The organism is Amycolatopsis sp. MtRt-6, assembly GCF_017308975.1.
Classification (GTDB): domain Bacteria; phylum Actinomycetota; class Actinomycetes; order Mycobacteriales; family Pseudonocardiaceae; genus Amycolatopsis.
Map to the genome: position 1 here is coordinate 1 of NZ_JADWPD010000019.1, position 57,430 is coordinate 57,430.

At 72.6% G+C, this 57,430-nt stretch carries 47 protein-coding genes and 1 pseudogene (1 of these 48 cut by a window edge); 25 read left to right on the forward strand and 23 right to left on the reverse strand.

Annotated features, from left to right (window positions below):
* Window positions 1–181 precede the first annotated feature (181 nt).
* Both I4Q55_RS28515 and I4Q55_RS28520 read right to left on the reverse strand, forming a co-directional pair.
* Window positions 182–1,879: an enoyl-CoA hydratase-related protein gene (locus I4Q55_RS28515; RefSeq protein ID WP_242546933.1), complete on the reverse strand. Its 1,698-nt coding sequence runs from the start codon at window positions 1,877–1,879 to the stop codon at window positions 182–184.
* Window positions 1,880–2,350: 471 nt separating this feature from the next.
* Window positions 2,351–2,842, reverse strand: a complete 492-nt coding sequence (locus I4Q55_RS28520) for a MarR family winged helix-turn-helix transcriptional regulator (RefSeq protein WP_206791901.1) — start codon at window positions 2,840–2,842, stop codon at window positions 2,351–2,353.
* A 140-nt stretch (window positions 2,843–2,982) separates the two neighbouring features.
* Between I4Q55_RS28520 and I4Q55_RS28525 the strand changes: the two genes are divergently transcribed.
* Window positions 2,983–4,287, forward strand: a complete 1,305-nt coding sequence (locus tag I4Q55_RS28525; RefSeq protein WP_206792108.1) for an aminotransferase class V-fold PLP-dependent enzyme — start codon at window positions 2,983–2,985, stop codon at window positions 4,285–4,287.
* A gap of 4 nt (window positions 4,288–4,291) precedes the next feature.
* Here I4Q55_RS28525 and I4Q55_RS28530 read toward each other — a convergent pair whose 3' ends face one another.
* Window positions 4,292–5,248 (reverse strand): helix-turn-helix domain-containing protein, encoded by a 957-nt coding sequence (locus tag I4Q55_RS28530; RefSeq protein WP_206791902.1) that lies wholly within the window; start codon window positions 5,246–5,248, stop codon window positions 4,292–4,294.
* Window positions 5,249–5,383: 135 nt separating this feature from the next.
* Here I4Q55_RS28530 and I4Q55_RS28535 point away from each other — a divergent pair, with 135 nt between their 5' ends.
* Window positions 5,384–8,122, forward strand: coding sequence for a helix-turn-helix transcriptional regulator (locus I4Q55_RS28535; protein WP_206791904.1), 2,739 nt, complete (start codon window positions 5,384–5,386; stop codon window positions 8,120–8,122).
* Window positions 8,123–8,128: 6 nt separating this feature from the next.
* Here I4Q55_RS28535 and I4Q55_RS28540 read toward each other — a convergent pair whose 3' ends face one another.
* From I4Q55_RS28540 to I4Q55_RS28550, 3 genes are all read right to left on the reverse strand, one after another.
* Entirely contained in the window at window positions 8,129–8,947 is an 819-nt protein-coding gene (locus I4Q55_RS28540; RefSeq protein ID WP_206791905.1) for an alpha/beta fold hydrolase, read from the reverse strand.
* Between the two features lie 82 nt (window positions 8,948–9,029).
* Window positions 9,030–9,824, reverse strand: a complete 795-nt coding sequence (locus I4Q55_RS28545) for an alpha/beta hydrolase (protein ID WP_206791906.1) — start codon at window positions 9,822–9,824, stop codon at window positions 9,030–9,032.
* Window positions 9,821–10,654 carry an alpha/beta fold hydrolase gene (locus tag I4Q55_RS28550; RefSeq protein WP_206791907.1) on the reverse strand — a complete coding sequence of 278 codons (834 nt, stop codon included), beginning with the start codon at window positions 10,652–10,654 and terminating at the stop codon, window positions 9,821–9,823. Before I4Q55_RS28550 ends, I4Q55_RS28545 begins: the two co-directional genes overlap by 4 nt.
* Window positions 10,655–11,211: 557 nt before the next feature.
* Between I4Q55_RS28550 and I4Q55_RS28555 the strand changes: the two genes are divergently transcribed.
* The 5 genes from I4Q55_RS28555 to I4Q55_RS28575 are packed head-to-tail and all read left to right on the forward strand — an operon-like array spanning window position 11,212 to window position 17,729.
* Window positions 11,212–11,994, forward strand: coding sequence for a thioesterase II family protein (locus I4Q55_RS28555; RefSeq protein ID WP_206791908.1), 783 nt, complete (start codon window positions 11,212–11,214; stop codon window positions 11,992–11,994).
* Window positions 11,987–13,804, forward strand: coding sequence for an amino acid adenylation domain-containing protein (locus tag I4Q55_RS28560; RefSeq protein ID WP_206791909.1), 1,818 nt, complete (start codon window positions 11,987–11,989; stop codon window positions 13,802–13,804). Before I4Q55_RS28555 ends, I4Q55_RS28560 begins: the two co-directional genes overlap by 8 nt.
* Entirely contained in the window at window positions 13,801–15,183 is a 1,383-nt protein-coding gene (locus I4Q55_RS28565; RefSeq protein WP_206791910.1) for a tryptophan 7-halogenase, read from the forward strand. The genes I4Q55_RS28560 and I4Q55_RS28565 overlap by 4 nt, the downstream gene beginning before the upstream one ends.
* Window positions 15,176–16,330: a cation:proton antiporter gene (locus I4Q55_RS28570; protein WP_206791911.1), complete on the forward strand. Its 1,155-nt coding sequence runs from the start codon at window positions 15,176–15,178 to the stop codon at window positions 16,328–16,330. The genes I4Q55_RS28565 and I4Q55_RS28570 overlap by 8 nt, the downstream gene beginning before the upstream one ends.
* Before the next feature lies 1 nt (window position 16,331).
* Window positions 16,332–17,729, forward strand: a complete 1,398-nt coding sequence (locus tag I4Q55_RS28575) for a tryptophanase (RefSeq protein ID WP_206791914.1) — start codon at window positions 16,332–16,334, stop codon at window positions 17,727–17,729.
* Window positions 17,730–17,743: 14 nt separating this feature from the next.
* Here the strand turns inward: I4Q55_RS28575 and I4Q55_RS28580 are convergent, their stop codons facing one another.
* From I4Q55_RS28580 to I4Q55_RS28600, 5 genes are all read right to left on the reverse strand, one after another.
* Window positions 17,744–19,432: a DUF4157 domain-containing protein gene (locus I4Q55_RS28580; protein ID WP_206791915.1), complete on the reverse strand. Its 1,689-nt coding sequence runs from the start codon at window positions 19,430–19,432 to the stop codon at window positions 17,744–17,746.
* An 80-nt stretch (window positions 19,433–19,512) separates the two neighbouring features.
* Window positions 19,513–20,565 carry a prolipoprotein diacylglyceryl transferase family protein gene (locus tag I4Q55_RS28585; RefSeq protein WP_206791916.1) on the reverse strand — a complete coding sequence of 351 codons (1,053 nt, stop codon included), beginning with the start codon at window positions 20,563–20,565 and terminating at the stop codon, window positions 19,513–19,515.
* A 122-nt stretch (window positions 20,566–20,687) separates the two neighbouring features.
* Window positions 20,688–21,575, reverse strand: coding sequence for a pyridoxal-phosphate dependent enzyme (locus tag I4Q55_RS28590; protein WP_307793326.1), 888 nt, complete (start codon window positions 21,573–21,575; stop codon window positions 20,688–20,690).
* A gap of 104 nt (window positions 21,576–21,679) precedes the next feature.
* Entirely contained in the window at window positions 21,680–22,909 is a 1,230-nt protein-coding gene (locus I4Q55_RS28595; protein ID WP_206791917.1) for an HNH endonuclease signature motif containing protein, read from the reverse strand.
* A 356-nt stretch (window positions 22,910–23,265) separates the two neighbouring features.
* Window positions 23,266–23,508 carry a hypothetical protein gene (locus I4Q55_RS28600; RefSeq protein WP_242546935.1) on the reverse strand — a complete coding sequence of 81 codons (243 nt, stop codon included), beginning with the start codon at window positions 23,506–23,508 and terminating at the stop codon, window positions 23,266–23,268.
* Window positions 23,509–23,687: 179 nt separating this feature from the next.
* On the opposite strand from I4Q55_RS28600, the gene I4Q55_RS50645 reads away from it, so the two are divergent.
* Together I4Q55_RS50645 and I4Q55_RS28610 are read left to right on the forward strand one after the other, a co-directional pair.
* Window positions 23,688–24,536, forward strand: coding sequence for a MerR family transcriptional regulator (locus tag I4Q55_RS50645; RefSeq protein ID WP_307793327.1), 849 nt, complete (start codon window positions 23,688–23,690; stop codon window positions 24,534–24,536).
* Between the two features lie 105 nt (window positions 24,537–24,641).
* Window positions 24,642–25,553: an NADP-dependent oxidoreductase gene (locus tag I4Q55_RS28610; RefSeq protein ID WP_206791918.1), complete on the forward strand. Its 912-nt coding sequence runs from the start codon at window positions 24,642–24,644 to the stop codon at window positions 25,551–25,553.
* Window positions 25,554–25,851: 298 nt separating this feature from the next.
* Here I4Q55_RS28610 and I4Q55_RS28615 read toward each other — a convergent pair whose 3' ends face one another.
* Window positions 25,852–26,721: a universal stress protein gene (locus I4Q55_RS28615; protein WP_307793328.1), complete on the reverse strand. Its 870-nt coding sequence runs from the start codon at window positions 26,719–26,721 to the stop codon at window positions 25,852–25,854.
* 312 nt (window positions 26,722–27,033) lie between these two features.
* Between I4Q55_RS28615 and I4Q55_RS28620 the strand changes: the two genes are divergently transcribed.
* Complete coding sequence (locus I4Q55_RS28620) at window positions 27,034–27,333, forward strand: EthD family reductase (protein WP_206791920.1); 300 nt, start codon at window positions 27,034–27,036, stop codon at window positions 27,331–27,333.
* A 158-nt stretch (window positions 27,334–27,491) separates the two neighbouring features.
* On the opposite strand, the gene I4Q55_RS28625 is transcribed toward I4Q55_RS28620, so the two are convergent.
* Window positions 27,492–28,094: a response regulator transcription factor gene (locus I4Q55_RS28625; RefSeq protein ID WP_206791921.1), complete on the reverse strand. Its 603-nt coding sequence runs from the start codon at window positions 28,092–28,094 to the stop codon at window positions 27,492–27,494.
* Window positions 28,091–29,224 (reverse strand): sensor histidine kinase, encoded by a 1,134-nt coding sequence (locus tag I4Q55_RS28630; protein ID WP_206791922.1) that lies wholly within the window; start codon window positions 29,222–29,224, stop codon window positions 28,091–28,093. The genes I4Q55_RS28625 and I4Q55_RS28630 overlap by 4 nt, the downstream gene beginning before the upstream one ends.
* A 108-nt stretch (window positions 29,225–29,332) precedes the next feature.
* Between I4Q55_RS28630 and I4Q55_RS28635 the strand changes: the two genes are divergently transcribed.
* From I4Q55_RS28635 to I4Q55_RS28660, 7 genes and pseudogenes are all read left to right on the forward strand, one after another.
* Window positions 29,333–30,217: an ABC transporter ATP-binding protein gene (locus I4Q55_RS28635; protein ID WP_206791924.1), complete on the forward strand. Its 885-nt coding sequence runs from the start codon at window positions 29,333–29,335 to the stop codon at window positions 30,215–30,217.
* Between the two features lie 12 nt (window positions 30,218–30,229).
* Window positions 30,230–30,949: an ABC transporter permease gene (locus I4Q55_RS28640; RefSeq protein ID WP_206791926.1), complete on the forward strand. Its 720-nt coding sequence runs from the start codon at window positions 30,230–30,232 to the stop codon at window positions 30,947–30,949.
* Between the two features lie 26 nt (window positions 30,950–30,975).
* Complete coding sequence (locus I4Q55_RS28645) at window positions 30,976–32,451, forward strand: alpha/beta hydrolase (protein ID WP_206791927.1); 1,476 nt, start codon at window positions 30,976–30,978, stop codon at window positions 32,449–32,451.
* Between the two features lie 231 nt (window positions 32,452–32,682).
* A pseudogene (locus I4Q55_RS51000) lies at window positions 32,683–32,973 on the forward strand (thioesterase domain-containing protein); the annotation flags it as partial.
* 16 nt (window positions 32,974–32,989) lie between these two features.
* A complete protein-coding gene (locus I4Q55_RS49420; RefSeq protein WP_242546936.1) occupies window positions 32,990–33,298 on the forward strand; it encodes a hypothetical protein in 309 nt (102 codons plus the stop codon).
* Window positions 33,299–33,416: 118 nt separating this feature from the next.
* Window positions 33,417–34,514: a hypothetical protein gene (locus I4Q55_RS28655; RefSeq protein WP_242546937.1), complete on the forward strand. Its 1,098-nt coding sequence runs from the start codon at window positions 33,417–33,419 to the stop codon at window positions 34,512–34,514.
* Window positions 34,515–34,701: 187 nt separating this feature from the next.
* Window positions 34,702–35,274 carry a hypothetical protein gene (locus I4Q55_RS28660; protein ID WP_206791929.1) on the forward strand — a complete coding sequence of 191 codons (573 nt, stop codon included), beginning with the start codon at window positions 34,702–34,704 and terminating at the stop codon, window positions 35,272–35,274.
* A 53-nt stretch (window positions 35,275–35,327) separates the two neighbouring features.
* On the opposite strand, the gene I4Q55_RS28665 is transcribed toward I4Q55_RS28660, so the two are convergent.
* The 3 genes from I4Q55_RS28665 to I4Q55_RS28675 are packed head-to-tail and all read right to left on the reverse strand — an operon-like array spanning window position 35,328 to window position 37,974.
* A complete protein-coding gene (locus tag I4Q55_RS28665; protein ID WP_206791930.1) occupies window positions 35,328–36,197 on the reverse strand; it encodes an SAM-dependent methyltransferase in 870 nt (289 codons plus the stop codon).
* Between the two features lie 21 nt (window positions 36,198–36,218).
* Complete coding sequence (locus tag I4Q55_RS28670; RefSeq protein WP_206791933.1) at window positions 36,219–37,511, reverse strand: SLC13 family permease; 1,293 nt, start codon at window positions 37,509–37,511, stop codon at window positions 36,219–36,221.
* Window positions 37,512–37,527: 16 nt separating this feature from the next.
* Window positions 37,528–37,974: a CBS domain-containing protein gene (locus I4Q55_RS28675; protein ID WP_206791935.1), complete on the reverse strand. Its 447-nt coding sequence runs from the start codon at window positions 37,972–37,974 to the stop codon at window positions 37,528–37,530.
* Between the two features lie 612 nt (window positions 37,975–38,586).
* Between I4Q55_RS28675 and I4Q55_RS28680 the strand changes: the two genes are divergently transcribed.
* The 4 genes from I4Q55_RS28680 to catC are packed head-to-tail and all read left to right on the forward strand — an operon-like array spanning window position 38,587 to window position 41,732.
* On the forward strand, window positions 38,587–39,492 hold the full coding sequence (locus I4Q55_RS28680) for a LysR substrate-binding domain-containing protein (protein ID WP_206791936.1): 906 nt from the start codon (window positions 38,587–38,589) through the stop codon (window positions 39,490–39,492).
* Window positions 39,492–40,595: a mandelate racemase/muconate lactonizing enzyme family protein gene (locus I4Q55_RS28685; RefSeq protein ID WP_206791937.1), complete on the forward strand. Its 1,104-nt coding sequence runs from the start codon at window positions 39,492–39,494 to the stop codon at window positions 40,593–40,595. The genes I4Q55_RS28680 and I4Q55_RS28685 overlap by 1 nt, the downstream gene beginning before the upstream one ends.
* Window positions 40,596–40,608: 13 nt before the next feature.
* Window positions 40,609–41,451, forward strand: coding sequence for a catechol 1,2-dioxygenase (catA, locus tag I4Q55_RS28690; protein ID WP_206791938.1), 843 nt, complete (start codon window positions 40,609–40,611; stop codon window positions 41,449–41,451).
* Window positions 41,451–41,732 carry a muconolactone Delta-isomerase gene (catC, locus tag I4Q55_RS28695; RefSeq protein ID WP_206791940.1) on the forward strand — a complete coding sequence of 94 codons (282 nt, stop codon included), beginning with the start codon at window positions 41,451–41,453 and terminating at the stop codon, window positions 41,730–41,732. The genes catA and catC overlap by 1 nt, the downstream gene beginning before the upstream one ends.
* A 22-nt stretch (window positions 41,733–41,754) precedes the next feature.
* Here catC and I4Q55_RS28700 read toward each other — a convergent pair whose 3' ends face one another.
* Window positions 41,755–42,228, reverse strand: coding sequence for a DUF6130 family protein (locus I4Q55_RS28700; protein WP_242546938.1), 474 nt, complete (start codon window positions 42,226–42,228; stop codon window positions 41,755–41,757).
* Between the two features lie 182 nt (window positions 42,229–42,410).
* Between I4Q55_RS28700 and I4Q55_RS28705 the strand changes: the two genes are divergently transcribed.
* Window positions 42,411–43,205 (forward strand): phytanoyl-CoA dioxygenase family protein, encoded by a 795-nt coding sequence (locus I4Q55_RS28705; RefSeq protein WP_206791941.1) that lies wholly within the window; start codon window positions 42,411–42,413, stop codon window positions 43,203–43,205.
* Window positions 43,206–43,213: 8 nt separating this feature from the next.
* Here I4Q55_RS28705 and I4Q55_RS50650 read toward each other — a convergent pair whose 3' ends face one another.
* Entirely contained in the window at window positions 43,214–44,434 is a 1,221-nt protein-coding gene (locus I4Q55_RS50650; protein ID WP_206791942.1) for a glycosyltransferase family 4 protein, read from the reverse strand.
* Between the two features lie 20 nt (window positions 44,435–44,454).
* Between I4Q55_RS50650 and I4Q55_RS28715 the strand changes: the two genes are divergently transcribed.
* Together I4Q55_RS28715 and I4Q55_RS28720 are read left to right on the forward strand one after the other, a co-directional pair.
* Complete coding sequence (locus tag I4Q55_RS28715) at window positions 44,455–45,729, forward strand: MFS transporter (protein ID WP_206791943.1); 1,275 nt, start codon at window positions 44,455–44,457, stop codon at window positions 45,727–45,729.
* A gap of 12 nt (window positions 45,730–45,741) precedes the next feature.
* Window positions 45,742–46,611, forward strand: coding sequence for a trans-aconitate 2-methyltransferase (locus I4Q55_RS28720; RefSeq protein ID WP_206791944.1), 870 nt, complete (start codon window positions 45,742–45,744; stop codon window positions 46,609–46,611).
* Here I4Q55_RS28720 and I4Q55_RS28725 read toward each other — a convergent pair.
* Complete coding sequence (locus I4Q55_RS28725) at window positions 46,569–47,321, reverse strand: SDR family oxidoreductase (protein WP_307793329.1); 753 nt, start codon at window positions 47,319–47,321, stop codon at window positions 46,569–46,571. The two genes, I4Q55_RS28720 and I4Q55_RS28725, sit on opposite strands and share 43 nt — an antisense overlap.
* A 641-nt stretch (window positions 47,322–47,962) precedes the next feature.
* On the opposite strand from I4Q55_RS28725, the gene I4Q55_RS28730 reads away from it, so the two are divergent.
* Window positions 47,963–54,319 (forward strand): beta-ketoacyl synthase N-terminal-like domain-containing protein, encoded by a 6,357-nt coding sequence (locus tag I4Q55_RS28730; RefSeq protein ID WP_206791945.1) that lies wholly within the window; start codon window positions 47,963–47,965, stop codon window positions 54,317–54,319.
* A 23-nt stretch (window positions 54,320–54,342) separates the two neighbouring features.
* Here the strand turns inward: I4Q55_RS28730 and I4Q55_RS28735 are convergent, their stop codons facing one another.
* The 3 genes in view from I4Q55_RS28735 to I4Q55_RS28745 are tightly spaced (at most 10 nt apart) and all read right to left on the reverse strand, a layout consistent with a single transcriptional unit that may run on beyond the window.
* Window positions 54,343–55,839, reverse strand: a complete 1,497-nt coding sequence (locus I4Q55_RS28735; RefSeq protein ID WP_206791946.1) for a glycosyltransferase family 39 protein — start codon at window positions 55,837–55,839, stop codon at window positions 54,343–54,345.
* Window positions 55,830–56,573, reverse strand: a complete 744-nt coding sequence (locus I4Q55_RS28740) for an ABC transporter permease (protein WP_206791948.1) — start codon at window positions 56,571–56,573, stop codon at window positions 55,830–55,832. Before I4Q55_RS28740 ends, I4Q55_RS28735 begins: the two co-directional genes overlap by 10 nt.
* A 10-nt stretch (window positions 56,574–56,583) precedes the next feature.
* Window positions 56,584–57,430 carry the 3' portion of an ABC transporter ATP-binding protein gene (locus I4Q55_RS28745; RefSeq protein WP_206791949.1) on the reverse strand. 59 nt of this gene lie beyond the right edge of the window, so only the last 847 of its 906 coding nucleotides appear in the window; its start codon lies off the right edge, out of view; it ends in the stop codon at window positions 56,584–56,586.

Here is a 57,430-nt window from a genome sequence, read left to right on the forward strand (position 1 = left end):
CCCGGGCCCCCCGCCGTGCTGCCGGACCCTAGGGCCAAATGGCACAATGATGTGCCACTTCGGCGTAGGCTCCGCCGCCGAGTCCTCTGGGAAGACAGTCAGCCGAGGCCGGCGTTGTCCCGCGAGCCCGCCGTGACCTGCCGCCTTCGCCGGCCGTGCCCACCGGACCCGCCGGCCGCGGTCAGCCGACGGGTGTCTTCGGGGGCCGGCGGGGGACCGGCAGCCGGGGCGGTTCCGGTGGTGCCGGGTCGGCGGGCCGGCCGGTGAGGAAGGCGCGCCGGGCGTGGGCGAAACCGTGGCGGTCGTCGAAGATGTCGTGGCTCATCTCGGCGAGCTCCCGGATCCGGTAGGTCTCCAGCGGGCGGCGTTGCTCGTCGGCTTCCCGGGTCGCCCGCTTGCGGCTGATCAGGGCCTTCGCGTGGCCGCCGGCGGCGAGTTCGGTGGCGTAGGCCAGTGCGTTCGCGACGAAGGCCGCGCGGTCGCTCGCGGCGAGCCGGTCGATGATCCCGATCCCGGCGGCTTCGGCGGCGGTGATCGGCTCGCAGTCGGTGGTCAGCCGGTGTGCCTGTGCTTCGCCGACCCGGTGCGGCAGCACGTAGGTCCAGTATTCCGAGCCGTAGAGACCCATCTTCCGGTAGTGCGGGTTGAGCAGGACGCCGTCCCGGGCGATCACCTTGTCGGCGCCGAGAGCCAGCATGACCCCGCCCGCGCCGGCGTCGCCGGCGAGCGCGGAGACCACGACCTGGCGGGTGCAGCCGATGATGTCCCGGCAGAGGTCGTCGATCGCGGTGATGTTCCGCCAGGCTTCCGCCGCGGGATCCGGGTGCGCGTCGATGACACCCAGGTGCAGGCCGTTGGAGAACACCTCGCCGCCGGCCAGGACCAGGACGTCGGTGTCCTGCGCCGAGGCGTAGCGCACGGCCGCGCCGAGCCGGCGGCACTGGGCCGTGGACATCGCGCCGTTGTAGCACGCGAAGCGCACCAAGCCGACCCGGCCTGCCCGCCGGTAGCCGATGTCCCGCAGGCCGGGCGGCGCGGCGATCCGCGGCACGGGGGGAACCCGGTCCCCGAGGGCGAGAACGGCGGGGAGCTTGACCGTCGTGCCCGGGGCTTCGGGTGCCAGCCGCCGCGCATGACCGATCCACAGCGCGCCGTCGCCGGTCCGGACCAGCACGGCACTGCGCGAGCGTGCCGCGATGGTGCCGGGCTCGCCGGGCCCGGCGTCCCCGGGATGGGCGTCGAACACGGCGACCGGGACACCGGCCAGCTCGGTGTGCACGCCGGGCCGGCCGTCCGCGGCGCGGACGCGACGCAGGATGTGGCCGGTCGGGTCACCCCAGGAGAAGGCCCGGTCGGCTTGCCGGACCAGGGGCCGGTCCGCGCCCGCCCGGCTGTCCTGCCGCCGGGGCGCGAACCCGGGGTCTCCGGCCTTGGTCACGACTTCGTCGATGAGGCTCAGCGCGGCGTCGGACACCTCGGTGTTGTAGAGCGTGCTCTTGCGCGGCGGGTCGGCCGGCATCCGGAACACCCGGGTGCCCCAGACTGGCCCGCCGTCGAGCTCCCCGGTCGCCTGCAGGGCGGTGACGCCCCAGCGAGGTTCGGCGTCCATGATCGCCCAGTCGAGCGCGGACGGGCCGCGATCCCCTTCCGGACCGGGGTGGATGACGATCGTGCGGTAGCGGCGCCAGACCCCCTCGGGAACGCGCCGGCGCAGGAACGGGCAGATGATCAAGTCGGGATCGCCTGCCGCAACCGCGGCGGCGATGTCCTGCGGATCGCGCACGGTCCGCACCGTGACGTGGTGGCCGCGGCCGCGCAGCTGGAGCCAGGCGCGTTGGCTGAGACCGTTGAACGCGGAGCACAGCAGCAGGATTTTCAACGGGCCTCCGCTCGTTGACGCTTTCGATCCCGGGGCGACCGACCGACGCTACCCGAGGCGGCGGTGAAGTCGACGCGGCCAACGGGGTAACCCCGTTCGGCCAACCGGGGTGTTCGGCTGAAGCGCCGTGCGAAACATTCGTTTACGGCGGTGAAGTGGAGATATTTCTTCTCTCGACACGGTGTGACCGCCGGTCACCTTGCGTTTTGTCGGTCACTTTGAGAAAGCGCTTTCAATGCACGGCGGAGCACCCTGTTCTCCTCCTCGAAAGGCCTTCCGTCGTGAGAAGTCCGGGCGGTCCGGCCGCTGCGCACCGCGGCCTGAGCCGGACTTCGCGCGTGCCACGGAAGCGGCGTGCGCCATCGGGGCCGAGCTGAAGACGGCGGTGCGGCTCTCGACGCGGCGGACGAGGTGCTCGCCGCACTCGGACGGCAGGTCGTCGGCAGGTTCGTACCGCGGAAAGGAGGCAGCTCAAGCGCTTGCCGGACCGGGCGGCCGAGGTTGCGCAAGAAGTGCCGCCCGGCCGGCCCCGTCGCCGGCGAAGCGCCGCTCCAGCCGGGCGAGGGTCTCGTTGCACCGCGCAATCTCGGCCGGGTCGATGTCGTCGAGCAGGCCTGCCAGAAGCTCCGACCAGGCGCCGCGGAGGACTTCGAGGTTGGTCCGGGCCAGCTCGGTGGGGTGCACCGTCACGGTCCGGCCGTGGCCCGAGCGCGTCAGCATGCCCTTGGCTTCGAGGCCGCGGAGGGCCGTGCTGACGTTCGTGCGCTGCAAGCCGGCGCGCTCGGCGATGCGGCTCGGTGCGCACCCCGGGTCCAGGTCCACGATGCGCATGACCTGGCGCTCGGTGGCGGTGAGCGGTACGACGTCCGGCTCGGCCGGGGTGCGCAGGCGGATCAGGCGCGCGACGTTGAGCACGAGGTCGGCCAGGTCGGCGTACGGGTCCGGAGGCTGGGGGAGCGGCACCCCTTTACGCTACCCGATAGTTATGTAAACATAATTATGTGCCGATGAACGAAAACGAGGGTGTCCTGCGTGCGGGGCCGGCCGGTTTCGCGGAGCTCGCGGCGGTGCTCGGCGACGCCGTCCGCGATGTCGGGGCCTGGATGTCCGAGTACGGCGGCTACGACCCGCACCCCGCCCAGGACGTGCCGCTCGAACGGTTCCGGGAGGCGGCCGCGGACCTGCACCGCCGCCTGCGGGACAACTACCCGTTCTTCCACCCCCGGTACGTCGGGCAGATGCTCAAGCCGCCCCACCCGGCGGCCGTCGCCGGCTACCTGAGCGCGATGCTGATCAACCCGAACAACCACGCCCTCGACGGCGGTCCCGCCACCGCGGCCATGGAGAAGGAGGTGGTCGCGGACCTGGCGGCGATGTTCGGCCTGCCCCAGCACCTGGGACACCTGACCAGCAGCGGGACGATCGCGAACCTGGAGGCCCTGTTCGTCGCCCGCCAGACGCACCCGGGCCGGGCGATCGCGCACAGCGCCGACGCCCACTACACCCACGGCCGGATGAGCCACGTGCTCGGGATCGAGGCCGTCCCGGTGGCCGTCACCGCGGCCGGGACCCTCGACCTGGACGCGCTCGAAGACCTGCTCCGCACCGGCCGCGTCGGCACGGTGGTCGCGACCACCGGGACGACGGGCCTCGGTGCCGTCGACCCCGTCGGCGAGATCGTCACCCTCGCCCGCCGGTACGGCGCCCGGGTGCACGTGGACGCGGCCTACGGCGGGTTCTTCCGGCTCATCGCCGACGACACCGCCGACGGCGTGGCCTCGGCGCCGTTCCGCGCCATCGCCGACGCCGATTCGGTGGTCATCGACCCGCACAAGCACGGGCTGCAGCCCTACGGCTGCGGTGCCGTGCTCTTCCGCGACCCGTCGGTCGCCGGCCTCTACCTGCACGACTCGCCGTACACGTACTTCACCTCCGACGAGCTGCACCTCGGGGAAATCTCCCTCGAATGCTCCCGGGCCGGTGCCGCGGCCGCGGCACTGTGGCTGACGTCGCGGGTCCTGCCCCTGACCCCGGACGGGCTCGGCGCGGTGCTCCGGCCCGGGCGCCGCGCCGCGCTCGCCTGGGCAGACCTGATCGCCGGCGGTGCCGAGCTGGCGTTGTTCCAGCGTCCGCAGCTCGACATCGTCAGCTACTTCCCCGCCCGCGACACGCTTTCCGAGATCGACCGCGTCAGCGCCCACGTGCTCGAGGCCGGGATGCGTCGCCCTCCGGAGCAGGCGCTGTTCGTGGCGACGTACACGGTCACCGGCGCCGACCTCGCCCGCCGAGGTCACGCGGTGCGCGAGGACGTCCCCCGGGGCCGGATCCTGCGCAGCGTCCTGATGAAGCCGGAGAGCGAGACGCACATCCCCGGCCTGCACCGCGAAATCGCCCGGTTGAGCAGGTGAGCCGTTATCGCGGCGTTCCGCTGCGCCGCCACTCGCCCGGCGTGATGTCGTACGCCGCGCGGAACCGCCGGGTGAAGTGGGTCGGGTCGCTGAAGCCCCACCGCCGGGCGATCACCGCGATGGTGTGGCCGCGGCTGCTCGGGCGGACGAGGTCCGCGCGGGCGCCCGCCAGCCGTTCGCCGATGATCCACTGTTCGAGGCTGAAGCCCGCCTCCGCGCAGATCTTGTACAGGTAGCGCAGGGAGACGTTGTGCGCGGCCGCGATCGTCGCCGGGCGGAGGGCCGGGTCGGTGAGGTGCCGGCGCACATACGCGCGCACCCGGGTCAGCAGCGTCTGGTGCAGGACCTCGGCGGTGTGCCGGCCGGGGTGCGCGGCCGAGATGAGCAGCGCGCGGGCCAGTTCGACAGTGGCGGTGCCGAGCGCGGCGGCTCCGGCGTCGGCGCTGAGGCGGCCGGCGTCGGCGACCAGGTGGCTGACGTGGTCGGTGAACAGCCGGTTGAGCGGGCTGGCGCGCAGGTTGCCGGTGGCGTCGCGGATGACGTCGACCGGAAGGCCGAGCTGCTCGAACCGGATCTGGACGCAGCCCGCGGCGCCGGTGCCGGACCAGGAGAACTCGTAGGGTGCCGACAGGTCCATCGCCATCAGTTCGCCCGGCTTGACCACCTCCCGCGCGGACAGCTGTTCCCGCCGGCCGTCGGCGAGCAGCTGGACCGACAGGGCGACCACCGGCTCGACGTCCTGCTTGGCCTGCTTGGCCGTGCGGGACAGCCGGATGCCCGAGGCGCGGTTGGTGAAGATGTTGGCGGGGCCGAGTTCCCAGACCCCCATGAGCGCGTGGACGTCGCCCCCGGGGTCTTCGTGGATGACGTAGCAGGGTGCGGACGCCTCCTGCATCGCCGCGTGCACGGCCTCGATCCGGTCGCCGGCCGGGAGTTCCGCGGTGTCGAGGACGAACGGCATGGCGCACCCTCCCAGTGTTAGCGCTCCCATGATGCACGGTGAGCCGAGAGGCGTGCACGCACAGCCGTCCTCCCGGTTGATCCCGCTTCTACCCTTTTGTCCTGTGTTCTTCCACGGAATAACCGGACCGCGGCGGTGACGCTCCACGGCCGCCGAGCCGAACGCGAGCGCCTCGACCGGCTGGTCGCCACGGTGCGTGCCGGGTTGAGCGGCGCGCTGGTCCTGCGCGGCGACGCGGGGATCGGCAAGACCGCCCTGCTCGACGACGCCACCGCGCGGGCCGAGGGCCTGCGGGTCGTCCGGGTGGCCGGGGTGGCGGCGGAGACCGCGTTCCCGTTCGCGGCACTGCACCGGCTGCTGATCCCGCTGTTGAGCGCTCCGCGTGGCCTGCCCGCGGCGCAGGACCGCGCGTTGCGGGTGGCCTGCGGGCAGGCCGAAGGCCCGCCGGCCGACCGGTTCCTGGTGGGGCTGGCGACCCTGACGTTGCTCGCCGAGGTCGCCGCCGGCGCGCCGGTGCTGTGCTGTGTGGACGACGCGCAGTGGCTGGACGAGGAGTCCCTGGGCGTGCTGGCCTTCGTCGGCCGCCGGCTGCACGCCGAGGGGCTCGGGCTGCTGTTCACCACGCGCGACGCCGTCGACGCGCTGGCCGGGCTCGAGGTGCTCGAAGTGACCGGCCTGGCCGAGGCCGACGGGGTGGAGCTGCTGCAGGCGGTGGTGACCCGGCCGGTGGACCGGCGGGTCGCCGCGCGCATCGCGGTGGCGACCGGCGGCAACCCGCTGGCGTTGACCCTGCTGGGGCAGGAGCTGTCGGCCGACCACCTGACCGGGGCGCTGTCCCTGCCGGACCCGCTGCCCCTCGGCAGGCGGCTGGAGGAGACCTACCTGCGCCGGGTGCGTGCGCTGCCGCCGGAGACCCAGACGTGGTTGCTGGTGGCGGCGGCCGAGCCCGGCGGCGACATCGGCTACATCACCGACGCCGCCGCGCAGCTCGGCGTCCGGCTGGACGACATCGGTCCCGCGGAGGCGGCGGGCCTGCTGGTGCTCGGCACCACCGCCGAATTCCGGCACCCGCTGGTGCGCTCCGCGGTCTACGGCGGGGCGACCAGCGCGCAGCGGCAGCGGGCGCACACCGCGCTCGCCGGCGCGACCACCCGGCCGGCCGACGCGGACCGGCGGGCCTGGCACCTGGCCGCCGCCTGCGTCGGACCCGGCGAAACGGTGGCCGTCGAGCTGGAACGGGCGGCCGACCGGGCCGGTGCGCGCGGCGGGTACGCGGCGCGCGCGGCGTTCCTGACCCGGGCCGCCGAGCTGACTCCCGAGGGGCCGGCTCGCGCCGACCGGATGCTCGGGGCCGCCGAAGCCGCGCTCCTGGCCGGGGCGCCGGTGCAGGCGCTGAAGCTGCTCGACGCGGTCGGCGTCGAGCAGGTCGGCGACGTCGGGCGGGGCCGGGCGCTGCTCGTCCGCGCGAGCACGCTGGTGGTGCTCGGCGGCGAGGGAGCGTACGCGGGAGGCTCGGCCCTGTGCCTCGACGCGGCGGCGGCGTTCGGCGAACGGGAGCCCGAACTCGCCCGTGAAGCGCTGGTGGACGCCGTCGAGCACGCCGTGCGCGGCGGGCACCTCATCCAGGACACCACGGTGGCGCGGATCGCCCGTGCCGCCGGCGCACCCGGCGACGCGACCCTACGAGACTTGGTGTTGCGCGCGTTCACCGTGCTGGTCACGGACGGCTGCGCGCCGGCCGTGCCGCACATCCGGCAAGCCACCGACGCGCTGCTGGACCCGGCGACCCCCGCCGAGCACGTGCTGCGCCGGCACCTGGCCGGCACGACGCTCAGCATCCTGCTCTGGGACCCGGAGCGGCACCGGGCGGTGTGGCGGCGAGCCGTCGACGTCGCGCGGCAGAACGGTGCACTGTGGACACTCGTGACCGCGTTGTACTGCTCGGCCACGGTGGAGACCTACCTCGGCGACCTGGCCGCGGCCGAGGACCTGCTGGCGCAGTGCAACCAGGTCCGCGCGGCGATCGGGGCGACGGACGAGCTGTGGTCCATCCACCGCCTGCCGGAACTGCTGGCCTGGCGCACCGACGACGGCGGCCACGACGGCGCCGCCGCCGCGTTGCACGAGTCGCTGGAGGCGGCCGGCCGGCTCGGGGGCGGCTCGGTCCAGTCGCTCGTCCGCATCGGCCTGGTCGTGCTGTACCTCGGGCGGGCCGACTACGCGCGGGCCCGCGCGATCGCCCACGAGGTCGCCGAGACCGATGTGCTGAGCGTGCACTCCCGCATCCTGCCCGACCTCGTCGAAGCCGCCGTCCGCAGCGGTGACCGGGTCCTGGCGGCCGCCGCGCTGGCCAGGCTGACGCCCCGGGCCACGGCCGCCGGCACCGGCTGGGCGGCCGGGGTGCTGGCCCGCTCGCGTGCCCTGCTCGCCCCGGCCGGCACCGCCGAGCCGTACTACCGCGAGGCGGTCACCCTGCTGTCCGCAGCGGGCGCGCGCGCCGACCTCGCGCGCGCCCACCTGCTCTACGGAGAATGGCTGCGCCGGCGGAAACGCCGCCGGGACGCCCGCGACCAGCTCCGGACGGCGCTGGAGATCTTCCAGCGGATGGGGGCACCCGGCTTCGCCACGCGAGCCGCCAAGGAACTGGTCGCCACCGGCGAGAAGGCGCGGCGGCGGTCGCCCGAGACGGCGGGCGACCTGACCGTGCAGGAACTCGCGGTCGCGAAGCTCGCCGCCCGCGGCGCGACCAACGCCGAGATCGCCGAGCAGCTCTTCATCAGCGCTTCCACCGTCGACTACCACCTGCGGAAGGTGTTCCGGAAGCTCGGCGTGACGTCCCGCCGCCGGCTGGCCCACGTGTCCCGGCTGGAGTGAGCCGGCTCAGCGCGCGGCGGCGAGGACGATCGCCGCGGTCTGGGCCGGCCGGGACATCATCGCGACGTGCGAGCTGCGCACCTCGACGACGCGCGAACCCGCTCGCCGCGCCATGTACCGCTGCGCGGCGGCGGGGATGAGCTGGTCGTCGCGGGCGACCAGGAACCACGACGGGATGGTCCGCCACGCCGGCGGCCCGGACAGCTCCTGCAGGGACCGCACGTTCGCCGGGCGCTGGGTGGCCGCCATGACCGCGGTCGTCGCCGGCGGCAGGTCACCGGCGAAGACGTCGCGGAACACGGCTTTCTTGACGTAGCCGTCGTGGCTCGGCGTTCCGTCGGGCAGGGTGATCGGCCGCAGGTCGAGGGCGTCGAGCCCGAGCTTCGTGCCGGGGAACATGTTCTGCAGGCCCCCGACCGTGTCGCCGTCGTCGGGAGCGAACGCCGCGATGTACACCAGCGCCTTGACGCGGGGGTTGCCGGTGGCGGCATTGGTGATGACGACGCCACCGTAGGAGTGGCCGACGAGCACGAGCGGGCCTTCGAGCGCGGCGAGCAGGCTCGCCAGGGAGGCGGAGTCGGCGGCGATGCCGCGCAGCGGGTTCGCCGGCGCGATGACCGGGTAGCCCTCGCACAACAGCCGGTGGACGACGTCGTTCCAGCCGGAGGCGTCGGCGAACGCGCCGTGCACCAGGACGATGGTCGGTTTCGGACCGCCGGGGGAAGCGGCGGCCGCGGCCGGGGCGGCGACCGCGGTCACCACCCCGGCGGCGGCCGCACCGGCCAGGAACGTGCGGCGCCGGAGTCCGGTCGCGTCGTGGCTCATGGGATGTCCTCACTGGTCGGAACGGTTTGCCGGGGAGGGGAACCGTGGTGCGGGTGGATCACGTCGCCGAGCCGGACCCGCGTCACCGGGCGTGCCGGAGCGCCCAGTCGAGCGCGTGGTCGGCGACCTGCTCCCAGCCGGGTTCGGCGCACGTCCAGTGCGAGCGACCGGGGAACTCGACGTACTCGGTGACCGTGCCGGGTGCCTTGTAGTGGCGGGCGTTGGACTTGTTCACCGACGGCGGCATGATGTGGTCCGCCCCGCCGGCGATGAACAGCAGTGGAGCCCGCTGCTCGTTGCGGAAGTTCACCCACGTCTCCTGCTTGCCGGGGGTGAGGTTGGCCAGCAGGCCGTACGCCCACACCCAGCTGCCCGGCGCCGGGATGGCGTACCGGTCGTACGCCGCCCTGGAGTCCTCTTTGGACAGCGTGTTGGTGAAGGCGTAGCGGAACTGCTCCGGGGTGAACCCGGCGGCCTGGTGCCGCTTGGCCGGGTTGTTCAGGATCGGGAACAACGACTTGATCTGCGACGGCGGGTTCACCCGGATGCCTTCGGGCGGCGCCGAGTCGATGACCACCCCGGCCGCCCCGTGCCCCCGGTCGAGCAGCAGCTGGGTCAGCGTCCCGCCGAACGAGTGCCCGATGATGATCGGCTGCTCCGGCAGCGCGGTGATGACCTTCTCCAGGTGGGCCACCGTCTCGGGCACGGTCGCCGTGGCGATCGGCGCCGGATCGGCGCGCAGTGCCTCCACCTCGACCTCGAAGCCCGGGTACGCCGGCGTCAGCACGGTGTGCCCCTTCGCCTCGTAGTACGGCACCCAGTGCTCCCAGCTGCGCGGCGTCATCCACAGCCCGTGGACCAGAACGATGGTGGTCATGCCCCGTACTCCTTCAGGAAAGCGAGCAGGTCGCTGCCGAGCTGCGCCTTGTGGGTGTCGGTGATGCCGTGCGGCGCGCCGGGGTAGACCACCAGCCGCGCGCCCTTGATCAGCTCCGCCGACGCCTTGCCGCCGACCTCGAACGGCACGACCTGGTCGTCGTCGCCGTGCACGACGAGCGTGGGGACGTCGATCGCGGCCAGGTCCGGGCGGAAGTCCGTGGCCGAGAACGCGGCGATGCACTCGTAGGCGCTGCGGTGCCCCGACGCCATGCTCTGCAGCCAGAACGCGTCACGGATGCCCTGCGAGACGTTCGCGCCCGGCCGGTTGTGGCCGAAGAACGGCCCGTCGGCCAGGTCCTGGTACGTCTGGGACCGGTCGGCGAGCGACCCCGCGCGGATCGCGTCGAACACCGCCACCGGCACCCCGCCCGGGTTGTCCTCGGTGCGCAGCATGAACGGCGGCACGGCCGAGACGAGCGCGACCTGCGCGACCCGGCCGGTGCCGTGCCTGCCGACGTACCGGGCGACCTCGCCGCCGCCGGTGGAGAACCCAACCAGGGTGACCTCGGCCAGGTCGAGGAAGTCCAGCAACGCGGCGAGGTCGTCGGCGTAGGTGTCCATCTCGTTGCCGTCCCACGTCTGCGTGGAGCGGCCGTGCCCGCGCCGGTCGTGGGCGATCACCCGGTACCCGTTCCCGGCCAGGAACAGAGCCTGGGCCTCCCAGCTGTCGGAGTTCAGGGGCCAGCCGTGGCTGAGCACGACCGGACGGCCGGCACCCCAGTCCTTGTAGAAGATCCGCGCCCCGTCAGAAGCGGTGACATAACTCAACGTGGTATCCCTCCGAGTCGGGCCGGCCGTGTCCCGGCCACACCGCCGACCCTTCCGCGGCACCACCCGCTTCGAATCCCGCGCTCCGCGTAGTGCGGACCGACCCGGCCCGGCTTCGAGCACGCGCGGGCCACCGCCGGGCACCCTCGCGGTGGGTCGCGGTCCGCACTCGCCGTCCCGCTTCGGTCACCGTCGCGGTTCGCAATTCCGGGCCCGGTCGAAGATGAATATCCTTCGAAGCTACGGGTCTCCCCGGAATATCACCCCGGCGGGGGAGTATTGCCCAGTCCTGGGTGGACTGAGGTTAATTTCCGGCAACGCGACCGAACCGTTATGGACGTTGCTCTGGTCGAGTCGTATCTTTTCGGGGCAGGCGATGATCGACATCGGTTGACGGAGGTAGCTGGACACGGTCCCCCGCGATCGCAGGAAACCGAAGACGTTGGCGGTCGCCGCCTGTGAAATTCCATCGCCATTCCACAATGGCGGCACCAAGGCCGGTTTTCCTTTTTGGAAAATCGGGAAAAACGCCGACGCGGTACACCGAAGGATTTGTCATGCCCGCTGCCATCAGGTCATTGTCCACGGGGGAACGGCTCGGCGACGGCGAGTGCCGATATCTGCTTCTCCCGCCGGCCGGTGGCACTGTCGGCACGCTGCGCCACGTCGCCGCCGCGGCGGGTGGCGCCGAGGTGTGGGCCGCGGAGTACCCGGGCCGGGGCGACCGGCTGGACGTGCCGCCGCCCGCGTCGCTGGAACAGCTGGCCGAGCACCTCACCGGCGAGCTGCTCATCCGGGACCCCGCGTGGGTGCGGCGCACCGTCGTGGCCGGGTTCAGCATGGGGGCGTTCGTCGCGGTGGAGCTGGCCCAGCGGCTGCGCACCCGCTGCGGCCCGCTGCCCGCGGCCGTGGTCGTCGCCGGGGCGCCGGCGCCGCAGCGGCGGGTCCGCGGGCGGTACCGGCAGCTCGGCGAGGACAGCCTGCCCGAGGTGCTGGGCGGCGAAGGGTTCGTTCCCGGCCTGGGCAACCGCGCGTCCTTCGAGGTCTGGGCGTACGCCGTGGACCTCCTGCGGCGCGACGTCGCCCTGACCGCCGCCTACCGGGGTCCGGCCGGGACGCCGGTGCGGTGCCCGCTCGCCGCGCTGTGCGGCGAGGACGACCCCGTCACGACCGAGGACGCGACCGAGGCGTGGCGGGACTGGACGACCGGGGCCTTCCTCGCCGCGACGGTCCCCGGCGGCCACCTGGGGCTGCTCGCCCCGGGCGGCGGCGCCGGGTTCTGGACGTGGATGCGCCGGGTCGAACGGGACGTCGTCGCGGCGGGGGCACGCGATGCCTGATCTGCCGCCGAGCGTGGTCGGGGGTGGGCGGCGCTTCGTGCCGCAGGTGGGGTGGCAGGAACTGTTCGAGCTGCGCGCGCGGGCGTTTCCCGGGCGGACGGCGCTGGTGGCCGACGACGTCGCCTGGAGCTTCGGCGACCTGTGCCGGTGGAGTGCCCGGCTGGCGAACGCGCTGCGCGCGGCCGGGGCGGTGCCCGGCTCGGTGGTCGCGTGCGCGATGACCCGGTCCGTGCTGGCCGTGCTCGCGCCCCTCGCCGTCGCCAAGGCGGGCGCGGTGTACCTGCCCCTGGACCCGGGGCTGCCGCCGGCCCGGCGCGCGCTGATCCTCGCCGAGGCGCGTCCGGCGGTGCTGCTCACCGACGTGGCCGAGCTCGCCGCCGACGCGGACGTGGCGCTGACACCGGAGAACTGGCGCCGCGAACTCGCCGCGCGCCCCGAGCAGGGGGACGCGGTCACCGGCCCCCGCCCGGGAGATCCGGCGTACATCGTCTACACCTCCGGCTCCACCGGACGGCCCAAGGGTGTCGTGGTGGGACACCGGAGCCTGGTCAACCTGTACTGCGAGCTCGCCGCCCGGCTGTTCCCGGCCGGCGGCGAGCGGCAGCGGGTGGCGCACGGCCTGCCGCCGGCGTTCGACGCCGCGTGGGACCCGTTGCTGTGGCTGGTCGGCGGGCACGAGGTGCACCTGGTACCCGAGGACGTCCGCACCGATCCCGAGCGCTACGTCCGGTTCGTCCGCGAGCGGCGGCTCGCCGTGGTGGAAGCCGTCCCGGCGCAGCTGTCCGGGCTCGTCGACGCGGGCCTGCTCGCCGAGGACACCCGCCCGCGGATGCTGCTGATGGGCGGCGAAGCCGTCCCGCAATCGTTGTGGACGCGGCTGCGCGAGACCCCGGACCTGACGGCGGTCAACCTGTACGGCCCGACCGAATGCACGGTGTTCACCACCTGCTGTCGGGTGGCCGACCGGGAAACGCCGTCGATCGGCCGGCCGATCGCCAACACCACCGTCCAGGTCGTGGATCCGCACCACCGGCGGCCGGTGCCGGTCGGGGAAGCCGGTGAGCTGCTGGTCGGCGGGGCGTCGCTCGCGCTGGGCTACTTCGGCGACGCCGCGCTGACGGCCGAACGGTTCGGGTCCCCGCCGCAACGCTGGTACCGCACCGGCGACCGGTGCCGGTGCGAGCCCGACGGCACGCTGCGCTGGCTGGGCCGGTTCGACGACCAGGTCAAGATCCGCGGTCACCGCGTCGAGCCCGCCGAAGCCGAACACGCCCTGCTCGCGCTGCCCGGGGTGCGGCAGGCCCTGGTCCGCGGCGAGAACGGCGCCCTGGTCGCCTACGTCGTCCTCGACGCGGGAACGCCGGAGGACCTGCGCGAGCGGCTTCGCCGCAGGCTGCCCGAATACCTCGTGCCCGTCGTCGTCGAAGCCGACGCCCTGCCGGTCGGGCGCACCGGCAAGATCGACCGCGCCGGCAAGATCGACCGCACTGTGCAGACTGGCCGCACTGTGCAGACTGGCCGCACCGCGAAGACTGGCCGCACCGCCACCCGGATCGCGCGGCGCCCGGCGCCGATGACCCGCGCCGAGGCGGTCGTCGCGGCCGCGTTCCGCAGCCAGCTCGGGGTGACTTCGGTGGCCCCGAGCAGCGATTTCTTCGCCCTCGGCGGGCACAGCCTCTCCGCCGCGGCGCTGGCCGCGCGGCTGCGGGCCCGCGGGGTGCCGTGTTCGCTGCGCGACGTCCTGCGCCGCCGCACCGTCGCCCGGCTCGCCGAACTCGTCCCCGACAGCATGGAAGGCGGTGCGTCATGACCGGTTACGACGTCATCGTCGTCGGCGGCGGGCCCGGTGGGTCGACCGCGGCCGGGCTGGTCGCGGCCGACGGCCACCGCGTCCTGCTGCTGGAGCAGGAACACCTGCCGCGGTACCGGATCGGCGAGTCGCTGCTCCCGGCCACCGTCCACGGCGTCTGCGCGTTGCTCGGCGTGCGGGACGAGATCGAGCGCGCCGGGTTCGTCCGCAAGCGCGGCGGCGCGTTCCGCTGGGGGAGCAGCCCCGAGCCGTGGACGTTCGCTTTCGCCGCCTCGGACCGCATGGCGGGGCCGACCTCCTACGCCTACCAGGTCGAACGCACCCGGTTCGACACGATCCTGCTGCGCGGCGCGCGGCGGCTCGGGGCCGACGTCCGCGAAGGGCACCGGGCCGTCGGCACGGTGCGGGACGGCGGCCGGATCACCGGCGTCCGCTACCTCGACGAGGCCGGCCGCGAACGGATCGCGACGGCCCGCTTCGTCGTCGACGCCTCCGGGCACACCAGCCGGCTGCACCACGACGCCGGCGGCACCCGCGAATACTCCCCGGACTTCCGCAACGTGGCGCTCTTCGGGTACTTCCGCGGCGGCGCCCGGCTGCCGGAGCCGGACGCGGGCAACATCCTCTGCGTCGCCTTCGACGCCGGCTGGTTCTGGTACATCCCGCTGTCGGCCACCCTGACCAGCGTCGGCGCGGTCGTCCGGCAGGAGTGCGCGGCCCGCGTGCAAGGCGACCGGGAGGCGGCGTTCCGCGGCCTGATCGCCGATTGCCCGCTGATCGCCGAGTTCCTCCGGGACGCGCGGCCGGCCACCGAACCGCCGTACGACCGGCTGCGGGTGCGCAAGGACTACTCCTACGACCGGACTTCGCTGTACTGCCCCGGCATGGTGCTGGTGGGCGACGCTGCCTGCTTCATCGACCCGGTCTTCTCCTCAGGGGTCCACCTGGCCACCTACAGCGCGCTGCTGGCCGCCCGGTCGATCAACAGCACCCTGGCCGGGCTGGTGCCCGAAGACCGGTGCTTCGCCGAGTTCGAAGCGCGTTACCGCCGTGAGTTCGGGGTGTTCCGGGACTTCCTGCGCGGCTTCTACCGGCTCGCGTCCGACCAGCGCGCCTACTTCCGGTACGCGCACCACGTTGTTGATGGGCACGTCACCGGTCGCGATGGCGACGGTGGCGACGACCGCGCGGCGTTCGCCGATCTCGTCGGCGGGGTGTCGTCCGGGGATTTCGACGCCTTCGGGGACGTGCTCGCCGAAGGCGCGCACCTGCAGCTGCGCGGCCTGCTCGGGGCCGACGCGGGCGAGGAGCCGCCGATGTTCCCCGGCGGGCTGGTGTCTACTTCGGACGGCCGGCGGTGGCAGGTGCCCGATGCCTGAGCTCGCGATCCTGCTCGCTGCCTTCGCTGTGGTGCTCGGCCTGGCCCGGCTCGCCGGGGCGGCCGCGGTCCGGCTCGGCCAGCCCGCGGTGTTCGGGGAGATCCTGTGCGGGGTGGCCCTCGCGCCCCTCCTGCGCCTGCTGCCGGAGCCGGCCGGCCTCGCGCTCACCGCGCTCGCCCAGCTCGGCCTGGTGCTGTTCCTCTTCGCCGCCGGTGCCCACCTGGCACCGTCGATGACCCGCGTCCGGCTGAAGTCGGCGGTGGTCCCGGCCCTGGGCGCGACCCTGGTCCCGTTCGCGCTGGGGGTGGTGCTGGCGGTGTGGCTCGCCCAGCGGCACGCCCGGGCCGGCTCCGGGGCGTTCGTCATCGTCGTCGCGGCCGCGCTGGCGGTCACGGCGTTGCCCGTGCTGGCCCGGATCCTCGCCGAACGCGGCCTGTCCGACGCGGTCACCGGGCAGCGCGCCCTCAGCGCGGCCGCCGTCTCCGACGTCGCCGCGTGGACGGCGCTCGCCGTCGCCGCCGCGTCCTGGCACGGCTGGTCCGCGACGCCGGCGTGGCCGGTTCTGGTCGCGTTCGTGGCGGTGCCGTGGCTGGCTCGCGACCGGTTCCGCCGCTGGGCCGCCCGGCTGTCCCGGCCGTCGGCGACGGCGGTGCTGGCCGGGCTGGCCTGCGCGGCCGCGGCGGGCACCGAGGCCGCCGGCCTGCACCCGGCGATCGGCGCCTTCTTCGCGGGCATCGTCCTCGGCCACGCCGTCCCGGCACTCGATCCCGCCGCGCTGCTCGCGCCGGCCGGCTCGCTGCTGGTGCCGCTGTACTTCGTGCTCACCGGGCGGGCGGTCGACCTGCGCCTGCTCGACGCGGGGCTGGCCGCGGACATCGCCGCGGTCGTCGGCGTCGCCGTGGCGGGGAAGCTCGGCGGCGCGTACCTGGGCGCGCGCTGTGGCGGGCTGGACCCGCACCCGGCCGGGGTGTTCGCGGTGCTGATGAACACCCGCGGCGTCACCGAGATCGTGTTCGCCGGCATCGGCCTGAACCTGGGCCTCATCGACGGCGCGCTCTACACCGCGCTGGTCGTGATGGCCCTGGTGACCACGGCGATGACCGGCCCGCTGCTCACCCGGCTGTCCCGGCAACGCGAGGGAGTCTGACATGCCCGTCTACCCACCGGAACCGTGGCGCGTCAAGATGGTCGAGCCGCTGCGCGCCACCACCCGTGACGACCGTGAAGCGGCGTTGCGCGCGGCAGGCTGGAACCCGTGCCTGCTGCGCGCGGAGGACGTCTACGTGGACCTGTTCACCGACTCCGGCACGAACGCGATGTCGGACCGGCAGTGGTCGGCGCTGCTGCACGGCGACGAAGCCTACGCCGGGGCCCGCAGCTTCTACGTCTTCGAGGAGGCCGTGCGCGCTTTCTACGGCTACGAGCACGTGATCCCGGTGCACCAGGGCCGCGGCGGCGAGAACATCCTGTCCCGCTGCCTGATCCGGCCCGGCACGCACATTCCCGGCAACATGTACTTCCCCAGCACGCGCGCCCACCAGGAACTGAACGGGGCGGTCTTCCACGACGTCATCGTCGACGAAGCCCACGACCCGGATTCGGCGTACCCGTTCAAGGGCGACGTCGACCTCGGCAAGCTGAAGGCCGTGATCGGCGAGTTCGGGGCGGCGGCGATCCCGTACGTTTCGCTCGCCGCGACGGTCAACATGGCGGGCGGGCAGCCGATCAGCGTCGCGAACCTGACCGAAACGTGCGAACTGGCGCACGCGCACGGGATCCCGGTGTTCCTCGACACCGCCCGCGCGGTGGAGAACGCCTGGTTCGTCAAGCAGCGCGAACCCGGCTGGGCCCGCCGCACGGTGGCGGACATCCTGCGCGCGCTGTGCGCCCCGACCGACGGCGCGGTCATGTCCGCCAAGAAGGACTCGCTCGCCAACATCGGCGGCTGGCTCGCGCTGCGCGATCCCGCGCTGGCCGAGCAGGCCCGCGGACTCGTGGTGCTGTACGAGGGTCTGCACACCTACGGCGGCATGGCCGGCCGTGACATGGAAGCCATCGCGGCGGGCATCGCCGAGTCGGTCGACGAAAACCACATCCGGGCCCGCGTGGCCCAGGTCGAGTACCTCGGCGAACGCCTGGCCGACGCGGGGGTGCCGGTCGTGCGCCCGTTCGGCGGGCACTGCGTCTGCGTCGACGCGGCGGCCGCGCTCCCGCACGTCCCGCGGACGGAGTTCCCCGCCCAGACGCTCGCCTGCGCGACGTACCTGCAGGCCGGGGTCCGCGGCGTCGAGCGCGGCGCCGTGACGGCCGGCCGCGACCCGGTCACCGGCGAGAACCGCTTGCCGCGTCTGGAACTCCTGCGCCTGGCCATCCCGCGCCGCGTGTACACCCGGGCCCACATCGACCTGGTCGCCGACGCCGTCATCGCCGTCCACCGCGACCGCGACCGGATCGCCCGCGGGCTGCGGTTCGAGACCGAACCGCGGCACCTGAGGTTCTTCCAGGCGCGGTTCACCCCGGTGTCCGGGGCGAGCATCTTCAGGTGAGGTCTGCCTCCTGGTCAGCGGGCGGCGGGCAGCGCGGCGGTCAGGTCGTTGGTGAGCGCGCTGGGATAGCGCCGGGCCCAGGTGCGCATGGCTCGCTGTACCGTTTCGGGCTGCGCGGTGAAGTACTGCACGAGCCGCTGGACGGCCGCCTGCCGGTCGGCGGCCTCGGCCCGCTCGTAGTAGCGGGCCAGCGGGCTCCATGTCGGCCGCTGGGGGAGCGGCAGGGCGGCGTACTGGTGGAAGTAGCCGCGGAAGTCCTCGGTCCACTGCCGCAGTTCCTGCACGTCGTCATCCTGCTCCCGGCCCGGTTGGCTCGCCGCGGCCAGGGACAGCTCGTGCTGGGCGTACTGCCGGGTGGTCAGCTGGGTGTCGGGGTCGAGCGAGTTCGGGCCGATGATCGCGTACCGCCGGACGCCGGTCCGCTGGTTGCCGACGACGAAGTTGTAGCCCACGTTGGTGCCGATCGGCCGGCCCCCACCGCTCCGGCCGAAGCGGGTCTTGAGGTTGAGCCGGGGGTCGAAGTTGAGGGCGGGCGTTTCGGCGTAGTCGTCCGGGTGGACCTGGTCCGGGTGGCGCGTGCCGGCCTGGCGCACCGTGATGCCCAGCCCGCCGACGGCCTGCTGGGCGAGGCTGGTCATGGCCGCGCCCTGCCGGCCGGGCGGCAGCTGGGTGGCCGCGGTGACCGCCGCGCGCCACTGGTCCGGGGTGAGCTGGACCGGCGGTTGTGCCCCGGCCGCGCGGGCCTGGCCGCCCCCGCAGCGCTGCAGCCGCAGTCCCGCCCGCAACCGGGGCACCAGCCCGTCACCCAGCCCTTGGGCCGACCCGGACCAGCGCGACACCACGGCCCCGACCGCGGCCCGGTCGGCGTCCTCTTCCAGCCCGTCGACCGCGCTCCCGCCGGCGCCGTCCCGCTGCTGCTGGACGTGGGCCAGCTCGTGCGCGATCAGCGCGTCCCCGCCGAGGGTGCCCGGCTGGTACTCGCCCGGGGCGAACGCGATGTCCTCGCCGACCGTGAACGCCCGCGCGCCGAGCTCTTCGGCCAGCGCGCCGGCCCGGGCGTCGGTGTGCACCCGCGCCCCGCCGAAGTCCCGCCCGTAGGCCGACTCCAGGTCGGCCCGCACCCCGCCGTCGAGGGCCTGCCCGGCGCCGAGCCGGCCGCGCACGACCCGGACGTCACGGTCGCCGGCCACTCCGTCACGGGCCTTGAACAGCGCGCCGGCCAGGTTCCCGACGGCGGACACCAGCCGCCCGACCAGCCCGCCCGGAGCCGGCGCGGCGGAGCCCCCGACCCGGTCCCGCACGGCGGTGGCCGCCGCCGTCACGTAGGACTGGGCGTCGGTGATCGCCACGCCGGGCAGGTTCTCCCGCAGTGAGCGCTCAAGTCCGGGACAGTCCTGGCTTTCGATGCCGCCGAAGACCTCGGCGAAGTGGGCCCGCGCGTCGGCGGCGGTGACCGGGTCGGCCCCGCCCAGCGCCGCCTCGACCGCACCGCGCAGCGCGGCCAGGAAAGGTCCACGCCGCATCTGCCCCGGCTCCAGGCCGGCCGCCGAGTCCGGCACGATCAACCCGCCGTCGGCTCCGCCCGCGTCACCGGCCTCCCGGCTCACGAGCAGCCGCTGGACCCGGGCGTTGCCCGCGGCCTGCTGCAGGTGCGAGATCAGGGCGGCCCGGGAGCCTGAGTCGCCGTGGGTCGGCAGGGCCACGGGCAAGGACCCGCGATGTTCGGGGGTAAGTGCGGTGGCCGGCGTGTCGCCGTCCGGTGCGGGGCGTCGCTCGCGGGCGGTCATCGGTCCACGCCGATCGAGACGTGGTGCACGCCGCTCGGCGAGGTCAGCCGCCGCGGGCGCCCGCTCGGTCCGGTGGCCGCGACGACCCGGCCGAGCGCGGCCAGCCCGGCCCGGCCCAGCGGGGCGCCGGGCCGGGAGAAGGCGTAGTGCCGGTGGGACGCCGACAGGCGGAGGCCGCGGTCCTCGTCGATCAGCACCGGGTCACCCGGGGCCGCGGCGGCCCGCCGGACCAGCCCGGCCAGGCGGCGCAGGTGACCGTCGCGGCACAACCGCGTCGCCTCGGCCCGCCGGGCCGCGACGCCGACCCCGGCCAGCAGCAGCACCACGAGGACGGCGCTCACCGGTGCCGGCGGGCCGGCCGGGGTCGACACCAGCACCCCGGTCCCGGCCAGCGCCGTCCACTGCGCCTCGGTCAGCAGGCCGAACACCGGCCGGTCCTCGTCGCCGCGCAGGAACTCCAGCCAGAACCGGACGACCAGGTGCAGTCCGAGGTACCAGCCGAACCCCGGCCCGCCACCCGCCGTCACCAGGGCCGCGACCGCGGCCGTGCCGGCCAGCGCGACCGCCTCGACCGCGGCCACCGGCACGAGTGGCACACCGGCGTACTCGGCCGGAAGCCCGGCCGCCACGTGCCGTTCGCCGTACCGGACACCCCACCGGGCCGGCCGGCCGTGGCAGCAGCCGGCCGACAGACAGCCGATCCGCCCGGCGGCCAGGAACAGCCCGACGCCCGGAGCGACGACGCCGAGCCCGTCCAGGACCGGCCGGTGCAGCAGGAGGAGCAGCCCGGCGGCGGCCGCGAACGCCGCCGCCTCGCCGTGCAGGCAGACGAGCCGGGGCCGCCCGGTGACGAGCCCGCCCCCGGCCGCGACGGCCAGGAAGGCGAGCAGCATCGCGGCGCCCAGGGCCGGGACCAGCGCGACGGGCATCCCGGTCGCGCGGGCCAGGAGCAGGCTCAGTGTCAGGGCGAGGACCAGTCCGGCGGCACCGGTGGCCGGGAAGCCGCGACGGGCCCAGCGTCCGGGTACGGTCCACGTCGCGTCCGTCACGGCACCTCCCGGGGGCACGGTTCCTCAACCGTCGGCGCAACCCCCGGGGGTGGCCAGGGGCGGGCGCACGGCATCGGGGGCAGAATCCGTTGCCCGTGGGGGCAGGGCGTTTCGCGGGCGGATCAGCTCAGCACCGCGACGACACGGGTGCCTGGCTCGAAGCCGCCGGCTTCGGCGCGTGCGAAGAGCCCGTAGAGCATCTTGGCCTCGTACACCCAGTCAAGGGTGATCCCGTGCCGGTCGCGGAAGGCTTCGATGAAGCTGTCGAGTGCTGGGCGACGCTTCGCGTAGCCGCCGAAGTGGAAGCCGGTGTCGATGTCCCAGTTCGTGGTGACGGTGCCGAACGCCTCGAGCTGGAGGCGGCGAACTTCGTCGTCGAGAAACCGGCCGCCGTTCAGGACGGCGAAGCCGAGCGCGCGTTGCGGGCCCCGCAGGCCGGCCGCGATCCCCGCCAGGGTGCCGCCCGTTCCGGTGGCGCAGCAGAGGACGTCGAAGCCGGTGGTGATCTCGCCGACCAGTTCTGCGGTACCGCGCACGGCAAGGCCGTTGCTGCCTCCCTCCGGCAGCACGTAGCACGGCCCGAACTCGCGGGTCAGCTCGGCGACCACGGCCGGCTCCGTCTTGCGGCGGTACGTCGCACGGTCCAAATAGGTCAGTGCCATCCCGTGCGCGCGGGCGTAGGCAAGGGAATCGTTGAGCGGTCGACGCGCTTCACCGCGGATGACGCCCACGGTCTCGAACCCCAGGTGCCGGCCGGCGGCCGCGGTCGCGCGGATGTGGTTCGAGTATGCGCCACCGAAGGTCAGGAGCCGCGTGAAGCCCTGATGCCGAGCGGCTTCGAGATTGTGGCGGAGCTTCCGCCATTTGTTCCCGGGAACATCGCGGCTGATGAGGTCGTCCCGCTTGAGCTGGAGGTGGACACCACGGCGCTCGAGCCGCTCGTCACGCAGCTCCGCGAGCGGCGACGGCAGGGTGGCCAGGGCGGCCATCCGGTCTCCGACGGTGCTCACCCGAGGCACCTTAGGGCTTGTGCCGAAGTTGTGTCGAGCTGGTGTGGGCTGGTGTGCTCGTGGGTGTGGGCCCGTAGCCGTGTGGCTGCGGGCCTGTCCCGTGGTCAGGCTGTGAATGGGAGTGGTTCGTGGAGGTTGTTGCGCCGGGGTTTGCGGCGTCGGTCGATGAATGTCGGTGGGAGGAATTCGGGGAGGCCGTCGGTGGCGATGCGGGCTTCCCAGCCGGAGCGGTGGAGTAGCCGGTGGTGGTGGGCGCACATCAGGACGAGGTTGGTGAGGTTGGTGGGGCCGCCGTCTGCCCAGTGGCGGATGTGGTGGCCTTGACAGTGCCGGGGTGGCCGATGACAGCCGGGGAACGCGCAGCCGCGGTCGCGGAGGAAGAGGGCGCGGCGGAGTCCGGCGGAGATGAGGCGGCGGAGGCGGCCGAGGTTCAGCGGTTCGCTTTTGTCGCCGAGGACGGCGGGGATGATCATGGCGTCGCAGGCGTGCACCCGGGCTTCGGCGGCGGTCATGGTGCCGGTGTCGCCGAGGGTGGCCTTGCCGAGGCCGGATTTCAGGTCTTCGAACGACACGGCGACCATGACGTGGGCTCGTTCTCCGGCCTGCATCGGCAGGTCTGGGGAATTCAGGGCGAGGTCGATGGCGTCGGAGAAGGCGTCGCCGTAGCGCTGTGGGGTGGTGCGGAAGTCGGGGCCGTCGTCGCCGGTGCGACGCTCGGCCAAAGCATCCAACAATGCGTGGGCGCGGGTGCCGGTTTCGTCGTCGAACCGGCCACTCAGCTCCCAGATGCCGGTTCTTTTGCGGCGGAGGAACAGCTCCCGGGTCGGGGCGGCGGGTTCGGTGTCGTCGGGTGCGGGCCCGTCGGGGACGAGGTGGGCGAGGATGCGGGCACCGAGGGCGGCGACCTGCTTGTGCCCGGCCTCCTCAGCGAAAGCCAGCAGGTTGGTCTCGGCGCTCACGCAGTGCTCGGGCGGGACCTGGGCCAGCACGTTGGTGATCACGTCGATCATCGGGTTGCTCAACCGCCCCGCCCGAGCCGCAACACCAGTGGCGGGAGCCAAGGCAGGAATCGGGGAGCCGTCGAGGTTGCGGCCCGGATTCACCAAGCGGGCGCGTTTGATCAGCCGTTCCGTAGCCGGCTTCGGCATATCGGCGAGGTGCTCCATAAGCCGGGCTGCGGAGCGGTAGCCGAACAGTTCCATCACCCCGCGCTGCTCGATTTCCACCAGCACCGCACCAAGTTCGGCCTCCGCGGACCGCATGCGCGCGACCAGCTCACCGAGGCGGTCGGCGAGAGCCACCGCCTCGGGGGACTGGGTCGCGTCGTTGGTCATGTCTCCAAGCTACCGGCGATCGAACACAGGGTCATCACTCGATACGGTGGGAACAAAAGGTAAAGCCGCTGTCCGCACCCGAGAACACCGGAAACCACGGCAGGGCAACCGAAGCGTGGGGAATCGGCGCTGGCGACCAACAACGCGACCCAACCCCTGGAGCGCCGATTTCCCACGCCGCGGCGAAGCCGTGCTTGAAACCCAGCCACCTCTTCTCACCGCCCACTGATCTTCCGATAGCCGAAGCCGTACCGGATACAAGTCGAGACGTGCGGCCGAGGAGGCGCCGACCCCGGCGGCCGGGGGCGGCTGAGGCAGAAGTGAAAGGAACAGCGCGGGATCTAGCAATCGGCCGGTCAGCCGCGTCGCCGGCGAGCGCGCGAGGCAGCCCAACGGCTCAGACGCTCGACGCTCTCGACCTCGTAGCCGTTCCGGGTGGGCTGGTAGTAGGTCTCGCGGTTCATTTCGCCGGGGAAGCAGTCGGCGCCGGAGAAGCGGGCGTTGAGGACGTGGGCGGCCGGCATGAGTGAGCCGGTGCGCTTGGCGGCGATGGACCTCGGGGCGGTGGCGAGGTAGACGACGTCCTCCAGGTTGTGCACGCGCGCCCCGTGATCGCATCCGGAGCGGGTTTGCCCACGGGCCGGTCCTTTCGTTGGGTGTCTCAGTCGTGGAGCAGCACCACCTGCTTGCCCGGACTCGACGCCGGTGTGGGCCTCGAGCTGCTGCTGGAACACGTCGGCCGGCAGGTCGGTGGCCGCACCCGCGTAGCAGTGCGCCGGTGAAGCGGAAGGTGCACGTCGACGCCCATGGCCCGCAGTTCGTCGGCGCGCTCAGGCCCACCGTGGAGGTGCCGCCGCGGATCAGCAGAGTGTGCCCGGCGGTGAGGCCCAGGCCGGTGGCCGGCGACCCGCGGGCGGTCTGGAACGTCTCCGGCAGGGCACCGGCGACGTCCCACGGCAGGCTGGTCGCGAACGGGATGACCTGCGTCGCCGGGACCGTGACGTACTGCGCGTACGAGCCGTCGAAGAAGCGGCCCATGCCGCCCATCACGGTCGCCACCTGCTGCCCCGGACGCAGCTCACTGTCCGCGGGCGCCTGGTCGACGACCCCCACGCCCTCGCGCACCATCCGGGCCGGGTCACGACGATCGCTCGCATCGCCGCCGGGGCAGGGTGCCGGACGCGTCTGGCGCTGTTCATTCCCGGGGTCCGGCACAGTGCCGCGTAGGCTGTCTGGCATGCGGATCGGCGAGCTGTCCCGGCGTACGGGCGTGAGTTCGCGCTCACTGCGGTACTACGAAGAACAGGGCCTGCTGACCAGTTCCCGCTCCGAGGCCGGGCAGCGGCACTATTCCGACGCCGAGGTCGAGCGGGTGGCACTCATCCGGCAGCTGTTCGACGCGGGCCTGTCGAGCCGGGTGATCGCGGCGGTGCTGCCGTGCGTGGAAATCCCCGGCGACCCCGGGGTTGCCGAGGAGGCGTTCGCGACGATGACCCGCGAGCGCGCCCGGATCGACGCCGAGGTCGCGCGCCTGATCGAGACCCGGAACGCGCTCGACGTGGTGATCGAGGCCAACAGCCGGCACCGGGCGGCGCTGGCCGCGGAGCCGGTGACCCGGTCGGCCTGAAGCTGTGACCCGCGCCTCAGCCGGTTGCCCCTGACACCGGTGTGAGCGGTGAGGATGGCCGCAGCGCCCGGAACCACCGGGCGGTCATCCGGAAGGCGGCGGAAAATGGGGCAGGCGTGGGGTTTCGGCAGGTTCGGCGGGCCCGAGGTGCAGGAGTTGTTCGAGCGTCCGGATCCCGCTCCCGGTCCCGGTGAGGTGCTGATCCGGGTCGACGTCGCCGGCGTCAACCCGCTCGACCACCTCGTGCGCGCCGGTCTGGTCCCCGGGCTGGACGGCGGGCGGCCGTTCCCCCGCGTGCTGGGCATGGAAGCGGCCGGAACCGTGCTCGCGCTGGGGGAGGACGTCGACGGGCTCGAGGCCGGGGACGCGGTCTTCGGCTTCGCGCTGACGGGTGGCGGCACGTACGCCGAGACGACGGTGCTGTCGGCGCCGAACACCGTACTCGTTCCGGAGGGCCTGTCCGCGACCGTGGCGGCGACGCTGCCGGTGGCGGGGACGACCGCGGTGGACGCGCTGGACCAGCTCGGCCTCCCGGCCGGCGCCACGATCCTGGTCAACGGGGTGGGCGGCGGGGTCGGCCTCGCGGTCGCCCGGCTGGCCGCGGCGCGCGGGCTGCGCGTGGTCGGTACCGGCAGTGCCGCCAAGCGCGCGCAGGCCGAAGCGATCGGGGTGCGGTTCGTCGACTACACCGCCGAAGACGTCGGTGAGCTGGTTCCGGGCGGCGTCGATGGGATCGTGGACCTGGTCGGCGGGGCCTCGCTGCGGGCGGTCGCGCCGCTGGCTCGTGAGCCGCGCGACGTCATCGCCGTGGGGGACCAGTCGGTGTCCGAGCTGGGTGGCCGTTTCGTCGAGCGCCGCCTCGGCCGCGCGAACCTGGAGCGCGCCGCCCGGCTGGCGCTCGACGGTGTTCTCGCGCCGGTGATCACCGCGGTCCACCCGCTGCCGGACGCCCCGGCCGCGCTGGCCACCGTCGAGAACGGGCATGCCGCGGGCAAGGTCGTCGTCAAGGTGACCTGAGAAGTTCCGTGCCGAGGCCGGCACGGCCGCCCGGGCAGTGGCCGCGGCGATCCTCGCGGCGGCCACCGGCGGCGGCTTCGCTCCCGGGCCGGGGCCGGTTCCAGCCGCGGGCGTTCGCGGGCGCTGAGCCAGTTCTCGCTCACCACCCCGCCAGGACCTCGACCAGCCCGCCACCCGCAGCGGTTTCGAAGTGCGAGGCTCCGACGACCCCGCCTTCGCCGACCGGCGACGGCGGGCGGTCGCCCAGTGGATGGCGCTCAACCAGCTTTGGGCGATCCGGTGACGGGCTGGGCTCCGCTCAGCTCTTCGTGGGTGGGTGCACGACCGCGACCGGGCAGGGGGCGTGGTAGACCATCGCGTGGCTGACCGAGCCGAGCAGCAGCCTGCCGAGGGTGCCGCGGCCGTGGCTGCCGACGACCAGCAGCGCGGCGCCGTCGGCGGTGTCCAGCAGTGCTCGGGCGGGCCGGTCGATGCTGACGGTCCGGCGGACGACGACTTCGGGATGCCGCTCGGAATGACTCGCCAGGGCATCGGCGAGCACCCGCTGCCCGCGCCGGCTGGTGTCCTGCCAGTCCTCCGCCCAGCCGCTGACGGGTTCCGCGACATGCATCGGCAGATCGGCCCAGGCGTGCACGGCCAGCAGTTCGCGGTGGTGCCGGTCGGCGAAGTCGTAGGCGAAGGCGATGGCCGCGGAGCTGATGTCCGACCCGTCGACGCCGACCACGACCGGCCCGCTCTCGGCGTAGGAGTCGGTGGATCGGACCACGACGACCGGTCGCGCGCAGGAGTGCAGGAGCTCGGCTGCTGTCGAGCCGAGCACGACCCGCGGCAGCGCGCCTTGCCCGGATGCCCCGATCACCAGCAGTTCCGCCTGCTCAGCCGCCCGGGTCAGCGCTTCGCCGGTCCGGCCCGATTCGACGCTGGTTCGCACGGTCAGCTCCGGCCGGGACTTGCCGAGTTCCTCGGCGATGTCGGCGAGGAGGGCTTCGGCGTGCGTGCGGGCGGTCAGTTGCTGTTCCGCCTCCTCCGTGCCGGGAACGAGATGCGGTCCGGGCGGCGGCCAGTGGACGACCTGGACCACGGCCAGCGCGCAGCCGCGGCTGCCGGCCTCCTCTGCCGCCCAGTCCACCGCGGCCCGGGCCTGCTCGGACCCGTCGTGACCGGCCACGACCCAACGCTGTGCTGTGGGCGCTTCGGACATCGCGCAACCTCCAGTCCCGCCGCCTGGTGGACCCCGCGCCCGCCAAGCCCGTGACAACCGGCTACCCGCTGGGCGGTGTGCCAATCGTGGCAGCGGCGTGGCGCGCCGATCCCGCCCACGTCCTCACCGGCGAACCCGAACCCGACCTGCCACGCGGTGTCCGGCCCACGGGGCGCGGCCCGGCCGTCCACGCCGGGTGAGTGATCTTGTGGCTGACATTCCGATCGGGGCGGGCGCGGGTATGACAGGCTGGGAGCCACCATCGCCGAAAGGAACCCGATGCACCGGCTCACCGTGCTCTATCCGCCGCCCGCCGACGAAGCCCACTTCCGTGCCTACTACGTCGGCACCCACCTGCCGCTCGCGGCGAAGCTGCCCGGGCTCGTGCAGTCGCAGTACTCCTTCGACGTGGCCTCGCTCGGCGGGAAGCCCCGGTATTTCGCCGTGTTCCACGCCGACTTCGAGTCGGCCGAAGCCATGGCCGCCGCGCTGGGGTCCGAAGAGGGCAAGGCGGTGGCCGCGGATGTGCCGAACTACGCGACCGGTGGGGTCGAGATGATTCACTACCCGCTCAGCTGAGCTCGGGGGATCGGGAAACCGGACCGGACCGTCCTTTCGCGACGGTTCGACGCGGCCACCGTCGTCGGCGACCTTCGCACCTTCTTCGCGAGCGGCGTCACCCGGCCGGTGGCTTGGCGCCGCGCCCAGCTGACCGACAGCACGGCCGGCCGAGGCGGTCACAGCCAGTCGTGCTCGTGGGCGTAGCGGGCCGCTTCGTGGCGGGTGCGGGTCTGGGTCTTCTGCATCGCGTTGGACAGGTAGTTGCGCACCGTGCCCTCGGCCAGGTGCAGCCGGCCCGCGATCTCGGCCACCGAATACCCCTCGCGCGTCGCGCGCAGGACGTCGAGCTCGCGTTCGGTCAGGGGGCAGTCGTCGACGACGGCGAGGGCCGAGACGTCCGGGTCGATCCAGCGCTTGCCCGCGCGCAGGGTCTGGATCACCGCGGTGATGTGCGCGGGTTCCGCGGCCTTGCTGACGAACCCCTGGACGCCCAGCTTCAGCGCCTGCCGCAGCACGCCGGGGCGGGCGTGCCGGGTCAGCATGAGGATCACCTGCTCCGGCCGTGCCCGCCGGATTTCCGCGACCGCGCCGAGACCGTCCACTGTGGGCATTTCGAGGTCGATGACGAGCACGTCGGGCCGATGCCGCAGGGTGGCCGCCACCGCCTGCTCGCCGTCCTCGGCTTCGGCGAGCACGGTGATCCCGCCCTCCAGCGGCAGCAGCGCCGCCAAGGCCTTGCGCAGCAGGGCTTCGTCGTCGGCGAGCACCACGGTCGTCATCGGACGGCTCCGGCGAGCTCCGGGAACGCCACCGCCGTCAGGAACCGGCCGTCCTCGTGCGACACCTCGAGCTCTCCTCCGTGCTCCGCCAGCCGTTGCCGCAACGCCGAGAGCCCGCCGAGCGGGCCCGGCTCCGCCGCGCCGTCGTTGACGATCGCGATGCCGGTGCGGCCGAGCGTGATCCGCACGTGCCGGGCTTCGGCGTGGCGCAGGATGTTCGTCGTCGTCTCGCGCAGGACCTGGCCGAGCAGCTCGCCGACGCGGGCGTCCGGCTCGGCCTCCCGTTCGAGGCGCACGTGGATGCCCGCGGCCTCGAACAGGTTCTTCGCGTTCTCCAGCTCCGCGGTCAGGTTGAGCCGCCGCTGGGCGTAGGCGAGCTCCCTGGTCTGGACGATCGTGTCACCGACGAGCGTGTGCACCTCCCGCAGCTCCTCCCGCGCGCGGCCGGGGTCGGCGTCCAGGAGCTTCTCCGCGAGCGCCACCTTCAGCTTCACCACGTGCAGCGTGTGCCCCTGGATGTCGTGCAGGTCGCTCGCGAAGCGGACGCGTTCCCGGGCGACGGCCAGTTCCGCCTCTCGCTCGCGCGCCTGCTCGAGTTCCGCGACCAGGTCGAACAACCGCTGGGTGGCGAACATGAACCCGGCCGAGAGCAGCACGGCGATCGCCGGGACGGCGACGTACTGCAGCAGCCGCGGCCCGGTGCGATCGGGGTGCACGAGCACGTTCGGCAGGCCCAGGACCGCGACCAGCGCGGCGAGCCCGAAGAGGGCCGCGAGCCGGTGGCGGCGCAGCGGCGGGATGAGGAACGACCCGACGACGGACACGCCGTAGAACGCGGCGGTGTCGTTCGTCAGCGCGCCGGCCAGCCAGACCACCGCGGTGACGGCCAGGCTCGGCCGCGCGACGCGGAGGTAGTCGCCTGCCGTCCAGCGTTCGGCCGTCGCCAGCGCCGCGACGAGCCCGATGACCTGGATGCCGGCGTGCCACCAGGTCCGGGCGGTGAGTGCCAGCAGCAGCACGCCGACGAACGCCAGCGGCGGCACCGTCGTGATGAGGTTCAGCCGGCGCAGCCGCTCCTGCACCGCCCCGCCGGTCCAGGAGCTCCTGCGCGCGATCTTCGGTACCTCCACGGGCCGAGCGTATCGGCCTGGGCCGGCCGCACCAGTGACACCGCGTCACATCTTGGCATGACGTCGGCACACTGCCGGGCGCGCGCCGATCCCGCTGGAATTCGGGGCATGTCCACGACACCGGTCATCGACGTCGATCGCCTGAACCTCACCTACGGCGGGTTCGCCGCCGTGAAGGACCTCTCGTTCCAGGTGGAACGCGGAGAGCTGTACGCCCTGCTCGGCACCAACGGCGCCGGGAAGACCTCGACCCTGGAAACGGTCGAAGGCCACCGCGCGCCGACCTCGGGCGCCGTGCGGGTGTTCGGGAAGGACCCCCGCGACCGCGCCGCCGTCCGCCCGCGGATGGGGATCATGCTGCAGGAGAGCGGGTTCTCGCCCGACCTGACCGTCGCCGAGACCGTCCGGCTGATCGGGCGGCTCACCGAACGGTCCGACGACGCCGGGCGCGTGCTCGGCGTCGTCGACCTCACCCGCAAGGCCGGGACGAAGGTGGGGCAGCTCTCCGGCGGTGAGAAGCGGCGGCTGGACTTCGCCACGGCCGTCTACGGCACGCCCGAGCTGGTCTTCCTCGACGAACCCACCACCGGCCTGGACATCCAGTCCCGCGACGCGCTGTGGGACGCGGTGGACCGGCTGCGCGAGGACGGCGCGACCGTCGTCCTGACCACCCACTACCTCGAAGAGGCCCAGCAGCGCGCCGACCGCATCGGGCTGATGCACCAGGGCGCCCTCCACCGCGAGGGCACCGTCGCCGAGCTGACGCGAACCCTGCCGTCGACCATCCACTTCGGACTGCCGCCGCGCGCGCCGGCCCCGCCGTTGCTGGCTTCGCGGGACGCGGACGGCACGTTCCTCGTCGAGACCTTCGAGCTGCAGAAGGACCTGCACTCACTGCTCGGCTGGGCCCAGGACCACGCCGTCCGGCTGCAGGACCTGCAGGCCGGACCGACGCGCCTCGACGACGTCTTCCGCGCCATCGAACCCGCCTGAGAAGGGAACTCCATGCTCACGATCGCTCGTGGCGAGCTGATCCAGATCTTCCGCAACCGCCTGGTGCTGGTCACCGCCCTGGTGCTGCCGGCCGCGCTGAGCGCGTTCTTCATCACGAAGCGCGACGCCTTCACCGAAATGGGCAGTCTCGGCTACATCGCCACCCTCGTCCTGTTTTTCGTGGCGAGCATCGGCCTGTACACGACGTCGGTGACCACGCTGGCCGCCCGCCGCCAGAACCTGTTCCTCAAGCGCCTGCGCTCCACCGCGGCGGGGGACGCGGGCATCCTCGCCGGGCTGCTGCTGCCGGTCACCGTGCTGTCGGTGGCGCAGCTCGCCGTCATCCTCGGCGCGCTGGCCGCGGTCGCCGGCACGCCGGCGGATCCGCTGCTGCTGGTCGCGGCGGCGGTGTCCGTGGTGGCCATGATGGCCGCGCTGGGACTGGCCACGGCCGGCCTGACGAACTCGCCCGAGCACGCGCAGGTGACGACGCTGCCGGTCAGCGTCGGCGTGCTCGCCGTGTCGGGCTGGGTCGGGCTCACCGGCACCGGCGACCTGACGCTGCTCAAGCGCCTGCTGCCCGGGGGTTCGGCGACCGAGCTGGTGCTGAACGCCTGGAACGGCGGCGTCCCGCTCGCCGATTCGCTCGTCCTCTTCGGCCCCACCCTGGCCTGGGTCGCCGTCGCCGTCGCGCTCGCCACGCGGCTCTTCCGCTGGGAACCGCGCCGCTGAACCGCGGCCGGACGAAAGGATCAACGATGCTGCGCGAAGCCCTGCTCACCGCCGCGGTCGCCGTGCTCGGCGCGACGGCCGCGCCCCCGGCGGCCGCCACGACCGGCCTCCCCTGGGGACCGTGTCCGGCCGGCGCCTTCCCGGTCCCGGACCTGCAGTGCACGACGATGCGGGTGCCGCTGGACTACCGCGACCCGGGCGGCCGGACGATCGACGTCGCCGTGTCGCGCCTGCCGAGCAAGCACCCGGAGAAGCGGCGAGGCGTGCTGTTCACCAACCCGGGTGGCCCCGGCGGCGTAGGCCTGGACTACCCGCAGTTGCTGAAGTACCTGAAGCTGCCGGAGAGTGTGCTGGACACCTACGACGTGATCGGGTTCGACCCGCGGGGCGTCGGCCGCAGCACGCCGGTGACGTGCGACCTCACCCCGGCGCAGCTGGCGATCGGCAACCTGCCCTACGCCCACGGCCCGGCCGACGTCGTGAAGCAGGCGAAGCTGGCGAAAACCGAGGCACAGCAGTGCCGGGACGCCGCGACGGGGTCGATGCTGCCCTACGTCACCACCGCGAACACCGCGCGGGACATGGACCGCATCCGGGCGGCGCTCGGCGAGTCCACGCTGTCCTACCTCGGTGGTTCCTACGGCACGTACCTGGGCGCGGTGTACACGACGATGTTCCCGGACCGAAGTGACCGCATCGTGCTGGACAGCAACCTCGGCCCGGGCGGCTACGACATCACGGCGATGCGCGCGTTCGCCCGGGGCATGGAAGACCGCTTCCCGGACTTCGCGAAGTTCGCCGCGGCACACCCGGAGTACGGCTTGGGCCGCACGCCGGCCCAGGTGACGGCCAAGTTCCACGAGCTGGCGGCACGCCTCGACCGTGCCCCGGTGGCGGACGTGACGGGCTCGATCTTCCGCGGCCTGACATTCGGTGGCCTGTACGCGACGGACCTGGCACCGCTGGCCTCGGACTGGCAGGCCCTCGACAACGGGCGGCCGCCGCAGCCGGCCACCTTGCCGGGCTCGGTGGAGAACGTGTTCGCGGCCCGGTTCGCGGTCATCTGCGGCGATTCGGCGTGGCCGCGGTCGGTGGGGACGTACCAGGTGAACGTGGCGGTCGACCGCGTCCGCTACCCGCTGCTCGGCGCGGCCGCGGCGAACATCTCGGCGTGCGCCTACTGGGCGCCCCCGAAGGAGCCGCCGGTGCGGATCACCGGCCGCGGCCCGGCGAATGTCCTGCTGGTGCAGAACGAACGCGACCCGGCGACGCCACTGGTGAACGCCCTCGAGCTGCGCTCGGCGTTCGGCGAGCGAGCCAGGATGGTGACCGTCGACCAGGGCGGCCACGGCGTCTACCCGGGGGCCAACCAGTGCGGCAACACGGCGGTGACGAACTTCCTGGTGACCGGGGAGCGGCCCGCGCACGACGCGCGCTGCGCGGCTCAGGCCCCGGCGCCCGGGGAAAACGACGGCGGCAGCCTGCGCTTTTTCCGGAGTTAGGCTGGTTGTCGTCGGGTCCTTGCCGGTGGCCGCTTGAGCTGCGACGTCCGCCTCTTCCCGGCAGAGGAGCTCGGCTGCGTCCACCCGCACCGCGGCCGGCCCGCGGGAGCGCTGCTGGCGGAGCTGTCCGGCGCGGACCTGTCGATCCGGCAACTGTTCGAGGCGCCCACCCCGGCCCGCCTGCCGGCGGTGCTCGACGCCGGCTCTCCCGCGGGGGACCCGTTCGCCGTGGTGCTCCCGCTGCGCGCGCACGGCACCGGGGACCCGCTGTTCTGCCTGCCGCCGCTGACCGGGCTGACCTGGCGGTACGCCGGCCTGCTGCGCACGCTGGGCGGACGGCCGGTGTACGGGCTGCAGTGCCGCGGGCTGCGCGGAGAGGGCGGGCTGGCCGGATCGCTCGACGAGCTGGTGGCCGGTTTCGCCGCCGAGATCCGGCGGCTGCGCCTGCACGGGCCGTACCACCTGTCCGGCTGCGCGTTCGGCGCGCCGAACGCGCACGCCGTGGCGACGGCGCTGCAGACGCGGGGAGGAGGTGCCCTTGCTGGTGGTGGACCCGCCGGCGAGGCTGCCCCACGCGATCGCGCTCGACGAAATGCGCGGGCTGCTCGCCGAGCACTACCCCGGCACCCTGGCGCAGTTCGGCGAGCCCGGCCTGACCGCCGTCACCGAGGTGGCGGCCACGAACGCCCGGCTGGCCGCGGAGTTCACACCCGGCCCCTACCGCGGCGAGCTGCTCTTCTGCGGCGGCCCGGAGAGCGACCCGACGCCGTGGAAGGCCCTCGCGGACGGCGGCGTGAGTGCCACACGCTGCCGTTCGCCCACGTCGAGGTGGCCGGCCCGGCGGTAACGTTTGCCGATCATGGGGATATATCCGGTATGGCTGGGGAGCACCGGGGTTGTCGTCTGGGTGGGGTTCCTCGTGCTCGACCGCACCGGCGAGCAGAACTGAACTGACAACCGAACACATGAAAACTATCAGCAAGGCAAGAATTCGTGGCCTGGTGACGTCTTCTGTGGCAGTTCTCGCCGCGATGACGGTGGTGACCGGTGTCCTCGCCCCGGTGGCGAGCGCGGCTTCGGCCGGGACCCCGGCAGCGGTGGCGGAGACCTCGGACGAGGTGCGCGTCAACGCGGCCGCCGTCGTCGGGCTCACGGTCACCCCGGAACTGCTGCGGATGAGCGAAGGCAACTTCGTCTACGAGATCTTCAAGGCCGCGACGCGGCAGGGCGAGGTCGCGCAGGAAGTCCAGTCCGCGGCGAGTGACGCCTACATCTCCGGGAGGACGTCGTACTTCCTCGCGACCGGGATCCACGAGGCACACCAGCGGGATCTGGACCGTGCGGCGATGTACGAGGCGAGGCGTGCGGAGCGGCAGCCCGCGGCCACGCTGCTCGGTTTCGAGCTGACCGCGCTCCTGCTGACCAAGGACGACAAGAACTTCGTCTTCACCTTGTGGGAGCGGGCCGCCGGCGGTTCGTTCGTGAAGTCGGCCGCGGCTGCCGTGTACAGCGGAACGCCGGCGGAGCAGAAGGAGTTCATCGTTCGCGGCATCTTCGTCCAGCACCAGCGTGACGTGGACGCGGCGAAGGAGGCGGCCGAGAAGGAAGCGGCGGAGAAGAAGCTTCGCGAGGCACGGGTGAAGGCGGCCGGCGTCGTCGGCATGGACCCGGCGCTGGCCGCGCAGCTGACGGACAAGGACTTCGTGGAGGCCATCTGGTTCGACGACCTGGCACCGCGGGATTCCGAGGTGTACTACCAGGCCTACCTCAGCCGGACGCCGGAGCAGTGGCGAGCGTTCATCGACACCGGCATTTTCACCGCCGCGGCCAAGGACAAGGTGGACAACATCAAGGTTCGCGCCGCCGCCGTCGTCGGTATCGAGGCCGGGTACGCCAGGTACCTCCAGGAAGGCCCGCTGGTCCGCGAGATCTGGACCAGGGCGAAGTCCGGCTCGCGGGTGCAGGCCGCCGCCTACCGTGCCGTGCAGAGTGCATCGCCCGCCCAGTGGCGATCGTTCCTGGAAACCGAGATTTTCATCGCCGACGCGGCAGACAAGTCCTGAGGCACGCGGTCGCCGCGATCCGGAACGTCGCGTAGGGAAGAGGGTCCCGTTTGCGAGAAGCGCGAACGGGACCCTCTTCGTCCTTCCGCGGAACGAACTCCGCATCGAGCGGAAATCTCGGCAACGCCCGGCCGGATCGGACATCATCAGGGAACAGTCCCTTGCCGGCGAAGAGGGGGTCTCTTCCGTGCGGAAGCCCATCAGGAACATGCTGCGGCGCGGCGCGGCCGCGGTCTCGGCGGCCCTGGCCGTCGTCTCCGCCGCCCCGGGAACGGCGACAGCCGCGCCCGCGGCCGGGCACGATCACCGCACGGTGGCCGTCGGCGGCAGGACCTTCGAACCGAACCTGTTCGCGGGGCCCACCGTCCTGCCCGCGACGGGGGGAACGGTTTTCGTCGCCGGTACGGGTTACAACCGGGCGCAGGGCATCTTCCTCGCTTTCTGCGCCGTTCCCGATGCCGTGCGGCCGGGAAACCCCGCGACCTACCTCAGCCCGCCGACGCCGTGCCTGCCCGGGCGCGACTCGAAGGACGGGTCGTCTCGCCGGATCACCGACGCCGCGACCGGCACGCCGGGGATCACGATTCCGTACCGCGAAGGTGGGTCCTTCGTCACGAGCCTGACGAACCTGCGGCCGGAGCTCGCCGACGGCGTCGTGTGCGACGTGAACGTCCGCTGCGCGATCGTCACCCGTGCGGACTTCACGGCGACGGCGGACCGCTCCTACGACCTGTACATCCCGGTGACCTTCGTGCGTTGATCATCGTGCACCTCACCGCGATCATGCGGTGATCGATCTCGGAGCGGACGTCGTCAGCCGGTGAGCTCGGCCAGCACCGAGCGCTCGATCTCCGACACGGGCAGGTCGCGCCCGGCCGGGCGCAGGTAGCGGCTGGTGAACTCCGCCGGCCCGAGCTGTTCGCGTTCGCGCCACCCGTACTCGGCGAGCAGGCCGGCGACGTCGCCGGGCCGGAGCCCGAAGCGCCAGAGCCGCCACTTGGTCACGAAGTCGTCGTGGGCGGCGCGGGCGCCGTAGAACTCCTCGCCGTCGAGGAAGTCCTTGCGGACGTAGGTGAAGGCCAGCCGGCTGCCGGGGCCGAGGTCGGTCAGCTGGGCGAGGGTGTGCCGCACGGCGGGTTCGGTGAGGTACTGGGTCACCGCCTCCCACACGACGAACGTCTTCCGGCCGCCGGTGAAGCCGTGGCGGGCCAGCTCGGCCCGGAGCTGCTGGGTCTCGAAGTCCACCGGCACCAGCGTGACGCCGACGGGAACCCGGCCGAAGTGCTTGCGCAGCGCGGCTTCCTTGCGGGTGACGTTGGCCGGCAGGTCCACTTCGTACACCGGGATCCCGCGCAGCGGCGGCAGCCGGTAGGCACGGGTGTCGAACCCGGCACCGAGGACGACGACCGCGTCCAGACCGCCCGCCGCGGCCTCGAGCAGCTGGTCGTCGAGATAGCGCTTGCGGCAGAGGATGCCCGCCCACAACCCCGGAACTTTCTTCTCCGTCGCCGACACCATCGCCCGGCGCAGCGGCGGCCACCGCGTGAGCGCGACCGCGAACTTCCCGCTCGCGGGCAGCAGTTCGGCAGCCAACGGGTCGTGGATCAAGGGTGCGGGCTCGAACTGGTCGACGGCGACGATGACCATCGGCCCCAGCGCGGTCCCGTCGGCGGTCCTGCTCATGGCGTGCTCCTCCCACCTTGCTCAGCCGAAGACGAAGTAGCGCAGCCACAGGTACGGCGCGGCGATCAGCACGGTCAGCAGGGTCACCTGCGCGCCCTTGCGGGTGAACTCCCAGAACGAGATCGGGCTGCCCGACCGCGCCGCGATGCCCAGCATCACCACGTTGGCGCTGGCGCCGATCGCGGTCATGTTGCCGCCGAAGTCCGCGCCCAGCGCCAGCGACCACCACAGCGCCTCCGAGTGCGCCGGATCCGGGATGTCCTGGGTCAGCGCCAGGACCAGCGGGCTCATCGTCGCCACGTACGGGATGTTGTCGATCACCCCGGACAGCAGCGCCGACACCACCAGGATCAGCATCACCGCGACCAGCGCGTTCCCGCCCGTCGCCCGCGCCGCCCACTCGGCCAGCGTGCCGATGACGCCGGTCTTGACCAGGGCGCCGATCATGATGAACAGCCCGGCGAAGAACAGCAGCGTCTCCCACTCGACACCGGCCAGGTAGTCCCGCGGTTCCACCCGGGAGATCAGCACCAGCACGCCGGCGCCCAGCAGCGCGACGACCGACGGCTCGACGTGGATCACCGAGTGGCTGACGAAGGCGGCGAACACCGCGAGCAGCACGACCCCGCACTTGAGCAGCAGGCGGTGGTCGCGGATCGCTTCGCGTTCGTTGAGCCGCATGACCGACGCGGCGCGGGCCGGGTCGACGTCGAACGAGCCGCGGAACACCCAGCGCAGCGCGAGGGTGAACGCGACCAGTTCGACCGCGACGATCGGGGTCATGTTGACGAGGAAGTCGTTGAACGACAGGCCCGCCCGGCTGCCGATGATGATGTTCGGCGGGTCACCGATCAGCGTTGCGGCGCCACCGATGTTGGAGGCCAGCACTTCGGCGATGAGGAACGGCGTCGGCCTGATGTCGAGCCGGTCGCAGACCAGGAGGGTGACCGGCGCGATCAGCAGCACGGTCGTGACGTTGTCCAGGAACGCCGACGCGACCGCGGTGATGATGACCAGCAGGACCATGATCCGCAGCGGTGAGCCTTTGGCGCGCTTGGCCGCCCAGATGGCGACGTATTCGAACACGCCGGTGCGGCGCAGGACGCCGACGATGACCATCATCCCGAACAGCAGGAAGACGACGTCCCAGTCGATGCCGGTGTCGGGGGAGTAGAACGCGTCCGCCGAATCGGTCACCCCGAACGCCAGCACGATCCCGGCGCCGGCGAGCGCGACGGCGGTCTTCGGCAGTTTCTCGGTGGCGATGAAGACGTAGGCGACGACGAACACCGCGATGGCGAGGACGGTGCTCATCGCCCCGCCGCCGCGGTCAGCGGTGGGTGAGGGCCAGCTCCAGCAGCCGGGACGCGGAGATCACGCCGAGCAGCCGCTTGTCCTCCATGACGGCGACCAGCGGGCAGCGCAGGCGGGCCATGATGGCCGCGACCTCCACGATCGTGTCGTCGGCCTGCACCCGCGGCAGCTCCGAGGGCTTTTCCGGCAGCAGCGTGCGGACGGTCTTGCCGTTCAGCTTGTCCGCGACCCGGTCGGCCATCGACTCGTCCAGCACCCCGGCCAGGGACGGGTCGTCGCGCACGTAGCCGGGCACCAGGAAACGCACCACCTGCGACGCGGGCAGGATCGACTGCGGGCACCCCGCGGCGTCGGTCACCACGATGCCCGGCAACCGGCGCTCGGCCAGCAGCCGTACCGCGTCCAGGGCAGCGGAGTCCAGGTCGACGACCGGGTACTCCTCGGCCATCTCCACAGCATGCATCCGCCCAGCGTACGACCCTGCGGCCGGGTTCGCGGCGCACTATCGGTCCCTCCTGCCGGTTTCTTGACGCCCGGTGGGCAGGGCCGATCGCCGGCCCGAGGACCAGCTCGGTCCCGACCGTGTCCAGATGGGAGGAGGTGAACGCCAGTACGAGCGCCATGGAAATTCCGTCCTCGAGCCGGGTCCTCCACCCGCTCCGGGCGGAGGGCCGACCAGACTTCCCGGCGCTCCACGCGTAAAGATGCCGCAAAGGCCCGGGCGAAGCAAACCGGCTACCGCGCCATGACAGGAGCTGCGACGTACGGCAGCCGGCTACCCTCGCGAGCCGCGATCGAGCCGCTTGTGCGCGAACCGCAGCGCGGCGACCAGCAGGAGGAACGTCGCGATCAGCACGAGTGGTCCCCACAACTGCGCCATGATCACTCCACTCGGCCGGGACGAGTGACCGTGACCACTCGTTTCACGGAGTGTAGTCCGCCCCTCCGGCTTTCGTGGGCGAGGTGCTATTGATAAACAGCATCGATCAATCATCGGAAAACAAGTCTTTGTCTTCGATCAGTGCGCTCCCTACGGTGAGGTGATCGGCGACGGAGACGCGGGAGGAGGCCACGCATGGAACTGCGGCACCTGCGGTACTTCGCGACCGTCGCCGAGACGTGTCACTTCGGCCGCGCGGCGGACCGGCTGCACGTCGCCCAGCCCGCGCTGTCCCACGCCATCCGGCAGCTGGAGGACGAGCTCGGCGTGGCCCTGCTGGCCCGCACGACCCGGCAGGTCCGGGTCACCCCGGCGGGGGAGTTCTTCCTCGCCGAGGCCCAGCGGGTGCTCGCGGCGGTGGACGCCGGCGTGCGCGGCGCCCGCCGGATCGGCGAAGGACAGCTCGGCCTCGTCCGGGTGGGGTTCACCGGGACCGCCGCCTTCTCACACCTGCCGCGGCTGGCCCGGGCGCTCACCCAGCGGCTGCCGCGGGTCGAGCTGGAGGTCCGCGCCGACCTCCTCACGGCCGAGCAGTGCGACCGGCTGCGCGGCGGTCTGCTCGGGATCGGCGTGCTCCGGCCGCCGGTCACCGGAGCCGGCATCGACTACCGCGTCATCGAAGTCGAGCCCTTGGTCCTCGCCGTCCCGGCCGACCACCGGCTGGCGGGGGAGCCCGTCGTCGCGATGACCGACCTGCGGACCGAGCCGTTCGTGACCTACGAGGGACGCGACTCCGTCGTGCGGGAGGCGGTGCTGCGCAGCTGCCGGGACGCCGGGTTCACCCCGGACCGCCGGCACGAGGCCCCGGGCACCGCGGCGCTGCTCGCCCTGGTCGCCGGCGGCCTCGGCGTCGGGGTCGTGCCCGCGTCGGCCCGGTCGCTGCCGCTGGCCGGGGTCGTCTTCCGCGACCTCGCCGGCGCGGCGACCGTCGAACTGGCGCTCGCGTGGCACCGCGAAACGCCGTCTCCGTTGGTCACCACCGTCCTCGCGGCGCTCGAGGACGTCTTCCCGTCCGCCCGGCCACCGGCAGCGGTCACCTGATGAAGATCACCCGCGTGGAGGCGATCCCGTTCGCCATCCCGTACCGGAAACCCCTGCGCTTCGCTTCGGGCGAGGTGCGCGCCGCCGAGCACGTCCTCGTGCGGGTGCACACCGACGACGGGATCGTCGGCGTCGCCGAGGCACCGCCGCGGCCGTTCACCTACGGCGAGACCCAGGCCGGGATCGTCGCCGTGATCGACTCGATTTTCGCCCCGCAGGTCGTGGGCTTGAGCCTGCTCGACCGCGAGACCGTCCACACGCGACTCTCCCGGACCGTCGGCAACCCGGCGGCCAAGTCGGCCATCGACATGGCGATCTGGGACGCACTGGGCCGCTCCCTGGACGTCTCGGTCACCGAGCTGCTCGGCGGCTACACCGACCGGATGCGCGTGTCGCACATGCTCGGCTTCGACGAGCCCGCCGCGATGGTCGCCGAAGCCGGGAAGATGCGCGACACCTACGGCATCACGACCTTCAAGGTGAAGGTCGGCCGCCGTCCGGTGTCCCTGGACACGGCGGTCGTGCGGGCGTTGCGCGAGCACTTCGGCGACGGTGCCGACCTGTACGTGGACGGCAACCGCGGCTGGACCGCGGCCGAGTCCGCCCGCGCGATGCGGGAGATGGCCGACCTCGACCTGCTCTTCGCCGAGGAACTGTGCCCGGCCGACGACGTCCTCGGCCGCCGCTGGCTGGTGCGGCAGCTGGACGTCCCGTTCATCGCCGACGAATCCGCCGTGACGCCGGCCGATGTCACCCGCGAGATCCTGGGCGGCTCGGCCACCGCGGTGAGCATCAAGACCGCCCGCACCGGCTTCACCCGCTCGCAGCGCACCCACCACCTCGCCGAGGGGCTCGGCCTGGAGGTCGTGATGGGCAACCAGATCGACGGCCAGCTCGGTTCTCTGTGCACGGTCGCGTTCGGTGCCGCGTACGAGCTGACGTCGCGCCGCGCGGGCGAGCTGTCCAACTTCCTCGACATGACCGACGACCTGCTGGAAGAGCCGCTGTCCATCAGCGACGGCGAACTGGCCGTCCGGCCCGGCGCCGGCCTCGGCGCCGCGATCGACCCCGGCAAACTCCGGCGATACCGCCAGGACCGCTGAACAAGGAGAAGTCATGACCGCCACCGCCACTGCCGCCGCTTCGGGCGCCAACGCCACCGAACGGTTCAAGTCCGACAAGCTCGCGGGCGCGGCGGGCACGCCGCCGGAGCGCGTCGACCTGCTCGCCCGCGAGGTGCTCGACGCCGTGCACGCGACCATCCGTCGCCACAAGGTCACCTACGCCGAGTACAACGCGCTGAAGGCGTGGCTGATCAGCGTGGGCGAGGACGGTGAGTGGCCGCTGTTCCTGGACGTGTGGGTCGAGCACGTCGTCGAAGAGGTCGCCACCGAGCACCGCGAAGGCAACAAGGGCACCATCGAAGGCCCGTACTACGTGCCCGGCGCCCCCGAGCGGGGCGCACACGGCTCGGTCCCGATGCGGGAGGGTGAGCCCGGCACTCCGCTGACCTGGACCGGCCAGGTCACCTCCACCGACGGCACCGCGCCGGCCGGGGCGAAGATCGAGCTGTGGCACGCCGACGCCGACGGGTTCTACTCCCAGTTCGCACCGGGAATCCCGGAGTGGAACCTGCGCGCGTCCTTTACTGTCGACGCCGAGGGCCGCTTCGAGATCCACACGGTCCGCCCGGCGCCGTACCAGATCCCCACCGACGGCGCGTGCGGCAAGCTGATCGCGGCGGCCGGCTGGCACGCCTGGCGCCCGGCGCACCTGCACGTCAAGGTGTCCGCCCCGGGCCACGAACTGCTGACCGCGCAGTTGTACTTCCCGGGCGACGAGCACAACGACGACGACATCGCCTCGGCGGTCAAGCCGGAACTGATGCTGTCGCCGCGTCCGGTCGACGGCGGCGAGACCGTCGAGTACGGCTTCGTCCTCGACCCCGAGCGGTCCTGATGCTGTACCACGTGCGCATGGACGTCCACCTGCCTCCGGACCTCGACCCGGCGGAGCGCACGGACCTCCTGGCGCGGGAGAAGGAGTACAGCCGGCAGCTGCAGAAGGCGGGGAAGTGGCCGCAGCTGTGGCGGATCGCCGGCGAGTACGCCAACTTCTCGATCTTCGACGTCGCCGACCACGACGAGCTGCACGCGCTGCTGTCGGGCCTGCCGTTGTTCCCGCACATGGACATCGCGGTCACGCCACTCGCGAGACACCCGTCGAAGCTCCCGGGCTGAACGGCTCGGTTACCGGAGGCGCTCAGTGCGCGGGGACGACGAAGTCCACCGTCTTGCTGTCCATGATCATGTGCGTCGGATCGGCCAGTCCGATCCACACGCGGTGGGGTCCCGCGGGCAGCCCCTGGATGATCAGTGGTTCGCCGCTGGCGTCGGCCCAGTGCCACGGTGCGTCGTCGACCGTGACGTGGATGTGGCCGATCCGCGGTGACACGTCGAGCGCGTTCGGGCCGTAGACCGGCACGATCCGCAGGTTCTCGGCCTGGTAGCGGATCACGACCAGTCCTTTGGCGAGCTGGTCCGGGAGCGGTGCGTCCACCACCAGCGCGGGTTTGGGCTGGGACTCCAGCGGAACGACGGGCGCGGGTGACCAGCTCGGGTCGGCGACGGCCACCGGTGACGGTGGCGCGGCGGGAGCTGGAGTGTTCGGCGCGCATGCGGCCGCGAGGACGACAGTGGCGGTGACGAAGCCGCCGACGGCGATTTTGTGGATCATGAACCGACGGTAAGCGCACCGTGACCGTCCCGGCGTCCGTCGGACGACGTCACCGCTGTAGGTCACGAGCGCGAGCCGGGTCGACGGTCGCCGGCGAAGCTCGATGTCAGGCTTGGCAGCTCTCGATGATGTGCTATGCAGGAAGGACACGAGGTCCTCCCGATCCGAAGGATGGGCAGAGCATGACGTCGGAGTCACTCGAGGTACGGAGCCGTCAGCTCTCCCCCGAAGACGTCGACAAAGTCGTACTGCATCTCCACGACCGCGGATACGCAATCCTCGAAAACGTCATCCCGCGAGAAGAGGTCGAAGCCGCACGCGCCGAGTACCTGCGAACCTTCGAGGAGTTCAAGGCAACGAACAGCACGCGGCTGCAGACCAGCCACAGCGGAAGCGGTCACTACCAGATCCAGCCGCACCTGGCCGGACGCTTCGGCGGCGCGCTCTACCTGGCGAATCCCGCAGTGTTGCAGTGTCTCCGGCCGATCCTCGGCGCAGGTCTGAAGATTGCCTTCTGCAACTCGAACCTCACCCAGCCGGGGTCCAGCTACCAACGAGTGCACCGGGACTGTCCGCCCACGTTCGACGGCGAGATCAGCGTCCCGACCCCGCCATCCCTGTTGGCGGTGAACATCCTGCTCTGCGATTTCACCACCGAAAACGGCAGCACGGAAGTCTGGCCGGGGACGCATCTCATCGTCGACACCCTGCGCGGGACAGCCGGCGCCACGGATCTCGAGAAGCGGACCGAGGGGTGGCCCGCGACCCGGACGAACGCGCCCGCGGGGTCCGCCGTCATCCGCGACCTTCGGCTCTGGCACCGGGGAACGCCGAACCACACGACCGCGCCCCGCATGATGCTTTCCTTGGTCTACAAAAGGAACTGGGTCGCCTGGCGCAACCACGCGTCCCTCGAGGCGCCGGCGGAGGTCATGGCGGATTGGCCGGTCGAGGTGCGAGAACTGGTCCGGCCCTGAAGCCGGTGTCACCCCGATCGCTCGGCCGAAAGCGTCGCGACTTCGGACCGCACTGTCTCGGCGCAGGCGCTCCAGCTGTACCGCGCCAGCAGGTGCTCACGAAGTTCCCTCGCTCGGCGGCGAGCCTCGTCGAGGTCGGTCAGCGTTCGGGTCAACGCGTCGGACCACAATCTCACGCGCTCTTCGTGGACATAGCTGTCGGACACCGTCCCGGAGAGGCCGAGCGCGGCCGGTACCCGTCGTGGATCGCTCAAGAACATCCCCACCCCGCTGTTCTCCCGGCTGACGAGGACGGGGATCGCGTGGCTGGCAGCCTCGAACGCCACCAGCCCGAACCCCTCGTGCTGAGAGGTCACCAGCAGCAGATCGGCCGCGCGAAGCTCCCGCTCGACCGCTGTCCTGTCGGTCGTGAACGGCCGAACCCACACCGGCGACCGCGCGCGTTCGGAGAGGGTTCGCTCCAGGCCGTCGATCGACTCTTCGCGGGCGCCGCGCAGCACGAGTTGCGCTCTCATCCCGTTCTGCCTCAGGACGCCGACGATGTCGGCGGCCAAGCCGGACTCCTTGATCGGATCATCGAGCCGGCCGAGGACCAGAATCCGGAACTCGTCGCCGTGGTGCCCGTTCTCCGCCACCGCGCTGTCGCTGATTCCCGGCACGATCTCCCGGATGCGTTCAGCGGGCACGCCGTGCGAAGCCGCGAGGCGACGTGCCCGCATGGTGAGCAGCGGTCCCAGGGCGAACACGATGTCCGCTGCCCCGGCGATCGACACGTCGATCTCCGCGAGCAGGTCCGCGCGCCCGCGAAGCCCTCTGAGCCGATTCCCTTCCTCGGGGCTGGTGTGGATGAACAGGGCGGCCTTCGCGTCCGGGTATACCCGATTCCGCAAATAGACGGCAGCCGAACCGGAAAACCGGGAGTGACCGATCAGGAGGTCGACCTTTCCGGGAAGTTCTTCGGTGCGCAGGAGCTGGCCGGCCGAATCGATTCCCGGCAGCGGATCGAGTGCCTGCACCCGGACGAGACCGTCACTCGCGCCCGGTTCCGCGACACGCGCCGTCACCTGACAACCGACGCCCGCAAGCGCCTGGCTCAGTTGCTGGTTGAAGACCGATATCCCGTTGTGTCCCGACCACTCCGTGTGTAGAGTCAAGATGTGCTGCGAAGGCGATATCCGAGTCATTGACAATTCCCCCGAGTAACGTCGGAACTGGTCCCTGTATGTCACGTACTCTACGGGGGAGACGGATGGCACGGCAAGAATCCGCCGGAGACACGGAGAAGAAACGTCCGGTGCTCGCCGCCGTGACAGGGCACTTCATCGAAGTCTACGATGCCGCACTGTACGGATTGTTTGTCCTTCCGATCGCAAAAGCGTTCTTCCCGGCAGGGAACGACGACCGGGCCTTCCTGGCAGCGCTCATCGTGTTTGGTGTTTCTTTCGTGGCGCGGCCGATCGGCGGTATCGCCGTCGGCCTTCTCGCCGATCGCATCGGGCGGCAGAAGACGCTGGTCGCGACCATTTTGGCCGTCGGCTCGGCCACCGCCGCGGTCGGCGCGTTGCCGACCTATGCCCAAGCGGGAACCCTGGCACCGATTCTGCTCTTTGTATGCAGGATAGTTCAAGGATTCGCGTCCGGCGGCGAGACGACGGTGATCCCCGTCTACCTCGGCGAGCAGGCGGAGCCGAGGCGGCGTGGTCTCATCACCTCACTGATCGCGGTAGCCGGAAACGCGGCCACGGTGCTCGCGGCGCTGGCCGGCGCCACCCTGTCCGCCCGGCTTCCGCCGGCCGCCTTCGACTCCTGGGGCTGGCGAACTCCCTTCCTGGCGGCGATCCCGCTCGCCGTTCTCGGGTTCCACCTTCGCCGCAAGCTTTCCGAGCCGCTCCCCGGCCGGGACCGCGAAGGCTTCCGATTCAGGTTCAGGAAAATTCGCGCGAACTGGAAAACCGTGGCCCAGCTCAGCCTGCTGGGCGGCCTCGGCACCCCGGTCTACCTGCTGATTGTCTACTATCCAAGCTTTCTGATCCGCGTCTCCGGGCTGCCCGAAGCGCAGGCGCGGCTGATGCCGTTGATCCTGATCGCCGGGTCCGCGCTGCTCAATCCCGTGGTGGGCGTACTCGGCGATCGCCTCGGCAGGAAAGTGCCCCTCTTGCTGGCCGCGGGGGTCAGTATCGCGACCGCCGTCCCGGCTTTCTCGATAGCGACCGGCGGCACCTTGGCCGGCGCCATCATCGGCGGCATTCTCCTCGCCCTGCCGATTCCGTTGTGTCTCGGCTCGATTCACGCGGTGTCGATGGAACTGTATCCCAGAGACATTCGCGCCACGGCAGGCGGACTGGCGAGTACCGTGGGCGGATTGGTCTTCTCCGGATTGCCACCGGTGGTGATCCAGCTGCTGTCGTCGACCTCGGTCGGCCACACACTCGCGCCCGCTCTCGTGTTGATGGCGTGTGGATCGATCGGCCTGCTGGCCGCGCTGCGCCTCCCGGACACCCGAACCATCCGCATCGACCAGTAGGAGCTCGGCCAGATGTCTTCCGGCGACGGCAAGTACACGTTCGCGAACCCCGCCGCCGAGCAGACCCGCCTGCGCCGGCTGGCGCAGGCGTGCGAAGAGCCGACCCGGGCGGTGCTCAGGTCCGCGGGCGTGTCCCCCGGTATGCGCTGTTTGGACATGGGCTGCGGACCAGGCGAGGTGATGCGATTGCTCGGTGCCGAGGTCGAGCCGGGCGGGAAAGTGACCGGTATGGACCTCCACGCGAGCCTGCCCGGAGATTCCCTGTCGGAACTGCGGACGTCGTCGACGGTCGGCTTCGACTTCCGCCAGATCGACATCGAACTCGTGCCGGCCGTGCCCGGCGGGCCGTACGACGTGGTCTTCTCCCGGTTGCTGCTGCCGCATGTCGAGGACCCTGCCGGGATCGTGCGCAAGCTGTACGACTCGGTGGCTCCGGGTGGCATACTGCTGCTTCAGGAGTTCGACAACACATCCTGGCAGGTTCACCCACCGTTCGACGGCTCGGATCTGCCGCGAAGAACACTCGCCGCCACATTCAGCGCGTTGGGAAAAGACCCGCAACTCGCCTACCGGCTACCTCTCCTGCTGCGCGCCGCCGGGGCAACCGGGCCGGTCGACCTGCGAGGAAATTCCTGGATCAGCTCGCAGGGACCCGAAGGAGCTGCCGAACTCCTGGGCGCGCTGGAGGCGTTCCGTTCGACCGCGCTCGCGACCAAGACAGTCAGCGAGCCGGAGCTGCGCCGCTTCGAGCGGGATCTGCGCCGGCATTACCGGACGAATCCGTGGTCGTACCAGTTGTCGCCGACCCTCGTCTCCGTGTGGACGCGAAAACCGCTCCACTACATCCCGCCATCGACCGATATTTCGGCGCCATTGACGTAACTCGAGCGATCGCTTGCCAGGAACAGGACCACTTCCGCGACTTCGGCCGATGTTCCCGGTCGTCCCAAAGCTACCTGTGTCCGAAGACGTTGCCTTATCGCCGCCATTTCTGCGGCCGGCAAATCGACCGGATCGGGTGGCGCGATCATCCCGGGCGTGACCAGGTTGACCCGGATGGACCGCGGACCGAGCTCCCGGAACAAGGACCGGGTCAGCCCCAAGAGACTCGCCTTGGCGGCCGTGTAGCCAACCCTGCCGCTCCTCCCGAGCGCCGCGATCCGCGATCCGATGTTGATGACGGATCCGCCCTCTCGAACCATGGGCAAGAGCCGTTGGGTCACCAGGAGCGGACCGACGACATTGATGTCGGCCATCTGGCGAAGTGACTCGGCCGAAGCTTCGGTGAGCGGGGCACCATGGACAAGAGCTGCATTGTTCACTATTGTGTCGAGGCCGTCCGGAAAGGTTTCCGCGCAGACATCGGCAACGTGCTCGACACCCTCCGAACTGCTGATGTCCGCCCTGACGACGACATGCGAACCGAGTTCGGCCAGCTGACTCCGGGTGTTTTCCGCCGCCGCGCTGTCCGTGCTGTAGCAAGTGACGATTTGCGCGCCGGAACCAGCCAGCGCGACGCACACCGCTCGCCCGATCCCCTTCGTCCCACCGGAAACGAACGCTGCCTTGCCTGAAAGTAGCGGATCGCTCACCAGTCGATTCTGCCGCCCCCGCACCCGAGAAGGCAATGCGCAAGCCGCACAGGTGCCCACGCGGTTTCGGCTGTAGCTGAAAGCCTCGCGGGCGACGCGGCCCACTGCTAGGCTGGGGCTGACACACGAAGCGCCGAACGAATCAGCTGGGGGTCGAGACACGGCGGCGAAGACAATCGCGCGCTTTGCCATGCCGGCGGCCGGTGTCACACTGGCCATGGCCGGCTGACCGGACCGGCAACCGCAGCAGCGGAAAGCCGCGGCCCCGGGGGACAATACCCTGTCCAACGGTTCGAGAATCCCGCAGCGGATGTGGGAAGGCCGCAACCCGGCACGCGCCGGTCAGCGGTTCGGATACTCGAGCACAGCCAGGACGCTGCGGTCGTCGTCCTCGTCAACGAGTTCAGGTTCTTCATCCGCGACCGGGCCGGCCGGGCGGCTGCGGCGGGGGCGCGGTGCGGAAAGCCGACCTCGCCCGGATCCGGCGGGCCGGCTCATGACCGCGGCACAGTGGCTGCCGGTCCTGAGGACGTTGGCGGTGTATCTCGTCGGCGTGGGGTTGCGTCCGGAGCGAGCCCCGGCTGAGCTGCGGCGCGAGCGGCCCGGCACGAAGCCGCGGTGATTGCGGTATACCCGGAGCAGTGGAGGAAATCCGAACCGAGTTCATCAGGCCGCTGCTGACGGCGTTGTCCGCGCATCCCGCGGAACGCCCTGCCTACTCCGACGGCCGGCGGACGCTGACCTACGGTGAGCTGGCCCGCGCCAGTGCCGATCTGGCCACCGGCCTCGACGTCTCCCGAGGCGATCGCGTGCTGGTCCACGTCGGCAACCGGGTCGAGTTCGTCGTCGCCCTGCTGGCGGTGCTGCGCGCGGCGGCCGTCGGGGTGCCGGTGAGCGCGCGGTCGACCGAGGCCGAGCTGGCCCACCTGGCCGAAGACTCGGGGGCGACGCTCCTGATCACCGAGGCGCGGCACGCCGAGCTGGGAGCACGGCTGGGGCTGCGGGTGCTCCTCGTCGAGGACCCACCGCCGGCCGCGGGATCGCCGCGGGACGACCTCGGGCTGGACGAGCCGGCTTGGCTGCTCTACACCTCCGGGACCACCGGACGGCCGAAGGGCGTTCGCCTTTCGCAGCGGGCGATGCTGTGGTCGGCCGCCGCCTGCTACGCCCCCGTCTACGGGATCGAAGCCGGTGACACCGTCGTGTGGCCGCTGCCGCTCCATCACGCCTACGCCCTGTCGCTCGCCTTCACCACCACGATCGCGCTCGGCGCCCACACCCGCCTCGCCGACGGCTGCTCGCCGGACCTGCTCGCCGAGTACCCGGGCTGCGTGCTCGCCGGGGTGCCGGCCACCTACCTCCGGCTCCGGCAGGAGGCCGACGGCCCGGTGACCCCGCCGAGATTGTGCTTGACCGGCGGCGCGCCGTGCACGCCGGCGACCCGCGCCGCGGTCCGGGAGCTGTTCGGCCTTCCGCTGCTCGACGGCTACGGGAGCACCGAAACGGGAAAGGTCGCGGTGGAGCGGCCCGGTGAGCCGGGACTGGTCCCGGTGCCCGGCATGGAGGTCCGGATCGACGCGGGGGAGGTGCTCGTCCGCGGCCCGGGACTGATGCTGGGCTACCACGGGCAGACCGGGTCGCCGGTGCGGGACGGCTGGTACCGCATGGGCGACGCCGGCCGGTTCGAAGGCGGCCGGCTGGTGCTCGACGGCCGGGTCGACGACGTGATCGTCTGCGGTGGCCAGAACGTCCACCCGACCGAGATCGAGGCGGTGCTGGAAGAGTCCCCTTCGGTGCGGGACGTCCTCGTGACCGGCCGGCCCGACGACGTCGTCGGGCAGGTGCCGGTGGCCTTCGTGGTCGCCGGGCCGGACGGCTTCGACGCCGAAGAGCTGCGTCGCCGCTGTCTGAGCCGGCTTTCCCTGCACAAAGTTCCGGTGGCCTACGTCGAAGTCGGCTCGATCCCGCGGACGGCGTCGGGCAAACCGAAGCGGAACGCCCTGAAACAGCCGGATCTCGCCGCGGTGGTGCGGGCCGAGCTGACGGCCCTCTGCGGACACGACGGCGGCGACGGCTGGCGGGACCGGCCCTTCACCGACCTCGGCTTGTCCTCCCTGGCCGGCGTGCAGTTCCGGCACCGGATCACCGCGCTGACCGGCGTGCCCGTCCCGCACTCGCTGATCTACGACTTCCCCACGCCGGGCGCGGTGATCGCCGAGCTGACGCGGCTGCGCTCGGCGGGCCCGGCGGTGCCGGCGCGACCGGAGAAGGCGCCGTCCGCGGAACCGATCGCCGTCGTGGCGATGGCGTGCCGGTTTCCCGGCGGGGTGCGTTCGCCGGAGGACCTGTGGCGGCTCGTGGCGGACCGGGTGGACGCGACCGGGGAATTCCCCGCCGATCGCGGCTGGGACGTGGCGGGGCTGTACGACCCGGATCCGGACCGGATCGGGCACTCGGTGACCCGCCGCGGCGGGTTCCTCGACGGGTTCGCGGACTTCGACCCCGGGATGTTCGGCATCTCCCCGCGGGAAGCCCTGGCCACCGACCCGCAGCAGCGGTTGCTGCTGGAGACGTCCTGGGAGGCGTTCGAACGGGCGGGCCTCGACGTCGCCGCGCTGCGCGGCAGCGACACGGGCGTGTTCGTCGGCGTGATGCACGAGGACTACGCGAGCCGGTTCACCACTCCCCACGAACTCGAGGCGTGGCTGGGCATCGGCTCCTCGCACGCGGTGGCCTCGGGCCGGATCTCCTACACCTTCAGGCTCACCGGACCGGCCCTCACCGTCGACACGGCCTGCTCGTCGTCGCTGGTCGCGCTGCACCTCGCGGTGAAGGCGCTGCGCGAAGGCGAGTGTTCGCTCGCCCTCGCCGGCGGGGCCACCGTGATGGCCACCCCGCGGACGTTCCTGGCCTTCAGCCGGCAGCGTGGCCTCTCACCGGACGGCCGCTGCCGGTCCTACGCGGCCGGAGCGGACGGCACGGCGTGGTCCGAGGGCGCCGGGGTGATCCTGCTCGAACGGCTGTCCGACGCCCGCCGGCACGGGCACCCGGTGCTGGCGGTGCTGCGCGGCAGCGCGGTGAACGCCGACGGCGCGTCGAACGGCCTGACCGCGCCCAGCGGACGCGCCCAGCAGGCGCTGATCGCGGCGGCGCTCGCGGACGCGGGACTGGCCGCCGCGGACGTCGACGCCGTCGAAGGGCACGGGACGGGAACGCCGCTGGGCGACCCGATCGAAGCGGACGCGCTGATGGCGGCGTACGGGCGTGGCCCGCGCCGGGAGCCGCTGTGGCTGGGCTCGGTGAAGTCGAACATCGGCCACACCCAGGCCGCGGCCGGGATCGCCGGCGTGATCAAGGCGGTGACGGCGTTGCAGCACGAGCACCTGCCGCCGTCGCTGCACGCGGACGAGCCGAGCCCGCACGTCGACTGGCCGGCCGGCGGGGTGGCGCTGCTGGCGGAGGGCCGGCCGTGGCCGCGGACGGACCGGGTCCGCCGGGCGGGCGTGTCGGCGTTCGGGATCGGCGGCACCAACGCCCACGTGATCGTCGAGGAGGCACCGCGGTCGGAGGCGCCGGCGCGGCGGCCGTTCCCCGCGGCGCCCTGGTTGCTCAGCGCCGCGGACGGCGACGCCCTCCGGCTCGTCGCGGCCGGGTTGGCCGAAGCGCCCGACACCGTCGACGTCGCCTACACCCTGGCCCGGCGGACGCCTCTGGCCCACCGCGTGCTGGTGCCCGCGGCGAACCGGGAGGCCCTGCGAGCCGTTGCCGAAGGGCGCGTGCCCGGCCGGACCGTCCGAAGTGGAACCCGGCTGGCCGTGCTGTTCGGCGGGCAGGGCGCGCAGCGGGCCGGGATGGGCCGGGACCTGGCCGAGCAGTTCCCGGTGTTCGCCGACGCCTTCGACGAGGCGTGCGAAGCCCTGGGGGGCAATGTGCGCGCCATCGCCTTCTCCGGCGGGGAAGCGCTGGACCGCACCGACCACGCCCAAGCCGCGTTGTTCGCCTTCGGCGTCGCGCAGTACCGGCTGTTCGAGTCGTGGGGCCTGCGCCCGGACGTCCTGCTGGGCCACTCGATCGGGGAGATCACCGCCGCGCACGTCGCCGGCGTGCTGACGCTGGCGGACGCGGCGACGCTCGTGGCGGCGCGCGGCCGGCTCATGGCCGCGCTGCCCGGCGGCGGGGTGATGATCGCCGTCGAGGCCACCGAGGCGGAGGTGGTCCCGCACGTGGGCGACGCGGTGGCCGTCGCCGCGGTCAACGGGCCGCGTTCGGTGGTGCTCTCCGGGGAGAGGGCCGCGACGACGGCACTCGCCGATCGCTTCGGCGGCGGGACGCTGCTGCGCGTCAGCCACGCCTTCCATTCGCCGCTGCTGGAGCCGATGCTCGACGAGTTCCACGAGGTCGCCGCCGGTCTGCGGCACCACCGTCCCGTGCTTCCGCTCGTCTCCTGCGTGACCGGAGAACCGGTCGAGGAGATCGAACCCGGCCATTGGCGCCGGCACGCCCGCTCGACCGTGCGGTTCGCCGACGCGCTCGCCACGGCGGCGGCGCCCGGTCCGGCCGTCGGCCTCGAGATCGGCCCGGCTCCGGTGCTCGGCCGCCTGGCCGCCGGCGTCATGCCGGTCGTGACGGCCACGAAGTCGGACTCCGGGATGCTGGCCGCGGCGGGCGCGGTGCACACGGCCGGCGGCCGGGTGGACTGGCCCGCGGTGTTCGCCGGCTCGGGCGCGCGGATCACGCCGCTGCCCACGTACCCGTTCAAGCGCACCCGGTACTGGCTGGACCAGCCGGCCCCGGAACAGGATGGCGGCGACCACGCCGTGCTCGGCCCCGCGCTCGAGGCGCCCGGCTCGCCGCGGGTGGTCCACGGCGGCTCGCTCGGCGTCCGCCGCCACCGGTGGCTCGCCGACCACGTCGTCGGCGGATCCGTGCTGGTGCCCGGGACGGTGTTCGCCGAGCTGGCCCTGCACGCCGGTGGCGCGGCCGTCGGGGAACTCGCGATCGAAGCCCCGCTGCGCCTCGGCACCGAGGACGTCCACGTCCAGGTCGTGGTGGACGAGCCGAGGATCGACGTCTACGCCCGGGGGCGCGACGAGAAGCACTGGCGGAAGCACGCCGGCGGGAAGCTGCGCCCGCGCGGTCCGCGGCCGTCCGGCTGGAGCGGGGAGTGGCCGCCGGCCGGGGCCGCGGAAGCCGACGTCGCCGAGGCCTACCGCGGGCACGCCTACGGACCGGCTTTCCGAGCCGTGCGACGGTTGTGGGCGCGCGATGCCGAGTTCTTCGCCGAGGTCGAGGTGCCGCCGGGCGCCGGGGGCCGGTTCGAGCTGCACCCGGTCCTGCTGGACGCGGCCGTGCACGCGACCGCGCTCGCCGAGGGGCCGGCGGCGCAGCCGCGGGTGCCGTTCCTCTGGAGCGGGGTCGAGGTCTACGCGCCCGGTGCCCGGCGGGCCCGGGTGCACGGTGTCCGCCTCGGCTCCGGCGCGGTCCGCGTCACGCTGTACGACGAAGCCGGGAACCCGGTGGCGGTGGTCGAATCGCTGACGACCCGGCCGATGGCGGCGCCCGACACGATGCTCTACCGTCCACAGTGGATTCCAATGTCGCCGGTGGCGGCCACCGAACCGGTCCGGACCGTCGAAATCACGCCGGGTGACGTGCGCGCGGCGGCCGGGCACGCGCTCACTGTGCTGCAGGACTGGCAGGGCAGCGGCGACCGGCTGCTCCTCGTCACCCGCAACGCGACCGGCCCCGACCCCGACCCGGCCGCCGCGGCGGCGTGGGGCCTGGGCTGCGCGGCCGCGGCGGAACACCCGGGCCGGATCGGCCTGGTCGACCTCGAACCGGGGTTCCCCGCGGCGCGGGCCGCGGACCTCGCCGGCGGCAGCGCGGAGCCGCAGGTCGCCGTCCGCGACGGCGTGCCGCACGCGCTGCGGATCACCCGCGCCGCCCCGGCGCCGGCGCAGCCGGTCGACCCGTCCGGGACGGTGCTGATCACCGGCGGGACGGGGGCCCTCGGCGCCCTGCTGGCCCGGCACCTCGTCACCGCGCACGACGTCCGGCACCTCCTGCTGGTGAGCCGCAGCGGGCCGGCGGCACCCGGAGCCGGCGAACTGCTCGCGTCCCTGCGGTCACTGGGCGCGGACGTGCGGATCGTCGCGGCCGACGTCGCGGATCGGGCCACCGTGGCGCGGCTGGCCGGCAGCTGCGATCCGCCGTTGACGGCGGTCGTGCACAGCGCGGCCGTGGTCGACGACGGTGTCCTGGCGGCCCAGACGCCGGAACGCCTGGACGCGGTGCTGCGCCCCAAGGCGGACGCGGCGCTGGTCCTCGACGAGGTGACCCGGGATCTGCCCTTGACGGCCTTCATCCTGTTTTCCTCGGTTGCCGGCGTGTTCGGCAAGGCCGGGCAGGCGAACTACGCGGCCGCGAACCGGGTGCTGGACGCGCTGGCGTGCCGCCGCCGCGCGGCCGGACGGCCGGCGTTGTCGCTGGCGTGGGGGCTGTGGGAGCTGGGCACCGGTCTGGGCGACCGGATCTCGGCCACGGCCCGGCGGCGGATCCGCGCGTCCGGCGTGGAAGGGCTGACGGCCGAGCAGGGCTTGGCGCTGTTCGACGCCGCGCTCGGCTCGGCCGAACCCGTGCTGGTGCCCGTCCGGTTCGACCCGGCGGCGCCGCTGGCACCGCCGACCGCCGGTTCGTCCGCCCGCTTGCCCGCGGCGCGGCAGAGCTGGCCGGAGAACCCGGCCGAGCCGGAGCTGCGTGAGCTGCTGCGAGCGGAGGTCGCGGCGGTCCTGGGCCACCCGGACGCCGCCGTGATCGCCGACGACCACCCGTTCCCGGAACTCGGGTTCGATTCCCTCACCGTGATCGAGCTGCGCACCCGCCTCGCCGGGTTGTCGGGCATCGACCTGCCCGCCACCGTCGTCTTCGACCGGCCCACGGTCGCCGAGCTGGCGCGGCACCTCCTGGATCTCCGGCGTACCGCGGGCATTGCTCGGTAGGAACACCGCACCGGGGCGGTGGCTCATGCGCGGGTGTTCACCAGCTTCGGCCACAGCGCGGACCACGGCTCGGTCCGGCCGCTCGCGAGCCACAACGGCACGCCGTCGAAGTAGCTCGGTTTCGCGGCGCCGGTGTCGACTTTCCCGATCGGCCGCAGCTCGGCGAAGTGCCCGAGCAGCGGCCGCGGGTCGGCGCCCACGAACAGCACGTCCGTCATCTCCTCGGACGGCACGACCAGCGTCGCGTACCCGCGGTTGCCACTGGCCGGCTCCGGCAGGCCGAGGTCGCGGCCGTAGCGGTCGAGCGCGCTCGCTTCCCAGTAGGTCTCGGTCACCACCGCGGTCCGAGCCCGCTCGGGCAGCCGCGCGAACGCGCCGGCCACCGAGCGGGCGGCCTCCGGCCAGCCGATCTCGGCGTAGGCCAGCGGCGGGGACGGCAGCGACGGGTGCTCGGTCAGCCACGCCCGCGGCCAGATCGGCAACGTGAGGGGCAGGACGAGCAACGCGGACAGCACGTAGCACGGCCAGGTCGTGATCCACCGCCACCAGCGCGCCGGCTCTCCCCGTTCGAGCGCGACCGCGGCCATGGCCCAGCACACCGGGTACAGCCCGGCGAGGTAGTAGAGCCGGCCGTTCACCGCCAGGAACACCACGGTCAGCAGCACCACCGTCCAGCCGAGGAAGCGGAGTTCCCGGTTGCGCAAGAGCCGCCACAGGCCGTAGCAGAGCAGGACGGCGCCGACCGGGAGGCCGGCGACGAACAGTGCCCCCGGCACGAACGTCAGCCGGCCGCCCCAGGTGTCTTCGACTTCCGCCGAGATCGCCGCGCCCATGCCCAGCTGCGGCCAGCCGTGCGTGGCCTGCCACAGCAGCGTCGGCACCAGCGCCACCGCGGCGATCGCCGCGCCGAGCCACAACCCGGGCCGGCGCAGCAGTTCCCGTGGTCCGCACACGAGGACCGCGACACCGGCGGCGAGCCAGAAGCCGGCGATGAGGAACTTCGTGTACAGCGCGATCGCCGTGACGACGCCGGCCCAGACGAGCAGGCCGTCGGCGCGGGTGCGCAGCCAGCGGACCAGCAGCCACAGCACCAGTGTCCACAAAAGCGGGTCCACTGTGGACGTGGCGAGGTAGTGCCCGCCCGCCAGGAACAGCGACGACACGCCGAAGGTGGCCGCGGCGAGCGTCTGGGCTTTCCCGCCGCCGCCCAGCTCGCGGGCGATCAGCGCGGTGAGCGCGATTCCGGCGAGCATGGCCAGCATCGCCGGGATCCGCAGCACGAACGGCGAGTGCCCGAGCGCGTCCATCGCCTGGGCCAGCAACGGAAGCAGCGGCGGCTGGTCGACGTATCCCCAGGCGAGGTGCCGTCCGGCGGCCAGGAAGTACAGCTCGTCGCCGAAGTAGCCGTAGCGGTTCGCCGTCAGCAGCAACGGGATCGCCAGCACCCCCATCACGACCGCCACCGGCTTCACGGCGACCGGGTGGAGCCGGGCGGGGGCGGGCGCGGTCGTCACTCCCATCGGAACACCCGCGCCGCGATCGTCGAGCAGCCGATGGCGAACACCGCCATCGCGCCGAGCTGCAGCAGCTCCGGGGCGTCGCCGGCCCAGGTGGCGCGCAGCGCGTTGAGCGTGCCGCCCAGTGGCAGGACGTCGGCGACGTGCTGCAGGAAGACCGGCAGCTTCTCCTTCGGCACCCACACCCCGCCCAGCGCGAGCATCGGGAAGAACAGCGCGCTCCCGATGCCACTGGCCGCGCGGCCGGTCGGGGCCAGGGCTGCCACCAGCAGGCCGACGGAGAACAGCGCGACGGCCCCGAGCACGAGTGACAGCAGGAAACCGCCCGGGTTGCCCGGCAACGGGATGCCGAGCGCGAGGCCTCCGACCCCGGCGATCAGCACGACCACGGCGACGGCGGCGGCGAGGTTCACCAGCAGCTGCGCGGCGAGCAGCAGGCTCGGCGGCACGGGACTGGCGGAAAGCCGCTTCAGCAGGCCCTTTTCGCGGTAGGTGCCCATCGCGGCCGGGAACAGCGTGAGCGCCAGCATGGCCAGCAGGATCGTGATGGCCATCGGCGCGATGAAGGTGGCCAGTACGCTGTGCCCGCCGAACTCGGGGTCCGGCTCGTTCACCCCGGGCAGCAGCCCGAACACCAGCAGCAGCGCGAGCGGGATGCCGACGACGATGGCCGGCGCGCCCGGGTCCCGCAGGAACACCTTCGCCTCGGCGGTGGTCAGCTTGGTCAGGACGGACATGGTTTCCCCCTCATTCCGGCCGGTGGCCGGTCAGGGCCGCGAACGCGTCGTCGAGGCCGGCCTGCTCGACGCGCAGGTCCCCGGCGATCACTCCCCGCCGGGCCAGCAGCGACGTCACCGCGTGGAGCACGTTGCCGTGGCCGCTGACGACGAACTGCTCGCCGCGCCGTTCGACGCGGCGGACATCCGCCAGCGCTTCGAGCGCGCCGGGGTCGAGCGGCGCCGACGGCCGGAACCGCACGACCTGCTTGTCGGTCACCCCGGCGATCAGCCCGGCCGGCGAGTCGAGGGCGACGACGCGGCCGGCGTCGACGACGGCGATCCGGTCGCAGAGCCGTTCGGCTTCTTCCATGAAGTGGGTGACCAGCAGGATGGTCACGCCCTTGGCGCGCACGGTCTCGATGAGGTCCCACGTGTCGCGGCGGGCCTGCGGGTCGAGGCCGGTCGTGAGCTCGTCGAGCACCGCCAGCTCCGGGCTCCCGACGAGCGCGAGCGCGATGGACAACCGCTGCTGCTGGCCCCCGGACAGCTTCTTGTACGCGGTGTTCCGGTGCTCGGTCAGGCCGAGCGTGGCCAGCAGCTCGCCGGGATCGGCCGGCGTCCGGTAGAACGCGGCGTAGAGGTCGAGCAGCTCGCCGACCCGCAGCTTGTCCTGCAGCCGGCTCTCCTGGAGCTGGACGCCGACGCGCTGGCGCAGCTCGGCGCGGTCGCGGCGCGGGTCGAGCCCCAGCACCGACAGCCTCCCGCCGTCGGGCACCCGGAGCCCTTCCAGGCACTCCACGGTCGTCGTCTTGCCCGCGCCGTTCGGGCCCAGGATGCCGAAGATCTCCCCGCGCTCGACGTCGAACGAAACGTCG

Coding starts and splice junctions, on each gene's coding strand:
- I4Q55_RS28525 (WP_206792108.1), top strand. CDS start 2,983: ATGTCCGAGTACGGCGGCTACGACCCGCACCCCGCCCAGGACGTGCCG.
- I4Q55_RS28530 (WP_206791902.1), bottom strand. CDS start 5,248: ATGCCGTTCGTCCTCGACACCGCGGAACTCCCGGCCGGCGACCGGATC.
- I4Q55_RS28540 (WP_206791905.1), bottom strand. CDS start 8,947: ATGAGCCACGACGCGACCGGACTCCGGCGCCGCACGTTCCTGGCCGGT.
- I4Q55_RS28545 (WP_206791906.1), bottom strand. CDS start 9,824: ATGACCACCATCGTTCTGGTCCACGGGCTGTGGATGACGCCGCGCAGC.
- I4Q55_RS28555 (WP_206791908.1), top strand. CDS start 11,212: ATGCCCGCTGCCATCAGGTCATTGTCCACGGGGGAACGGCTCGGCGAC.
- I4Q55_RS28560 (WP_206791909.1), top strand. CDS start 11,987: ATGCCTGATCTGCCGCCGAGCGTGGTCGGGGGTGGGCGGCGCTTCGTG.
- I4Q55_RS28565 (WP_206791910.1), top strand. CDS start 13,801: ATGACCGGTTACGACGTCATCGTCGTCGGCGGCGGGCCCGGTGGGTCG.
- I4Q55_RS28570 (WP_206791911.1), top strand. CDS start 15,176: ATGCCTGAGCTCGCGATCCTGCTCGCTGCCTTCGCTGTGGTGCTCGGC.
- I4Q55_RS28575 (WP_206791914.1), top strand. CDS start 16,332: ATGCCCGTCTACCCACCGGAACCGTGGCGCGTCAAGATGGTCGAGCCG.
- I4Q55_RS28595 (WP_206791917.1), bottom strand. CDS start 22,909: ATGACCAACGACGCGACCCAGTCCCCCGAGGCGGTGGCTCTCGCCGAC.
- I4Q55_RS28610 (WP_206791918.1), top strand. CDS start 24,642: ATGGGGCAGGCGTGGGGTTTCGGCAGGTTCGGCGGGCCCGAGGTGCAG.
- I4Q55_RS28620 (WP_206791920.1), top strand. CDS start 27,034: ATGCACCGGCTCACCGTGCTCTATCCGCCGCCCGCCGACGAAGCCCAC.
- I4Q55_RS28625 (WP_206791921.1), bottom strand. CDS start 28,094: ATGACGACCGTGGTGCTCGCCGACGACGAAGCCCTGCTGCGCAAGGCC.
- I4Q55_RS28635 (WP_206791924.1), top strand. CDS start 29,333: ATGTCCACGACACCGGTCATCGACGTCGATCGCCTGAACCTCACCTAC.
- I4Q55_RS28640 (WP_206791926.1), top strand. CDS start 30,230: ATGCTCACGATCGCTCGTGGCGAGCTGATCCAGATCTTCCGCAACCGC.
- I4Q55_RS28645 (WP_206791927.1), top strand. CDS start 30,976: ATGCTGCGCGAAGCCCTGCTCACCGCCGCGGTCGCCGTGCTCGGCGCG.
- I4Q55_RS28655 (WP_242546937.1), top strand. CDS start 33,417: ATGAAAACTATCAGCAAGGCAAGAATTCGTGGCCTGGTGACGTCTTCT.
- I4Q55_RS28665 (WP_206791930.1), bottom strand. CDS start 36,197: ATGAGCAGGACCGCCGACGGGACCGCGCTGGGGCCGATGGTCATCGTC.
- I4Q55_RS28670 (WP_206791933.1), bottom strand. CDS start 37,511: ATGAGCACCGTCCTCGCCATCGCGGTGTTCGTCGTCGCCTACGTCTTC.
- I4Q55_RS28675 (WP_206791935.1), bottom strand. CDS start 37,974: ATGCATGCTGTGGAGATGGCCGAGGAGTACCCGGTCGTCGACCTGGAC.
- I4Q55_RS28680 (WP_206791936.1), top strand. CDS start 38,587: ATGGAACTGCGGCACCTGCGGTACTTCGCGACCGTCGCCGAGACGTGT.
- I4Q55_RS28685 (WP_206791937.1), top strand. CDS start 39,492: ATGAAGATCACCCGCGTGGAGGCGATCCCGTTCGCCATCCCGTACCGG.
- catA (WP_206791938.1), top strand. CDS start 40,609: ATGACCGCCACCGCCACTGCCGCCGCTTCGGGCGCCAACGCCACCGAA.
- catC (WP_206791940.1), top strand. CDS start 41,451: ATGCTGTACCACGTGCGCATGGACGTCCACCTGCCTCCGGACCTCGAC.
- I4Q55_RS28700 (WP_242546938.1), bottom strand. CDS start 42,228: ATGATCCACAAAATCGCCGTCGGCGGCTTCGTCACCGCCACTGTCGTC.
- I4Q55_RS28705 (WP_206791941.1), top strand. CDS start 42,411: ATGACGTCGGAGTCACTCGAGGTACGGAGCCGTCAGCTCTCCCCCGAA.
- I4Q55_RS28715 (WP_206791943.1), top strand. CDS start 44,455: ATGGCACGGCAAGAATCCGCCGGAGACACGGAGAAGAAACGTCCGGTG.
- I4Q55_RS28720 (WP_206791944.1), top strand. CDS start 45,742: ATGTCTTCCGGCGACGGCAAGTACACGTTCGCGAACCCCGCCGCCGAG.
- I4Q55_RS28735 (WP_206791946.1), bottom strand. CDS start 55,839: ATGGGAGTGACGACCGCGCCCGCCCCCGCCCGGCTCCACCCGGTCGCC.
- I4Q55_RS28740 (WP_206791948.1), bottom strand. CDS start 56,573: ATGTCCGTCCTGACCAAGCTGACCACCGCCGAGGCGAAGGTGTTCCTG.